Source organism: Azospirillum formosense (assembly GCF_040500525.1).
Lineage (GTDB): Bacteria > Pseudomonadota > Alphaproteobacteria > Azospirillales > Azospirillaceae > Azospirillum > Azospirillum formosense_A.
This window is the reverse complement of the sequence record NZ_CP159404.1, coordinates 327,892-385,562: the sequence shown is the minus strand read 5'-3', so window position 1 is coordinate 385,562 and position 57,671 is coordinate 327,892. Positions and strand designations below refer to the sequence as shown.

At 69.9% G+C, this 57,671-nt stretch carries 36 protein-coding genes (2 of these 36 only partly in view); 18 read left to right on the top strand and 18 right to left on the bottom strand.

The genetic code is table 11. From position 1 onward, the window contains the following. From ABVN73_RS22490 to ABVN73_RS22470, 5 genes are all read left to right on the top strand, one after another. On the top strand, positions 1 to 1,539 hold the 3' portion of the coding sequence (locus ABVN73_RS22490) for a cyclic peptide export ABC transporter (RefSeq protein WP_353861414.1). 114 nt of this gene lie to the left of the window's left edge; the window shows 1,539 of its 1,653 coding nt (coding positions 115-1,653); its start codon lies off the left edge, out of view; it ends in the stop codon at positions 1,537 to 1,539. Further along, positions 1,539 to 2,279 carry an alpha/beta fold hydrolase gene (locus ABVN73_RS22485; RefSeq protein WP_353861413.1) on the top strand — a complete coding sequence of 247 codons (741 nt, stop codon included), beginning with the start codon at positions 1,539 to 1,541 and terminating at the stop codon, positions 2,277 to 2,279. Before ABVN73_RS22490 ends, ABVN73_RS22485 begins: the two co-directional genes overlap by 1 nt. Before the next feature lie 215 nt (positions 2,280 to 2,494). Next, a complete protein-coding gene (locus ABVN73_RS22480; RefSeq protein WP_353861412.1) occupies positions 2,495 to 3,145 on the top strand; it encodes a DUF697 domain-containing protein in 651 nt (216 codons plus the stop codon). A gap of 119 nt (positions 3,146 to 3,264) precedes the next feature. Then, entirely contained in the window at positions 3,265 to 3,462 is a 198-nt protein-coding gene (locus ABVN73_RS22475; protein ID WP_353861411.1) for a hypothetical protein, read from the top strand. Then, complete coding sequence (locus tag ABVN73_RS22470) at positions 3,459 to 4,565, top strand: prohibitin family protein (protein ID WP_353861410.1); 1,107 nt, start codon at positions 3,459 to 3,461, stop codon at positions 4,563 to 4,565. Before ABVN73_RS22475 ends, ABVN73_RS22470 begins: the two co-directional genes overlap by 4 nt. 34 nt (positions 4,566 to 4,599) lie before the next feature. On the opposite strand, the gene ABVN73_RS22465 is transcribed toward ABVN73_RS22470, so the two are convergent. Next, entirely contained in the window at positions 4,600 to 6,594 is a 1,995-nt protein-coding gene (locus ABVN73_RS22465; RefSeq protein ID WP_353861409.1) for a methyl-accepting chemotaxis protein, read from the bottom strand. Positions 6,595 to 6,943: 349 nt separating this feature from the next. On the opposite strand from ABVN73_RS22465, the gene ABVN73_RS22460 reads away from it, so the two are divergent. Next, complete coding sequence (locus ABVN73_RS22460; RefSeq protein ID WP_353861408.1) at positions 6,944 to 8,938, top strand: cache domain-containing protein; 1,995 nt, start codon at positions 6,944 to 6,946, stop codon at positions 8,936 to 8,938. Between the two features lie 57 nt (positions 8,939 to 8,995). Here ABVN73_RS22460 and ABVN73_RS22455 read toward each other — a convergent pair whose 3' ends face one another. From ABVN73_RS22455 to ABVN73_RS22445, 3 genes are all read right to left on the bottom strand, one after another. Continuing rightward, on the bottom strand, positions 8,996 to 9,589 hold the full coding sequence (locus tag ABVN73_RS22455) for a DUF4142 domain-containing protein (protein WP_353861407.1): 594 nt from the start codon (positions 9,587 to 9,589) through the stop codon (positions 8,996 to 8,998). 289 nt (positions 9,590 to 9,878) lie between these two features. Next, positions 9,879 to 10,250 (bottom strand): cytochrome c family protein, encoded by a 372-nt coding sequence (locus ABVN73_RS22450; protein ID WP_353861406.1) that lies wholly within the window; start codon positions 10,248 to 10,250, stop codon positions 9,879 to 9,881. Between the two features lie 294 nt (positions 10,251 to 10,544). After that, entirely contained in the window at positions 10,545 to 11,831 is a 1,287-nt protein-coding gene (locus ABVN73_RS22445; RefSeq protein WP_353861405.1) for a pentapeptide repeat-containing protein, read from the bottom strand. Positions 11,832 to 12,259: 428 nt separating this feature from the next. Between ABVN73_RS22445 and ABVN73_RS22440 the strand changes: the two genes are divergently transcribed. The 4 genes from ABVN73_RS22440 (at position 12,260) to ABVN73_RS22425 (ending at position 20,564) form a co-directional block, all read left to right on the top strand. Then, entirely contained in the window at positions 12,260 to 12,691 is a 432-nt protein-coding gene (locus ABVN73_RS22440; RefSeq protein ID WP_353861404.1) for a response regulator, read from the top strand. A 146-nt stretch (positions 12,692 to 12,837) separates the two neighbouring features. Next, positions 12,838 to 17,775, top strand: coding sequence for a HAMP domain-containing protein (locus ABVN73_RS22435; protein ID WP_353861427.1), 4,938 nt, complete (start codon positions 12,838 to 12,840; stop codon positions 17,773 to 17,775). Between the two features lie 10 nt (positions 17,776 to 17,785). Beyond that, a complete protein-coding gene (locus ABVN73_RS22430; RefSeq protein ID WP_353861403.1) occupies positions 17,786 to 19,873 on the top strand; it encodes a response regulator in 2,088 nt (695 codons plus the stop codon). A 106-nt stretch (positions 19,874 to 19,979) separates the two neighbouring features. Further along, positions 19,980 to 20,564: an RT0821/Lpp0805 family surface protein gene (locus ABVN73_RS22425; RefSeq protein ID WP_353861402.1), complete on the top strand. Its 585-nt coding sequence runs from the start codon at positions 19,980 to 19,982 to the stop codon at positions 20,562 to 20,564. Between the two features lie 55 nt (positions 20,565 to 20,619). Here the strand turns inward: ABVN73_RS22425 and ABVN73_RS22420 are convergent, their stop codons facing one another. Further along, entirely contained in the window at positions 20,620 to 21,600 is a 981-nt protein-coding gene (locus ABVN73_RS22420; protein WP_353861426.1) for an oxidoreductase, read from the bottom strand. Positions 21,601 to 21,691: 91 nt separating this feature from the next. Between ABVN73_RS22420 and ABVN73_RS22415 the strand changes: the two genes are divergently transcribed. Next, entirely contained in the window at positions 21,692 to 22,681 is a 990-nt protein-coding gene (locus ABVN73_RS22415) for an AraC family transcriptional regulator (protein ID WP_353861401.1), read from the top strand. Between the two features lie 112 nt (positions 22,682 to 22,793). After that, entirely contained in the window at positions 22,794 to 23,228 is a 435-nt protein-coding gene (locus tag ABVN73_RS22410) for a group III truncated hemoglobin (protein ID WP_353861400.1), read from the top strand. On the opposite strand, the gene ABVN73_RS22405 is transcribed toward ABVN73_RS22410, so the two are convergent. Together ABVN73_RS22405 and ABVN73_RS22400 are read right to left on the bottom strand one after the other, a co-directional pair. Beyond that, on the bottom strand, positions 23,229 to 23,696 hold the full coding sequence (locus ABVN73_RS22405) for a substrate-binding domain-containing protein (RefSeq protein WP_353861399.1): 468 nt from the start codon (positions 23,694 to 23,696) through the stop codon (positions 23,229 to 23,231). It abuts the gene before it with no gap. Between the two features lie 92 nt (positions 23,697 to 23,788). Further along, positions 23,789 to 26,200 (bottom strand): PAS domain S-box protein, encoded by a 2,412-nt coding sequence (locus ABVN73_RS22400; protein WP_353861398.1) that lies wholly within the window; start codon positions 26,198 to 26,200, stop codon positions 23,789 to 23,791. 229 nt (positions 26,201 to 26,429) lie between these two features. On the opposite strand from ABVN73_RS22400, the gene ABVN73_RS22395 reads away from it, so the two are divergent. Then, positions 26,430 to 27,290 (top strand): LOG family protein, encoded by an 861-nt coding sequence (locus ABVN73_RS22395; protein WP_353861397.1) that lies wholly within the window; start codon positions 26,430 to 26,432, stop codon positions 27,288 to 27,290. An 18-nt stretch (positions 27,291 to 27,308) separates the two neighbouring features. Here ABVN73_RS22395 and ABVN73_RS22390 read toward each other — a convergent pair whose 3' ends face one another. Continuing rightward, a complete protein-coding gene (locus ABVN73_RS22390; protein ID WP_353861396.1) occupies positions 27,309 to 28,100 on the bottom strand; it encodes a DUF3750 domain-containing protein in 792 nt (263 codons plus the stop codon). Between the two features lie 137 nt (positions 28,101 to 28,237). On the opposite strand from ABVN73_RS22390, the gene ABVN73_RS22385 reads away from it, so the two are divergent. Further along, the gene (locus tag ABVN73_RS22385) at positions 28,238 to 28,690 is read left to right on the top strand and encodes a hypothetical protein (protein WP_353861395.1); all 453 of its coding nucleotides are present in this window, start codon (positions 28,238 to 28,240) and stop codon (positions 28,688 to 28,690) included. Positions 28,691 to 28,696: 6 nt separating this feature from the next. On the opposite strand, the gene ABVN73_RS22380 is transcribed toward ABVN73_RS22385, so the two are convergent. Beyond that, positions 28,697 to 30,691: a mechanosensitive ion channel family protein gene (locus ABVN73_RS22380; RefSeq protein ID WP_353861394.1), complete on the bottom strand. Its 1,995-nt coding sequence runs from the start codon at positions 30,689 to 30,691 to the stop codon at positions 28,697 to 28,699. Positions 30,692 to 31,131: 440 nt separating this feature from the next. Here ABVN73_RS22380 and ABVN73_RS22375 point away from each other — a divergent pair, with 440 nt between their 5' ends. After that, positions 31,132 to 31,518, top strand: coding sequence for a hypothetical protein (locus ABVN73_RS22375; RefSeq protein WP_353861393.1), 387 nt, complete (start codon positions 31,132 to 31,134; stop codon positions 31,516 to 31,518). 43 nt (positions 31,519 to 31,561) lie between these two features. Here the strand turns inward: ABVN73_RS22375 and ABVN73_RS22370 are convergent, their stop codons facing one another. From ABVN73_RS22370 to ABVN73_RS22345, 6 genes are all read right to left on the bottom strand, one after another. After that, positions 31,562 to 33,763 carry an HlyD family efflux transporter periplasmic adaptor subunit gene (locus tag ABVN73_RS22370; protein WP_353861392.1) on the bottom strand — a complete coding sequence of 734 codons (2,202 nt, stop codon included), beginning with the start codon at positions 33,761 to 33,763 and terminating at the stop codon, positions 31,562 to 31,564. A 3-nt stretch (positions 33,764 to 33,766) separates the two neighbouring features. After that, positions 33,767 to 35,131 carry an HlyD family efflux transporter periplasmic adaptor subunit gene (locus ABVN73_RS22365; protein ID WP_353861391.1) on the bottom strand — a complete coding sequence of 455 codons (1,365 nt, stop codon included), beginning with the start codon at positions 35,129 to 35,131 and terminating at the stop codon, positions 33,767 to 33,769. Further along, the gene (locus ABVN73_RS22360; protein ID WP_353861390.1) at positions 35,121 to 35,804 is read right to left on the bottom strand and encodes an efflux RND transporter periplasmic adaptor subunit; all 684 of its coding nucleotides are present in this window, start codon (positions 35,802 to 35,804) and stop codon (positions 35,121 to 35,123) included. Before ABVN73_RS22360 ends, ABVN73_RS22365 begins: the two co-directional genes overlap by 11 nt. A gap of 244 nt (positions 35,805 to 36,048) precedes the next feature. Further along, the gene (locus ABVN73_RS22355) at positions 36,049 to 37,755 is read right to left on the bottom strand and encodes a TolC family protein (RefSeq protein WP_353861389.1); all 1,707 of its coding nucleotides are present in this window, start codon (positions 37,753 to 37,755) and stop codon (positions 36,049 to 36,051) included. Positions 37,756 to 37,950: 195 nt separating this feature from the next. After that, on the bottom strand, positions 37,951 to 50,055 hold the full coding sequence (locus ABVN73_RS22350; protein WP_353861388.1) for a DUF4347 domain-containing protein: 12,105 nt from the start codon (positions 50,053 to 50,055) through the stop codon (positions 37,951 to 37,953). Between the two features lie 419 nt (positions 50,056 to 50,474). Then, entirely contained in the window at positions 50,475 to 51,044 is a 570-nt protein-coding gene (locus tag ABVN73_RS22345) for a GNAT family N-acetyltransferase (protein ID WP_353861387.1), read from the bottom strand. A 423-nt stretch (positions 51,045 to 51,467) separates the two neighbouring features. On the opposite strand from ABVN73_RS22345, the gene ABVN73_RS22340 reads away from it, so the two are divergent. The 3 genes from ABVN73_RS22340 (at position 51,468) to ABVN73_RS22330 (ending at position 53,331) form a co-directional block, all read left to right on the top strand. Next, entirely contained in the window at positions 51,468 to 52,139 is a 672-nt protein-coding gene (locus tag ABVN73_RS22340) for a tail fiber protein (RefSeq protein WP_353861386.1), read from the top strand. A 109-nt stretch (positions 52,140 to 52,248) separates the two neighbouring features. Beyond that, a complete protein-coding gene (locus ABVN73_RS22335; protein WP_353861385.1) occupies positions 52,249 to 52,569 on the top strand; it encodes a hypothetical protein in 321 nt (106 codons plus the stop codon). 75 nt (positions 52,570 to 52,644) lie between these two features. Beyond that, positions 52,645 to 53,331 (top strand): tail fiber protein, encoded by a 687-nt coding sequence (locus ABVN73_RS22330; RefSeq protein WP_353861384.1) that lies wholly within the window; start codon positions 52,645 to 52,647, stop codon positions 53,329 to 53,331. Here ABVN73_RS22330 and ABVN73_RS22325 read toward each other — a convergent pair. The 3 genes in view from ABVN73_RS22325 to ABVN73_RS22315 are tightly spaced (at most 6 nt apart) and all read right to left on the bottom strand, a layout consistent with a single transcriptional unit that may run on beyond the window. Continuing rightward, a complete protein-coding gene (locus tag ABVN73_RS22325; protein ID WP_353861383.1) occupies positions 53,300 to 55,111 on the bottom strand; it encodes an alpha/beta fold hydrolase in 1,812 nt (603 codons plus the stop codon). The genes ABVN73_RS22330 and ABVN73_RS22325 overlap by 32 nt on opposite strands. Further along, entirely contained in the window at positions 55,108 to 57,549 is a 2,442-nt protein-coding gene (locus ABVN73_RS22320; RefSeq protein WP_353861382.1) for a glycoside hydrolase family 2 protein, read from the bottom strand. The genes ABVN73_RS22325 and ABVN73_RS22320 overlap by 4 nt, the downstream gene beginning before the upstream one ends. 6 nt (positions 57,550 to 57,555) lie before the next feature. Continuing rightward, a protein-coding gene (locus ABVN73_RS22315) for a DUF1839 family protein (RefSeq protein WP_353861381.1) crosses the window boundary here: on the bottom strand, positions 57,556 to 57,671 show its 3' end. The gene runs 787 nt beyond the window's last position; only the last 116 of its 903 coding nucleotides appear in the window; its start codon lies beyond the right edge, outside the window; its stop codon occupies positions 57,556 to 57,558.

Genomic DNA, 57,671 nt, shown 5'->3' with positions numbered 1-57,671 from the left:
GCCGCCAAGGACGCCGCCCAGGGCATCGTCAGCCCGCGGCTTCTGGTGATGTACGCGGTCACCGTGACCCTGTTCGGGGTGACCCACAATTACGCGCTGGTCACCGCGTCCCAGGACGCCGAGCGGCTGATCCACAGGATCCGCCTGCGCCTGTTCGATCTGGTGCGCCGCGCCGACCTCGTGACCGTGGACCGCATCGGGCGGGCGTCGCTGCACGGGGTGCTGACCCAGGACACCCAGACGCTGGCCCAGACCCTGCCGCTTCTGGCGATCGGCGGGCAGCAGGCGGTCATGCTGGTCTTCCTGGCGGTCTATCTGGCCTGGCTGTCGCCGCTGGCCTGCGTGATGGCCTTCGCCTTCGCCGGGATCGCCGTGGCCGTGAAGGTCGCGCGGGTGCAGCGCCTGCGCCGCAGCATGGTGGAGGCGGCGGCGGCCGAGACGCGCGTCTTCGACGGGCTGACCGACCTGCTGCGCGGCTTCAAGGAGGTGCGGATGAACCGCCGCCGCGGCGACGGGCTGATCCGCGACCTCGCCGACGCCTCGTCCCGGGCGCGGGCGGTGAATGTGGACATGAAGGAGCAGTGGGGCCGCAACTTCGCTCTGGTCGAGGCGATGTTCTACACGCTGATCGGCATGATGGTCTTCGTCGTTCCGCTGTTCACCACCGGCTATCACGCGGTGGTGGTGGCGGCGACCACGGCGGCACTGTTCATCGTCGGGCCGGTCAGCACCGTGTCCTTCGTCACTCCCTTGGTCGCCCAGACCGAGATGGCCCTGTCCAACATCGAGGCGATGGAGGAGCGTCTGTGCGCCGCCGCCGGCAGCGCCCCAGACGAGGGCGCCGACCGTCTGCCCGGCCCGCCCGGCACCATCGCGCTCAAGGACGCCACCTTCGCCTATCACGACGACGCGGGCGCGCCGGTCTTCGCGGTCGGGCCGCTGTCGGCGGAGTTCCGGGCGGGCGAAATCACCTTCGTCACCGGCGGCAACGGGTCCGGCAAATCGACCATGCTGCGCCTGCTGACCGGGCTGATGCCGTTGAGCGGCGGTCAGCTCCTCGCTGACGGGGCGCCGGTGCCGGCGGAGCGGATGCAGAGCTTCCGCGACATGATCTCGGCCATCTTCTCCGACTATCACCTGTCGCGCCGCCTCTACGGCGTCGCCGAGCCCGACCCGGCGCGCGTCCGCGCCCTGCTGGAACGGCTGGAGATGCAGGACAAGGTGTCGGTCGCCGACGGCGGCTTCAGCACAGTTTCCCTGTCCACCGGCCAGCGCAAGCGTCTCGCCCTGGTGGTCGCGCAATTGGAGGACAAGCCGGTGATCGTGCTGGACGAGTGGGCCGCCGACCAGGACCCGCATTTCCGGCGCGTCTTCTACGAGGAACTGCTGCCCGAGCTGAAGGCGCTGGGCAAGATCGTCATCTGCGTGACCCACGACGAGCGCTGGTTCGGACTCGCCGACCGCGTCTACCACATGAACGAGGGCCGCATCGAGGAAGGCCACGACCATAACCGCCTGTTCGCTCTGGAGCAGGCGTGATGCCCGCGCCCCTGTCCTCCTGGCTGCAAGGTTTCCGGACGGCTTCGGCGCCGCGCCGCACCCTGGTCTGTTTCCCCTACGCCGGGGCCGGCGCCGCCGTCTTCCGCGACTGGGCGTCTGAGGTCGGAGCGGACACCGAACTGCTGGCGGTGCGTCTGCCGGGACGGGAGACCCGCATCGGCGAGCCGCCGCTGCAGCGTGTGGAGGAGACCGTTCCCGCCCTGCTGGCCGCGCTGGAACCGCTGGGCGATCGGCCACTGATCCTGTTCGGCCACTCGCTGGGCGCCACGCTGGCCTACGCCACCGCCCGCGCTCTGGTGGCACGGGGGCATCCACCCGCCCTGCTGGCCGTGTCGGGGCGCCGGTCACCGCACCTCGCGTCGCGGCGGCCACCCGTCGATAGCCTGGACGACGCGGCCTTCCGCGCTCACCTCGCCGCGCTGGGCGGCACCCCGCCCGAGGTGCTGGCCTGCGACGACCTGATGGAGTTGATGCTGCCCATGCTGCGGGCCGATTTCGCGATGTCCGACGCCTTCCTCGAACCCGATCCGCCGCCGCTGCCGGTGCCGGTCCTGGCCTTCGCCGGGGCGGAGGACGGCGAAGCCACGCCGGACGAGGTCGCCGGATGGGAGCGGCTGGCCGGGGCGGGTTTCAGCCTGCGCACGCTTCCCGGCGGCCACTTCTTCCTGCACGAGCAGCGCGCGTCGATTGTCCGAGACCTGATAGAGGAGGATTCGTGAAACACCCGTTGATCATCGATGTCCTTTTTGATGGTAAATCCTTTGACGCAGACAACTTCATTCGTTAGCCCATATGACGGTGCCGCCGGCCACCACCGGCGGCGTTTTCGGAGCGGGCCGTCCCTTCGGGGCCGACAGTCGCCGCGGAACATCCCAATGCGCGGCGTTCATTGCTGATTTTCTCTCGACAACGTCCCTTTTTGGAGCACCACAGCATGGTCAGTGAGAAGGATACACCGGGCGGCAAGGCGAAGCCGGAAACGGCGGTCGCCCCGGTCTCCACCCCGGCTCCGGAGGCCGTGACGGCCGCCCCCGAAACCACCCCCCACAGCGCCAACACGTCCGAAGCCGCTCCGGAAACCATCCCGGCCGCTCCGGTCGCCACCGAGGAGCAGGCGGCGGAGATCATCCGCAAGCATGTGCTGCTGTCGGCCGCGGCGGGCGTCATCCCGCTGAACTTCGTCGACACCGCCGCGCTCGCCGTCGTCCAGCTCCGCCTGCTCAAGGAGCTGTCAGACCTGCACGGCGTCGACTTCCGCGGCGACATCGGCCGCTCCGCGGTCGGCACGCTGTTCGCCACGGTCGCCCCGACCGCCCTGGCCGGCGGACTGCTCGGCTCCATGGCGTTCAACATGGCCCTGCGCTCGGTGCCGGTGATCGGCACGGTGACGCGGCTGGCCACCCAGCCGGCCTTCAACAGCGCCTTCACCTACGCGCTGGGCAAGGTCTTCCAGCAGCACTTCGCGTCGGGCGGCACCTTCCTGACCTTCCAGCCGGAAAAGGTGAAGACCTATTTCCGCGAGACGTTCGAGGAGGCCCGCCGCCGCAAGGGTGCGACGCCGGAAGCGGCCCCGGCCGCGGCCTGACCGCAGCGCCCGGACGCCGCCGCCACGGCCCGGAAGGACGGGTGGGGATGCCTTCGCGTATCCCCAACCCCTTCCGCCGTCACCCTTCCGCCCTGCTCCCATTCCAAGGCCGGACGCGCATGCCTCTTGTCCTCGTCATGCTCTATCTCCTCGCCTGTCTGGTGTGCGCCGTCATGGGCCGCAACACCACGATCGGTTTCATCGGCCATTTCCTGCTGGCCTTCTTCCTGACGCCGCCGGTGAATTTCGTAATCCAGGCGGTGGGGCGACCCAGCACACGGGAACGTGAGAAGATGCTGACGACGAGACCGCGATGACCACCCTGGACCCGTCCGCCGGGGATGGCGTCGCCCGAGCGCCGTTGCCGTTGCGCGCCGGCCTCTGGCTGAAACGGCGCAGCGTGTCGATCTACGCGCTGGCGCTGACCCTGATCCTGGGCTTCCTCGCCATCGCCCCCGCCGTCTTCGTCGAGGTGCCCTCCGGCCATGTCGGCGTGCTGTGGCTGCGCTTCTTCGGCGGCACGGTCACCGACCGGGTCTACAGCGAGGGCACCCACCTGATCTTCCCGTGGGACCGGGTGACGATGTACGACGTGCGCCTGCGCACCGACACCCGCACCTACGAGGCGGTGGCGGCCAACGGCATGTCGATGACGGTGACCGTGGCGCTGCGCTACCGGGTCAACCCGCCCGCCGCCGGCCTGCTCCACAAGCTGGCCGGGGACGATTACGCGGAAAAGCTGGTGCATCCGGAGATCGCCAGCCTCGTCTACGAATTCGTGTCGAAGCACAATCCGGAGAATTTCTACTCGATCAACCGCGCGGACATCCAAGGCTTTCTGTTGACCGAGGCACGCAAACAGTTCCCGGCGCCGCCGACCGATCTCCAGGCGCTGAAGCTGCCTCCCGGCGCGATCGCCGACGATTACAGCTCGGTGATGATCCGGGTGGAGGACGTGCTGGTGGCCGGGGTCAGCTTCCCGCCGCTGGTCCGCCAGGCCATCGACCGCAAGATCGAACAGCAACAGATCATGGAGGAGTACGACTTCCGCATCGCCCGCGAGGCCAAGGAGCGTGACCGCAAGCGGATCGAGGCGGAGGGCGTGCGTGACTTCCAGGACATCGTCGCCCGCAACATCACGCCGGAGTATCTGCGCCTGCGCGGAATCGAGGCGACGCGGGCCTTCGCCACCTCCTCGAACGCCAAGACCATCATCATCGGCGGACGCGACGGCCTGCCGGTCATCCTGAACACCGGCGACGACGCCAAATCGGGAACGGCGGCGGCACCCGCCGCCGCGCCGTCCCAGGAAACCGCCGCAAGGGAGACGGACGGCCTCGCCGGCCGCCTGTCCACGCTGGACGAGCCGCCGCCGGAGAACAGCGCGCCGGAAGCCCCGCCGGCAACCGCCGGGCGCTGATGCCCGGCGGCCGCAGCGTCTCCAAGGGCGCCGGCTACTCGGCGGCCTCGGCGAGGGTCCGGGCGAAGTCGCGCTCCAGCTCGTCGAGCAGGCGGACCACCTCCGCCGAGGCCCGCTTCATCTCGGCGGCGTGGCGTTCGGCCTCCAGGCGGTTGCCGGCCTGGAGGGCGAGCAGCGTCTCGCGGCCCGCCTCATGGACGGTGCGGTGCGGCGTGGCCATGCCCCTGTAGGTCGACAGGCGCATGGTCCGGGGATCGTTCACGCTGTCGTACCAGCGGCCGAGGCGGCAGGAGTGATGGGTGGACAGGTCCGCCGGCAGGAGATTGCGCTGGCCGCTCACCGCCTCCATGATCCTATCGACGAAGGCGAGGTGGTCCTGTTTGGCGAGACGGACCAGCTCGCCCACCCCGTCGCGGCTCATGCGGTCCACCTCCTCGCGGCCGATCTTGCGCTCGTCGAAGCGGATGTGCAGCCGGTTGTCGTGCCGCGCCACCACCGAACCGCGCAGGGACAGCTTGTAACCGGGAAGCGACACGGTGACCTGCCCGCCGGTGGGTGCCGCCCCCTTCGTCTCGGCGTAGCAGCCGCATTCGGAGATATCGCGGACCAGCGCGGGCGTCTGGTCCACGCTGCCGTCGAGCAGCACCGGGCGGCGGCGCGTGTGGCGCCGGTTCGCCAGATCGGAGGAGGTGCGGATGGCCCGCGCCAGCAGGGTCGGCAGGGTGTCCAGCGCCTCCTGCATGCGGTTGGCGCTCTCGCCGACCGTGTAGGCCACGGTGGTGGCGCGCTGCGTCTCGCCGCCGACCTCGGTCATCCGACCGGCGATGCCGCGGAAAATGCCGGCGACCTCGCCGATGTTGCGGGCGATCCCGCGCGAGGCGGAGGACTGCTCCTCCACCGCGGCGGCGATCGAGGCGTTGATCTCCTGCATGGTGGTGATGGTGGTGGCCACGCCGTCCATGCCGGTGATCGCCTGCTCGGCCACCGCCTGGATGGCGCCGACCTTGGCGGCGATCTCGTCCGCCGCCTTGGCCGACTGCCCGGCGAGGTTCTTCACCTCCGTGGCGACCACGGCGAAGCCCTTGCCCGCCTCGCCGGCCCTTGCGGCCTCGATGGTGGCGTTCAGCGCCAGCAGGTTGGTCTGCCCGGCGATGGCGCGGATGAGGTTGAGGATGCCGCCGATCTCCTGCGCCGCGGTGCTGAGCTGCGCCATGATCTGGCGGGCCTCGCCGCTCTTCTCCACCGCCTCGCCGGCGATCCGGGAGGCGCCGCTGACCTGCAGCGCGATTTCGCCGACGGCGGCCTGGAGCTGCTCCGCCCCGGCGGCGACGGTCTGGGCGGCGTCCAGCGCCTCCGCCGTGTCGGCGGACGTGCCGGCGATGCTGTCCTTCACCGTCGCGCAGACGCTGTCCAGGTCGCCGACCGTGCGGCGCAGGTCGGCGGTGTAGCTGGCGACGCTGTCCACCACGTCGTTGGCCTCGTGATCGATGGAATCGACCATGGCGTCCACCGCCTGGAGCCGGTCGTCGATCAGACGGTCCCAGTAGACCGACAGCGCGGCGTCCAGGTCCATCAGCACCGCCGACACCACGGCGCGCTGCATGGTCACGATGGAGCCGAGCCGGCCGCCGGTCAGCAGCGTACCGCCCATGCTCTGGGCCAGGGCGGCCATGATCTCGCCCAGGATGAAGGCGTAGCCGCCGACATACCAGCTCGGGCTCAGCCCGATGCGGTGGTGGGCGATGCCGACCGCGCGCACCGACTCCTTGTAGCCGTCGTCGAAACGGCCCTCGAACAGCCGCGTCCAATGCGCGATCTGGGCGCGTTTGGCTCCTTCGACCTGCGCCGGGTTGGTGAACAGGCCAGCCAGCTCGGGCTGGATCATCGTGCGGGCGTAGAAGCGGTCCAGAATCCCCGGCAGGGCCCTGGCGATGATCGGCGAGGCCTGCCGCAGGCTGCCGATCGATTCCGGTCCCAAATCGAAATAGGCGGTCTTGGTGACGTCAAGGGCGCGCAGGGTGTCCGGCATGGCGAATGTTTGTATTGTGTAATGAATGAGCGCCAACCGATAACATTTCCCCTACACCAAAGGTATCCCTAAAAGGAATACGTGTGCGACATGCTGTCCCACATCATGATTAACAGATGGTTTACCTTGCCCGGGACGCAACATGGGCACAATGGATAAGCCTTGAAATACAAACACTTTCCTCACGACGGCTGAGGAAAGCCGCGACAGCACCTTCACATTGCATGAATCCGGTGCGTCCCGAGGTTGATAAAACTATTTGTTACAAATGCGCGACAAAGGTTACCAATGCGCCGCCACCCCGGTGCTTCCGGGGCGACCCGACGATTTTTCAAGGAGTTTTCGGCCGATGAACCCCCTCCGGACGCTCAGCCTTGCCACAAAGCTGACCATTCTGTGCACGCTCGGCCTGATCGCCCTGTCCGGCGCGCTGACCTACGCGACGATCGTCAAGGTCACCGCCAGCATCAGCAAGGACGCGGCGGAGCGGAGGGAGCAGGCCATCACCAACTTCCGAATGCTGCTCGACCAGAAAGGGTCCGAGTACCGGCTCAAGGACGGAGCGCTCTACATCGACGATGTCAAGCTGGACGGGGCGAACGACATCGTCGACACCGTCCGCAGCGTGACCGGCGGCGTGGCCACCATCTTCCGCGGCGATACCCGCGTGGCGACCAACATCCACAACCCGGACGGCAGCCGGGCCGTCGGGACGAAGCTGGCCCGCGGCCCGGTCTACAGCGCCGTCATCGACGGCAAGGAGCCCTTCCGCGGCGAGGCCGACATCCTGGGCGAGGCCTACTTCACCGCCTACGACCCGATCATCGACCGGAACGGCGAGGTCGTCGGCGTCCTGTTCGTCGGCCTGAAGAAGAGCGTCGCCCTGGGCGTGCTGGAGGAGGTGGTTCCCAACATCATCCAGGTGGCGGCGATCATCACCGCCGGCATGGCCCTGCTGATGCTGCTGGTGGTCCGGCGCCAGTTCCGCACGCTGGACCAGATCCGCGGCACAATGTTCCAGCTGGCCGACGAGCGTTACGACGTGACGGTGCCCGGCCTGGACCGCCAGGACGAGATCGGCGCCATGGCCAAGACCGTCGAAATCTTCCGCCAGAAGGGCATCGACAACCAGCGCCTGCGCGAGGCGCAGGAGCGTGAACGCCGCGAGGCCGAGGCCGCCAAGATCGCCGCCCTGGAATCCATGGCCCGCACGGTGGAGCAGGAAACCCGCACCGCCGTGGACCGCGTCGCCGAACGGTCCGTCTCGATGGACAGCAACGCCCAGGCGATGGCCAGCTCGGCCGAAACCGTCTCCGCCAACTCGCAGAGCGTGGCGGCCGCGGCGGAGCAGGCGCTGGGCAACGCCCAGGCCGTGGCGGCGGCCACCGACCAGCTCACCGCCTCCATCGCCGAGATCACCGGCCAGGTCACCTTCGCCAGCCAGATCTCCCGCCGCGCCGTGGAAAGCGGCCGCAAGACCGAGGACGTGGTGCTCTCCCTGTCCGAGGCCATCGGCCACATCGGGGAGGTCGCCACCTTCATCCAAGACATCGCCAGCCAGACCAATCTTCTGGCGTTGAACGCGACGATCGAGGCGGCCCGCGCCGGCGAGGCCGGGAAAGGCTTCGCCGTGGTGGCCCAGGAGGTGAAGAACCTCGCCACCCAGACCTCGAAGTCGGCGGAGGAGATCTCGCGCCAGATCACCGACCTGCAGAGCATGACCGCCGGGGCCGTCGACGCGGTGCAGGACATCGGGCGGACCATCACCGAGATCGACGGGGTCGCCAGCAGCATCGCCAGCGCCATGGACGAGCAGGGGGCGGCGACGAGCGAGATCTCCCGCAACGTCGGCCAGACCGCCGCCGCCGCTCAGGAGGTGTCGTCCCGCATCGCCCACGTGTCGGAGGAGGCGGCGGTGACCGGCAGCCGCGCCGACGAGGTGCGCCGGGTCGCGTCCGACGTGGCGGGGAGCATCGACCATCTCCGCGAGATGCTGGTCCGCGCCGTCCGCACCGCCACGCCGGAGGTGGACCGCCGCCGCGCCCCGCGGTTCGAGGTCAACCTTCCCTGCACCATTTCCGGGGCGGTGGGATCGCTGTCGGGACAGCTCACCAACCTGTCGGAGGGCGGCGCCACGATCCGCGGCCTGGACCGGACGCAGGTGGGCAGCCGCGGCGTGCTGACCATCCCCGGCTGCACCGTCTCCATCCCCTTCGCGGTTCTGGGGGGCAAGGAGCAGGACCTCCATGTCCGGTTCGAGCTGACCCCGGACGTCGCCGACCGCTTCGCCGCGGACGTCCAACGGCTCACCGCCGGCCTGCGCCCGCTTCCGGCGGTCGCCTGAGGCGGACCGGGTCAAGCCCGCGGCCGATTCCGCGGGCCTGACCGCCGAAGCCCGCCGCTACGGCAGTTGCGCCAGCGGGCTGCCGAGCGCGCGCAGTTCGCGCGCGTGCATTTGCAGGCCGGGCAGCCATTTGGCTGCGAAGGCCCGGACGTCCGGGTCGGTCCCACCCTGGGCCTGCGCGTTGAACAGGGCGATCGACACATCGTGCTCGGCGATCTGCTGCTGCAGATACTGCCGGTCGAACGCCGTCCCCTGAAGCAAGGCCAACGCGTCGGCGACCGCCTGCCGGCCGGGGTCCAGGCCGGTGGGCGGCGTGACGCCCTTGGCCTGAGCAAGCCGGGCGAGTTCCTGGTTGGCCTGGGTGTGGTCGGCGGCGATGCGCCGGCCAAGCTCGCGCACGGTGGCGCTGGACGCCTGGCGCTGGGCCAGCGTGCCCATCGCCACCTCGCCGAAGCCGCCATAGGCCGCCTGGGTCAGGAAGGACTGGTCCGCCACCGTCAGCGTCGAGGAGGCGCCCGACCCGGCGCTTCCCACCTGGGACGCGGAGGCACCGGAACTGCCCATGGGCGGCACGAGGCCCGGTTCGCTTGAACAGGCGGCGAGCGTGAGGATCGACACGGCCGCAAGGGCCGCGGTTCGCAACATGGGCATTCCGACCTCCCGATTTGCAATCTTGCGTTGGGACACACGGGTCCCCCAACAGCCTCCTGTCCTCCTAGTGCCTGGCGATGAGCGTTTTTACGGGTCCCCTGCCCACAAGGGCAGGTTGACCGGCGCCATCCTCATAGGATGGACCGCAGGGGGCGGCCGGCCCTGGCCGGACGGGCGTGCCCTTGCAGCCAGCCGCTCTCGGCAAGAGCCGGCCGAAAGGGATGGGTGGTGTCGTCGGGCGTCGGTCGCGGGAGGGGCCGTCGCCCCTCCCGGTCGCGCAGCGCCTGCTTCAGCTGTTCTTCTTCAGGAAGGCGATCAGGTCCTTGCGGGCCTGCTCGTTCTTCACGCCGGCGAAGGCCATCTTGTTGCCGGGGACGGCGGCCTTCGGATCGGTCAGGTATTTGTCGAGATTGGCCTCGTCCCAGGTCAGACCGGCGCCCTTCATCGCGTCGGAATATTTGAAGGTCTCGACCGAGCCCGACGCACGGCCGACGATGCCGTGCAGGTTGGGGCCGACGCGGTTCGGGCCGCCGGTCTCGATGGTGTGGCAGGCCTTGCACTGGTTGAACACCTTCTCGCCCGCATCGGCGTCCTGCGCCGCGGCGATGCCGGGAAGGGCGGCGAACAGGCCAAAGGCCAGAACGGCAACTCTACGCTTCATTGCACTATCCTCGATTTCCAATGCCCAAAAGACAGGCACGGCCACCCAAGGCCCGCAGGACCTCCTGCGTTCTTCGCTTCGCCACAATCAATATTCGTCGCATCGGCGCGCGGCGGTTGCCGCTCCGTTACTTGGCCTCGATCATGACGAGCGGCTCGGGAAACCAGCCGCCCCCTCGCCGGGCGTTTTAATCCCCGGATGCTGGTATGCACAATGCCGGGAAAGGGCGGAGGCCCCACCCTGCGACAAAATGACCAACTCTTTTCGAAAATTTTTTGGGATTAAAATTTACGGTCACTTCAACCGGCAATGCACCAGCGTCGTTCCCGTGGTGTTGGCCTTCTCGATGTCGGTGTCGCGCAGGTCGGCGCCCGACAGATTGCAGTTGGTCAGGTCCGCCCCGGCCAGCCGCGCGCCCCGCAGATCGGCGCCGCGGATGTCGCTGTCGGCCATCTGGGCGTTGCGCAGATTGGTCGGCCACATGCGCCCCGTGGACTGGCCGTTCGCCGCCAGCAGCTCGATGGCGCGCATCACCGCGTTGCGCATCATGGCGCGGGTCAGGTCGCAGCCTTCGAAGCTGGCCCCGGACAGTTCCGAATTCTCGAAACAGGCCTCCCGCATGCGGCAGCCGGGAAACTGGGCGATCTGCAGCTTGCTGTCGCGAAAGCTCGCCCGCGTGAAGTCGCAGTTGCGGAAGATTGCCCCGCTCAGGTCGCAGCCGTCGAAATCGGTCCCGACGAAGGCTCCGTCCGACACGTCGAACCGCTTGCCCTGCTTGCCGTTGCTGTTGATCCAGCGGACATGGCCCTCCAGCCCTTCCCGGATCTCCGGCGGGAAGTCCGATTGGTTGCGGTGGTAGATGGCGCCCGCCATCCGCGCCTCCGCCCAGTCGGCGGTGGCCATGGCGACGTTGCGCAGCTCGGCGTCGCGCAGGTCGCACCCCTGGAAGGTGGCGCCGGCGACGGCGGCGTTGTTCAGGATGGCCCCCTTCAGCTTCGCCATGCTGAAATCGGCGCCGCGCAGGTCGGCGCCGCTGAGGTTGGCGCCGAACAGGGTGGCGTTGCTGAAATCCGCCCCTTCAAGATTGGCCCGGGTCAGGTTGGCGCCGGTCAGATCGGAGTCGGTGAAGTTCGCGTTGACCAGCACGGCTTCGCGCAGAGCCGCCTCCTGCCGGGCCTTGCGCCGGTCCTTCCACAGCACGAGCTGGCCGGGGCGGAGGTCCGCCCGCTCGAACAGGGTGTTGCGCAGGCACGCCTTGGTGAAGTTCGCCCCGCGCATGTCGGCCCCGACCAGGGAGGCTTCCCGCAGGTCGGCGGACACGAAGCTGGCGCCGAACAGATCCGCCCCGTCGAAATTGCAGCGCCGGAGGACGCTGCGCCGGAAATTCGCGCCGGTCAGGATGGCGTCCGACAGGACCAGACCCGACAGGTCGAAGCCGGTCAGGTCCGCCGCTTTCAATTGGAGACGCAGGCCGTTCGGGCGCGCCGCCAGATAGAGCCGGTGGGCTCTGATGGCTTGCGCGAGATCCTCCAGGCTCAGATCCCCCCCATCGCCCGGCCCGTTTGTCGGGGCAACGCTCATCCCTGTCCCCAGCACCCCTATGATCGACTCCACGCCCGCCTCGTGGACGGTGACAAGCTTACGCGTAAAATTACTTGCAAAATTGTTAAGAAACCTGCACATCGTTACATGGCAGCCACGCGTTCGCGCCGTATAGTTCAATCGAAGCCAAACGAAAGGCGGCCCCGGCGCGCGCGATTCACACTATTCCATAGCGAAGCTAAGGAATAGGCTTTCCCTCTTTTGGGGTGCGCTCACTCTATTGGGCATAACCTGTAGGGGGTATTTGACCTTTTCTCCCTTAATTGCCTCACCCCTCCGTGCTACTCGTCCCGGTCAGCTTCGCCGGCATCCGACGTCTGCGCTCGGGTTCCGGCGGCGGGCGGAGGGCGCGCCTCATCGACGCCGTCCCCGCGCCGCAGCCGGCAGAACGACAAGAGGGAAAAGGGATGACCAACCCGATCAACAGGTCACCAAAGGCCGGGGCGGACGGGACCGCGACCGCCACAACCGCCCCCGTCCGGGTCCTGGTCGTCGAGGATGAGACGATCGTCGCCATGTACCTGACCGACATGCTGGAGGAGTTGTCCTACGAGGTCTGCGGGGTCGCCGCCAATGCCGCCGACGCGCTGAAGATCGCCGAGCGGGAGCGCCCCGCCCTGGCGCTGGTGGACATCGGCCTCGCCGGCCCGCAAGACGGCATCGAGACCGCGCAGGCCCTGCGCGAGCGCTTCGCCGTGGGCAGCATCTTCATGTCCGGGGCCAGCGACCCCGTCCTGCTGGAGCGCGCCCGCGCCGCCGGCCCGCACGGCTTCATCCAGAAGCCCTATGACGAGCGCCAGTTGAAGACCCTGCTGAACAACGCCGCCCCCCGGCATTAGCCCACACCGACTTCCGCTTGCCGTCCCATGGCTGCGCCGCTCCCGCGCGCGGCCATTCCGGCGTTCCGCCGGGCGTGCCGCCGATCCTGCGCGGGGGACTTCCGAGACACTGGCCTGGACTTCTTAGGGACCATCGCGTCATGACGATGACGGACGCTCACGACCGGCTTTCCCCCCAGCTTCTCCTGCGCGCGCTGCGCCAGTTCCGCAAGGGCGACTTCTCCGTGCGCCTGCCCCTGGACCTGGACGGGCTGGACGGCGAGATCGCCGCCGCCTTCAACGACGTGGTGGAGATGAACGAAGCCCTGGTTGAGGACGTCGGCCGGGTCAGCGTCGCCATCGGGAAGGAGGGCCGGATCGGCCAGCGCGTCCGCCTGCCCACCGCCTCGGGCGGCTGGGGCGCCTGCGTGGACAGCGTCAACGCCATGGTCGCCGACCTGACCCAGCCGACCCAGGAGATGGCCCGAGTCATCGGCGCGGTCGCCAAGGGCGACCTGTCGCAGTCCATGCCGCTGGAGGTCGACGGACGCCCGCTGCAAGGCGAGTTCCTGCACACCGCCCGCACGGTCAACCGGATGGTCGAGCAGCTCGTCACCGTGACGGCGGAGCTGACGCGGGTGGCGCGCGAGGTCGGCATCGAGGGCAAGCTGGGCGAACAGGCCCAGGTGAAGGACGTCGCCGGCACCTGGAAGGACCTCACCGACAACGTCAACCTGATGGCCGCCAACCTGACGGCCCAGGTCCGCAACATTGCCGACGTGACCACGGCGGTGGCGAAGGGCGACCTGTCGCGCAAGATCACCGTGGACGTGAAGGGCGAGATCCGCGAGCTGAAGGACACCATCAACACGATGGTCGACCAGCTCAACAGCTTCGCCAGCGAGGTCACCCGCGTGGCGCGCGAGGTCGGCAGCGAGGGCAAGCTGGGTGGGCAGGCCCAGGTGAAGGGTGTCGCCGGCACCTGGAAGGACCTCACCGACAACGTCAACCTGCTGACCGGCAACCTGACCAATCAGGTCCGCAACATCGCCGACGTGACCACGGCGGTGGCCAACGGCGACCTGTCGCGCAAGATCACCGTGGACGTGAAGGGCGAGATCCGCGAGCTGAAGGACACCATCAACACGATGGTCGACCAGCTCAACAGCTTCGCCAGCGAGGTCACCCGCGTCGCGCGCGAGGTCGGCACCGAGGGCAAGCTGGGCGGACAGGCCCAGGTGAAGGGGGTCGCCGGCACCTGGAAGGACCTCACCGACAACGTCAACGCCATGGCGACCAACCTGACCAGCCAGGTCCGCAACATCGCGGAGGTCACCACGGCGGTGGCGAAGGGCGACCTGTCGCGCAAGATCACCGTCGACGTGAGGGGCGAAATCCTGGAGCTGAAGGACACCATCAACACGATGGTCGACCAGCTCAACAGCTTCGCCTCGGAAGTCACCCGCGTCGCCCGCGAGGTCGGCAGCGAGGGCAAGCTGGGCGGGCAGGCCCAGGTGAAGGGGGTCGCCGGCACCTGGAAGGACCTCACCGACAACGTCAACCTGCTGACCGGCAACCTGACCAATCAAGTCCGCAACATCGCCGACGTGACCACGGCGGTGGCCAACGGCGACCTGTCGCGCAAGATCACCGTCGACGTGAAGGGGGAAATCCTGGAGCTGAAGGACACCATCAACACGATGGTCGACCAGCTCAACAGCTTCGCCTCGGAAGTCACCCGCGTCGCCCGCGAGGTCGGCACCGAGGGCAAGCTGGGCGGACAGGCCCAGGTGAAGGGCGTGGCCGGCACCTGGAAGGACCTCACCGACAACGTCAACATGATGGCGGCCAACCTCACCGGCCAGGTGCGCGGCATCGCCGAGGTCGTGACGGCGGTCGCCGAGGGCAACCTGAAGCGCAAGCTGACCGTGGCGGCGCGCGGCGAGATCGCGGCGCTGGCCGACACCATCAACGGCGTGATCGAGACGCTGGCCATCTTCGCCGATCAGGTCACCAACGTGGCGCGCGAGGTCGGCATCGAGGGCAAGCTGGGCGGTCAGGCCAAGGTGCCCGGCGCCACCGGCGTGTGGGGCGACCTGACCGACAACGTGAACCAGCTCGCCGCCAATCTGACCACCCAGGTCCGCGCTATCGCCGAGGTGGCGACCGCGGTGACCAAGGGCGACCTCACCCGCTCCATCGCCGTGGAGGCGTCGGGCGAGGTGGCGGCGCTGAAGGACAACATCAACGAGATGATCCGCAACCTGCGCGACACGACGCAGAAGAACGCGGAACAGGACTGGCTGAAGACCAACATCGCCAAGTTCACCCGGATGCTCCAGGGCGAGCGCGATCTGGTCACCGTCACCAACATGATCCTGTCGGAGATCGCGCCGCTGGTGAACGCCCAGCACGGCGTCCTCTACGTCACCAGCCGCGACGGCGAGGAGCCGGTCCTCGATCTGGTCGCCAGCTACGCCCTGAAGGAGCGCGACGGGCTGGGCACCCGCTTCACGCTGAAGCAGGGTCTGGTCGGCCAGTGCGCCCACGAAAAGAAGCCGATCCTGCTGACCAACGTGCCCAAGGACTATGTGCGCATCAGTTCCGGCCTCGGCGAGGCGGCGCCGCTGAACATCATCGTCCTGCCCGTGCTGTTCGAGAACGAGGTGAACGCCGTTCTGGAGCTGGCCTCCTTCGGCCATTTCAGCGAGACGCACCGCTCCTTCCTGGAGCAGCTGACGGAAAGCATCGGGATCGTCCTCAACACCATCGCCACCAACATGCGGACCGAGGGGCTGCTGAAGCAGTCGCAGCGCCTGACCGCCGAGCTGCAGAGCCAGCAGGAAGAGCTGAAGACCACCAACGAGCGGCTGGAGCAGCAGGCCGCCTCGCTCCGCCAGTCGGAGGAGCTGCTGATGGCCCAGCAGGAGAAGCTGCGCCAGACCAACGAGGCGCTGGAGGAGAAGGCGGAGCAGCTTTCCCTCACCTCCAAGTACAAGTCGCAATTCCTGGCGAACATGAGCCACGAATTGCGCACCCCGCTGAACAGCCTGCTGATCCTGTCCAAGCTGCTGTCCGACAACGGCGACCACAACCTGACCCCACGGCAGGTGGAGTTCGCCCGCACCATCAACGCCGCCGGGTCCGACCTGCTGAACCTCATCAACGACATCCTCGACCTGTCGAAGATCGAATCCGGCACGGTCACGCTGGAGATCGGCGCGGTGGTGCTGGACGATCTGCGCGGCCATGTCGAGCGCACCTTCGCCCAGCTCGCCGAGGAGAAGGGGCTGCGCTTCGACATCGACATGACCCAGCCGCTGCCGGCGGCCATCCAGACAGACCAGAAGCGGCTTGAGCAGGTGTTGAACAACCTGCTGTCCAACGCCTTCAAATTCACCGAGACCGGCGGCGTCACCTTCCGCGTCGAGCTGGCCTGCGAAGGCTGGAGTGCGGCCCATCCCGTGCTGAACGCGGCGGGGGGCGTGCTGGCCTTCACCGTCGTCGACACCGGCATCGGCATCCCCGAGAACAAGCAGCGCATCATCTTCGAGGCGTTCCAGCAGGCCGACGGCACGACCAGCCGCAAATACGGCGGCACCGGCCTCGGCCTGTCGATCAGCCGCGAGATCGCCCGCCTGCTCGGCGGCGAGATCCGGGTGCAGAGCGAATCCGGGGCGGGCAGCGCCTTCACGCTCTACGTGCCAATGGAGTTCGACGTCGCCCGCTACGGCGACCCGGCGCCGAAGCTGGCGCCCTTCCCCACCCCGACACGGCCCATCGTCGTGCCGGGGCCGGAGGAGCGGCTGGCGCTGCCGCAGCATCACCCCGTCGCCGACGACCGCGAGCGCATCCGCCCCGGCGATCCGGTGGTGCTGATCGTCGAGGACGATGTGAAGTTCGCCTCGATCCTGGTCGATCTGGCGCGGGAAAAGGGCTTCAAGGCCATCCTTTCCCACGCCGGCAGCCCGGCCATGCCGATGGCGCGCAAGTACCGCCCGGACGCGGTGATGCTGGACATCGGCCTGCCGGACATCGACGGCTGGGCGCTGCTCGACCTGCTGAAGCGCGACCCGCACACCCGCCACATCCCGGTGCATGTCATCTCCGCCAAGGAGGAGCGCCGCCGCGGCCTCGCCATGGGGGCCTTCGACTACACCGAGAAGCCGGCCGACCGCGAGGCGATCTTCGCCGCGCTCGCCAAGGTCAAGGGCTTCGTGGAGCGCCACCAGCGCCGGCTGCTGATCGTCGAGAAGGTTCCCAACCCGGAGACCGGCGGCATCGCCGGCCTGATCGACCACGACAAGGGCGGCAGCGGAAGCGGGGACGACATCGACATCACGACCGTCACCTCCGCCGAGGCCGCCCGCGCGCTGCTGACGCAGGAGCGGTTCGACTGCATGGTGCTCGACCTGACGATCCCCCAGCCCAGCGACTTCGAGCTGATCGACAGCCTGCGCACCCGCGATTCCACCGCCTGGATGCCGGTCGTCGCCTATGTCAGCGACGCCATCGCGCCGGAGGACGAGGCGCGGCTGCGCCGGCTGGCCGAGACGGTGGTGCTGCGCAGCGTGCATTCCGCGGACTCGCTGCTCGACGAGACGGCGCTGTTCCTGCACCGGGCGGTGGACCGGCTGCCCGACGACAAGCGCAACGCGCTCGACCAGATCCGCCAGCGCGACCCGGTTCTGGCGGGGCGCAAGGCGCTGATCGTGGACGATGACTTCCGCAACATCTTCTCGCTCGCCAGCGTCCTGGAGGCCCACGACATGACCGTGCTGCACGCCGAGAGCGGGCCGGAGGGGCTGGAGCTGCTGAAGGCGCACCCCGACCTCGACGTGGCTCTGGTCGACATCATGATGCCGCTGATGGACGGCTACCAGACCATCCGGGAAATCCGCGCGACCGCGGCCGGGCGCGGCCTGCCGGTGATCGCCGTCACCGCCAAGGCGATGAAGGGCGACCGCGAGAAATGCATCGAGGCGGGGGCCACCGACTATCTCGCCAAGCCGGTGGACATCGACCATCTGCTGTCGCTGCTGCGGGTCTGGGCCGGGCGCCGGCAGGACGGCGACGCCGGGCACAACAACGCCGGACGGGAGTGAGGAGACGCCCATGCCCCACACCCAGATGCCCGCCAGCTTCGCCGAGAGCGACGACGCCACGCTGCCGCCGCCGGAGGTCCGCGTGCTCGTCGTCGACGACGATCCGCGGAACCTGCTGGCGATGCGGGAGACGCTGGCCGACCTCGAGGCAACGGTGATCCTCGCCCGCTCCGGCGAGGAGGCGCTGAAGCGCGTGCTCGACCAGGATTTCGCGGCGATCCTGATGGACGTCCACATGCCGGGCATGGACGGTTACGAGACGGCGGAGCTGATCCGCAACCGCCGCAAGTCGCGGCACATCCCCATCCTGTTCCTGACCGCCATCAACAAGGACGAGATGCACATCTTCCGCGGCTATTCCGCGGGGGCGGTCGACTACATGTTCAAGCCGGTGGACCCGGTGATCCTGCGCAGCAAGGTCACCGTCTTCGTCGAGCTGTACCGCAAGACCGAGGAGGTCAAGCGCCAAGCCGCCCTGCGCGAGCGGCTGATGGCCGAGAACTACCGCGTGCGGGCCGAGAAGCTGGAGGCCGAGCAGGCGCTGCGCCGGTCGGAGGAGCGGCAGGCGATGATCGCCCGGTCCCTGCCGATCCTGCTCTACACCGCCGGGCCGGAGCGCGGCACGCCCTTCCGCTACGTCACCGAGAACGTCGAGGCGCTGTTCGGCTTCCCCGCCGAGCGCTTCCTGACGGACGGCGGATTCTGGGAATCGCGCCTGCACCCGGACGACCGCGAGCGCGCCGCCGTCCAGTTCGAGGCGATGCGGCAGGGCGGCGTCTCCACCGTCGAGTACCGCTGGCGCGCCGCCGACGGGCAGTACCGCACGCTCCTGGAAAAGGCCATGCTGCTGCCGGGCGAGGACGGACGGCCGCCGGAACTCTGCGGCACGGTGCTGGACGTCACCGACACGCGGGAGCTTCAGCTCCAGCTCGCCCATGTCCAGAAAATGGAGACGATCGGCCAGTTGACCGGGGGCATCGCCCACGACTTCAACAACATGCTGACCGTGGTCATCGGCAGCCTGGAGCGGCTGGGCCGCATGTCCTTCGACGACCCCAAGGCGGCGCGGCGGGTGGAGATGGCCCTGCAGGCGTCGCTGCGCTGCTCCGACCTGACGCGGCGGCTGCTCGCCTTCGCGCGGCGCCAGCAGCTCCACCCCGAGAGCGTGGACATGGAGGCGCTGGTCCGCAACATGGGCGAGCTGATGGAGCGCACGCTCGGCTCGGCGATCACCGTGGAGATCGACAGCGCGCCGTCCCTTTCCCCGGCGCTGGTGGACCGCACGCAGGCGGAGTCGGCCCTGCTGAACCTCGTCATCAACGCGCGCGACGCCATGCCGGCGGGCGGCAAGCTGACCATCGCCACCGCCATGGTGGAGGCCGAGGAGGGCGACGCGGAGCTGCGCCCCGGACGCTATGTGCGGATGACCGTGACCGACACCGGCTGCGGCATGCCGCCGGACATCCTCGCCCGCGCCTTCGAGCCCTTCTTCACCACCAAGGAGATCGGCAAGGGCACCGGGCTGGGGCTCAGCATGATCCACGGCTTCGTCAAGCAGTCGGGCGGGCTGATCCGGGTGGAGAGCGAGCCGGGACGCGGCACCTCCTTCCACCTTTATCTGCCCTGCGCGCCGGCCGCCGTCCGCTTGGCGAGGACGCCGGAGGACAGCGAGGACGCCGGCCCGCTGCCCGGCCAGGGCGAGGTGGTCCTGGTGGTCGACGACGACCGCGACGTGCGTCAGGTCGCCGTGCTGACCCTCCAGGATCTCGGCTACACCGTGGTCGAGGCGGAGAACGGGCCGGAGGCTCTGGCCGTTCTGGCCGGGGAGCCGCGGGTGGACCTGCTCTTCACCGACGTTGTGATGCCGGGCGGCATGAACGGGCTGGAACTCGCCCAGGAGGCGCAGCGCCGCCATCCGGGCCTAAAGGCGCTCTACGCGTCCGGCTACGCCCATGGCGTGGACGGCGGCCCGAACGGCGAAGGGCCCGGCGCGGAGTTCCTGATCAAGCCCTACCGCGACCGCGACCTCGCCCGCGCCGTCCGCAAGGCGCTGGGCAGCGGCGTGGCGGACGCGTGCCCGGCGTTGAAGAGCGCCTGACGATTGCCATTTCCGTCAATAGTTCTTGTCGCCCTTTTTTGCCCCAACCGTGAGCGGGGCCGCGGTGGTCAGATGACCGTCGCGTTGCAATAAAGGAGTAGCCGACGTGCCTGTTGTCCGCCCGTCCGGGATTCGCTTCGCCTCCGTCCTGTGCCTTGGCCTGTCCGCCGCCCTTCCCCTGACCGCGGCACCCGCTGCGGCGCAGGTGTTCTCCCAGGGCGGCTACGGCGCGCCCACCCAGACCAATCCCCAAGCCAGCGGCGGCAACACGACGTTCGGCATCGACAACGACCTTCTGGGCAAGCTCGGCGGGGCCGCCGTCGGGGCGCTCGCCGGGTCGCAGATCGGCAAGGGCAGCGGCAACCTGCTGGCCATCGGCGCCGGCGGCCTGCTCGGCTACTTCGCCGGCGGCTATCTGATGGAGCAGCTGAGCCCGGGCAGCCGCAACGCGGCGCAGACCGCCGAGACCCGCGCGCTCGACGCGCCGGTCGGGCAGACCATCCGCTGGAACAGCCCGGACAGCACCAACACCAGCGGCACCATCACCCCGATCCGCGCCGGGCGCGATTCCGCCGGGCGCGAATGCAAGGAGTTCCAGCACAAGGTGACCATCGACGGCCGTCAGGAGTCCGCCACCGGCACCGCCTGCCGCGGCGATGACGGCCAGTGGCGCCTCGCCGCAGCGCCCTGATCGGCCATCGGGCTGGGACGACGGGTCCGACGGGCTCGGCGATAGCGCCGCCCCGTCAGGGCAAGGAGGCTCCGGTCAGGGTTTCCGAGACGCTCCACAGACGCTCGGCCAGCGCGTCGTCCGCCGCCCAGGGATGGACGCCGCGCCGGCCGGTCGCCGCGCTGTGGACCGGGGCGACGTCGCAATCCTCGCAATAGAGTCCGCCAAGGCCGTCGAGCCGCGGGCTGGTCGCGCACCACACGCTGGTCGCCGCCCCCTGCGCGACGGTCTTCATGCCGCGGGACGGGTCGATGCGCGGGCGCCCCTCCGCGTCCAGGGCGTCGAAGCCGGCGATCTCCACGGCGGACAGATGGCGGCTCAGCTCGGTGAGGATCTGTCCGGGATGCAGCGAGAAGGCGCGCACCCCATGCTCCCGGCCGCGGCAGTCCAGGGCGATGGCGAAGAGCGCGTTGGCCGTCTTCGACTGGCCGTAGGCCGTCCACTTGTCATAGGCGCGCCGCTCGAAGTCGAGGTCGTCGAAGTCGATCCCGGCGATCTGGTGACCGCGCGACGAGACCGACACGACGCGCGCGCGCCCCGCCGCCCCTCCGCCCGCAAGGAGCGCCGGCCAGAGGGCCAGGGTGAGCCGGAAATGGCCGAGATGGTTCGTCGCGAACTGCCCCTCGCGCCCGTCGGCGTCGCGGTGGAGCGGCGTCGCCATGACGCCGGCGCTGTTGACGAGGATCGACAACGGCCGCCCGGACTCGCGGAAGCGCCGGGCGAAGGCGGCGACCGAGCCGGCGTCCGCGAGGTCCAGCGCCTCCAACTCGACACGGTCGAAGCCGGCCAGGGCGGCCGACGCGCGGGCGCGATCCCGGGCCGGCACGATGACGGTCGCGCCGGCCTCGGCGAGCACACGCGTCGTCTCCAGCCCGATGCCGGAATAGCCGCCGGTGACGATCGCCACCCGCCCGCGGAGATCGATGCCGCGGACGGCCTCGGCGGCGGTGGTGGCGGGGCCGAAACCGGATCCGATGGGCGTCTGGTCGGGGTGAATCATGGAGGGCCTCCTCGCAAGGCGTGGCGTCGGAGGCCGTTGTCGCCTATATGCGCGGGATGATCCATCCAGCCCCGTCCGGAATCCTGTCGTGATCGTCCAGAACGCTCCCGCCGACGTGCTGTCGGACGTGCTTCGCCTGATGCAGGCGCGGACGCTGTGCTCGGCACGCTTCGCCGCCCGGGGGGACTGGTCGATCCGCTTCCGGCCGCCGCACACCATCAAGTTCAATGTGGTCACGGCGGGTGCCTGCTGGATTCGCGCGGACGGGCCGGACGGAATGGACGCGCCGCAGCGCCTCGGCGCCGGCGATTGCTTCGTGGTGGTGCGCGGCGGTTTCGTCCTGGCGAGCGCGCCGGACCTGCCCCCCGTCCCAGCCGACGAGGTGTTCCGGGGATCGGAGGGTGAGGCCCGGGTCGACGCGGGGACCGGCGGGACCGGCGGCGAAGAGGTGCGCTTCCTCGGCGGCAGCGTGTGGTTCGACCGGCTGGACGGGGGCCTGCTGTTCGATCTGCTGCCGCGGCTGCTGATGATCCGCGGCGGCGCTCCGGGGGCCGCGCCGGTCGGCTGGCTGCTGGAGCAGCTCGACCAGGAATGGCGCGGCGGCACGGCGGGGTCCCAGCTCGCCTGCAACGACCTGCTGCGCCTGATGTTCATCCACACCTTGCGGACGCATCTGAGCGAACAGCCGCCACGGGGAGCCAACTGGCTGGCGGCCAGCCTCGACCCCTCGATCGGCCGCGTCCTCGGCGCCATTCACGCCGAACCGTGCCGCAACTGGACCCTGGCCGAGCTGGCGGGCATCGCCGGGCGGTCGCGCTCCAGCTTCGCCGCCGCCTTCCGCGAGCGCGTCGGCATGCCTCCGATCGATTATCTGCTGCGCTGGCGGATGCGCCTCGCCGCCACGCGGCTGCGCCAGGGGCAGGAACCCGTCTCGGTCATCGCCGCGTCGCTGGGCTATCTGTCGGACAGCGCCTTCAGCGCCACCTTCCGGCGGATCATGGGCGTTTCACCGGCGCGCTACCGGATGGACACGGACAGGGAAGCCGCCCTGGACCGGGCCTCCACGGCCGAGCGGTGAGCGGGCCGTCCGCCATCGGCGGACGCGCGACGGGACGGGTGGCGGCGGGGCGCCGGAACGCGGTATGGTGAGGGCTTGTCCGCCTCATGTCTTTTTTCAGGACCCTTCCGCCTTGGACCAGCCCACCGCTTCCACGCCCCAATCCGCCACCATCGCCGAGCGGGTCGCCAAGACCGGCATCGACGAGGCGATGATCGAGTCGCTTGTCCGCACCTTCTACGGCAAGATCCGCGACGACGCCCTGCTCGGCCCGGTCTTCGGCGCCGCGATCACCGACTGGGAACCGCACCTCCGGAAGATGATGGATTTCTGGTCCTCGGTCGCCCTGCTGACCCACCGCTACGACGGGCGCCCCCTGCCCGCCCATGTCCGCTTCGACATCGGGCCGGAGCATTTCGAGCGCTGGCTGGCGCTGTTCCGCGAGACGACGGCCGAGGTCTGCACGCCCGAGGCCGCCGCCTTCTTCGAGGACCGCGCCGCCAACATCGGGCGCAGCATCCAGATGGGGGTGGATTTCTTCCGCAAGCAGTCCGGGGCCGGCGCCTGATCAGGCGCCGCGCACCGGCTTGCCCTTCACGCCCCAGCTCTCCGTGAAGTCGCGCACGCCAGGGATGGTCATCATGTGGGCGTCCTTGACGTAGACGAACTGCTTGGGGCCAAGCTCGTACTCCATCATGGTGATGCCCTTGGCCCGGCAGCGCTTCTGCTCCTCCTCCCGGATGCGGCGGTCGGACACCACCATGTCGGGATGCTCCAGCCCGACCCCGGCGCAGAAGCTGCGGAAGCCGCTGTTGGTTCCCTCGGCGACCAGGCGCGGCTGGGTGTCGGGCGTGCTGTTGAAGCGGCTGGCCGCGGTGCCGACCGCCCCCCGCATGGACGGGCTGCCGACGATCCAGATCCCGCGCTCCTCCGGGGGCGGTTTCGGCACGGTCGGAGGCGGCAGGGTGGCGGTCTGCTGCGGCGACGGGAATCCGGGGAACTGGCAGCCGGCCAGCGCCGCGGCGACGGCGACCATGGCAAGGCCTTTCGACAGGGATGGCACGCTGGTGTCTCCTCCATAACCCTTTCATGGCACGGCGCAATCGGCGCCGCTGGTGATAGCAACGCTCAAGCCGGCCCGATGGCTCCAAGATGGCGGGCCAGTGCTGCTTCGAGAAGGCGCGGCGTCACCGGCTTGTGCATCAGGCCGAGACGGTGGCGCGCGGCGTCGCGCTGCGGTTCCGGCCCGATCTCCCCGGTTACGATCAGGCCCGGAACGTCCTCGCCGAACAGGTCGCGGACGCGCAGGATGGCCTCGGTGCCGACACGGCCCTGGCGCAGCCGATAATCGGCCAGCACGATGTCGGGCCGCCGCCCGCCCTTGCGCAGCCGCTCCAGCGCCTCGCCGGTGCTCCCGGCGGACAGCACCTCGAACCCCCATTCGCCGAGCATCGCCGCCAGCCCCATCAGGACGATGGCGTCGTCCTCCACGACCACGGCCAACCGCCCATCACCGGTCGCCGCCGTGGCGTCGTCCCGCGCGATCCGGGCGGGCGGCGGGGGGCGGGGCGCGTCGTGGCGGACCAGCGGCACGCTGACCGAGAAGATCGAGCCCCGTTCCGGACGCGACACCAGATCGACCGGGTGATCGAGCAGCCGCGACAGCCGCCGCACGATGGCGAGCCCGAGTCCGAGGCCCTGGTCGCGGTCGCGCTCCGGGTTGCCGATCTGGTGGAACTCCTCGAAGATGCGCTCCCGCTGGTCGGGCGGGATACCCAGGCCGGTGTCGTGCACCTCGACGCACAGGCGCGCTCCCTGCGGCCGGCAATCGACCATGACGCGGCCGCGGTCGGTGTAGCGGATGGCGTTGTCGACCAGATTGCGCAGCATCCGCCCCAGAAGGACGCGGTCGCTGCGCACCGTGCCGGTGAAGGGCACGACCCGCCAGTCCAGCCCCTTGGCCTCGGCCAGCGGGGCATAGGCGGCGGACAGCGGGCCGAGCAGGTCGGCGACCGGAAACTCCTCGATCTGCGGCGCCACAACCCCGGCGTCGAGGCGCGACACGTCGAGCAGGCTGTCCAGCAGATCCTTCAGCGTGTCCAAACCCTGCTGGAGCCGGTCGAGCGCCCGCTGCCCGGCGTCGCCGGTAACATGGGTCCCCAGCGCCCCGGCGAACAGGAGGATCGATTGCATGGGCTGGCGCAGGTCGTGGCTGGCCGCCGCCAGGAAGCGGCCCTTGGAGCGGTCGGCCTCCTCGGCCGCCTGCTGGGCGCGCCGGATGTCGTGGATGTCCACCGCGGTGCCGATCCAGGAGACGATGGCGCCCCTTTCCCGCACCGGGACCACGCGGCACTGGTGCCAACGCCACGCCCCGTCGGCGCGCCGCATTCGGACGTTGCCCTGATAGGGCGTGCCCGCGGCGATCGAACGCGTCCTCAGTTCCAGATAGGCGGGACGGTCGTCCGGATGGAATCCCTTCCAGGCGGACATGCTGTCCGGGTCCTGGCCGGTGTAGGCACGCAACTCCTCATTGTAGTATTCAGGGGTGCCGTCCGAGCGATTGATCCACATGAGCAGCGGCGTGTTGTCCACCAGCGTGCGGAACCGCGCCTCGCTCGACCGCAGCGCCTCCTCCGCCCGCTTGCGGGCGGTGATGTCGCGGGCCACCCCGACGACGCCGATGGCCGCCCCCCAGGCGTTGCGCAGGGGCATCACACTGATCATCAGGACGCGTTTGCCCTCCTCCGTCGGGAAGGGCAACTCCTCCTCCACCGTCTCCTCGCGCCCGGTGGCGATCACCCGCCCGCACAGGTCGTCGAGCCGTGCGGCCTCCTCCGGCGGGAACAGATCCTCGTCGGTCAGGCCCGCCACCTCCTCCCGCGCCCGCCCGAACAGGCGGGCGGTCGCGGAGTTGACCAGGGTGAAGCGGCGCTCGCGGTCCTTGGCGAAGATCGGGTCGGTAACGCTCTCCAGAAGGCTTTCCAGCAGGGCGTTCTTGTCCCGCAACAGCGCCTCGGCCGCCTGGGCGGCGCGGTGGGCGGCCTGGGTTTCCATCTCGTGCATGGCGAGCCGGGCGAACTCCTCCAGGTCCCGCGCGTCCCCCGCGCTGAACTCCGGATGGGGCTTGTGATCGAGCAGGGAGAAGGTTCCGATGCGCAGCCCATCCGGCGCGATCAGCGGCGCTCCGGCGTAGAAACGCAGGTGCGGCGGCCCGGCCACCAGCTCATGGTCGGCGAAGCGCTCGTCCTCCCGCGTGTCGCGCACGACCAGCACCGCGTCGTCGAGAATGGTGTGGGCGCAGAAGGACAGCCGGCGCTCGAGGACCATCGTATCCAGCCCATAGCCGGCCTTGGACCATTGCCGCGTTTCGTCCACCAGATTGACCATCACGATGGGCATGCGGAAATGGCGGGCGCCCAGCCGGGCCAGCCGGTCGAAGGACGCTTCCGGCGGCGTGTCCAGCACGCCATAACTCTTCAGCCGGTCGAGCCGGGCGCGCTCATCCGATGGCCATGGCGGCTCGATGCTGCTCAACGTCACCCCTTACGAACAGACGCGGATAAGACGCTGACGGTCGGGCGCAGACGCGCCTGAACCATGATGTGGGCAAGGCCAAGGCTTATGGAAAGACGCGCAACCGCTTTCCCTTCCGCCTCCCTCCGGTCTGCGGCACAATTGCTTCGAATGCAAACCCTTTGAGTCCGGGCAATGGGCCGCCCGCGACCCCACATGACCAGAAGCCGTTCCCCGTCACCACCCGGAGCACAGCATGAAGGACAGCAGGCCGAACCACGAATCCGCCGCCTACCGCATCGCCTTCGAGGACCGTGATTTCCTGTTGAGCGAGCCGATGCGCGGTGTGCGCTTCATGCTCGAATACGCCAAGCCGGAATCGGAGCTGAAGGCCTGGGGCATCCGGTCGACCATCGTGGTCTACGGCAGCGCGCGGGTCCCCTCGCCCGAGCGGGCGGAACAGCTTCTCCGCGACGCCCGCACGCCCGAGGAGCGGCAGTTGGCCGAGCGGCGGGCCAAGCAGGCGGCCTGGTACGAGGAGGCGCGGACCTTCGGCCGCATCGTGTCGGAGCGCGGCGGCGCCCTGGCGCCGACCGAGGACGGGCAGCGCGACAACGTGATTGCCACCGGCGGCGGTCCCGGCCTGATGGAGGCCGCCAACCGCGGCGCGCAGGAGGCCGGGGCGCCGAGCATCGGCTTCAACATCAGCCTGCCGCAAGAACCGCACCCCAACCCCTACAGCACGCCGGAGCTGACCTTCCGCTTCCACTATTTCGCCATCCGAAAAATGCATCTGGCGATGCGGGCCAACGGACTGGCGATCTTTCCCGGCGGTTTCGGCACCTTCGACGAGGCGTTCGAGATCCTGAACCTGCGCAACACCAACAAGGCGTCGCGCCTGCCCATCGTCTTCGTCGGGCGCGACTATTGGAACGAGGTGGTGAATTTCCGCGCCTTGGCCGACCACGGCATGATCAGCGCCGGCGACCTGGAGCTGTTCGACATCGCCGACACGGCGGAGGAGGCGTGGGACTGCATGACCCGGCTCGGCCTCAAGCGCGGCAACCCGCCGCTCGGCCCCGCCGGCACCGGCATGTCGGCGGCGGAAGACAACTGAGCCTCAGCCTGGTGAGGCTCAGCCCGGCGGCGGGCTGTCGGCGGCAGCCGGGGCCGTCGGGGCGGGAGCGCTCAGCGCCAACCGCCCGACGCCCGGGATCTTGACCGCGAGGTCGAAGGGATCGATCCCGAAGGTCATGCCCAGCAGGTTCACCTCGAACCCTTCCTCCCTGGCCAGGAGCAGGCCGGCGAGACCGAACAGGCTGACCTGCCAGCCGGTGCCGCTGGGCGCCCGCGCGATCAGGCCGGTGCCCAGATAATCCTTGCCCAGTGCCGTGGAGGGCAGGTCGAGCCGCAGCTCCGGCACCGCACGCCCCACCCAGGCGGCGAAGGTGTTGCTGTTGGGGCCGGGCCAGATGCGGTATTCACCGGCGTAGGGGTAGCTCCGGGAGGCCTCCGCGATCTTGGGAATGGCGGCCTCGGCGGCGGGGCCGCGCAGCTCGGCCAGCACGGCGGGGGCGGAGCCGAACCAGCGCCCGTCCGGATCGCGGTTGCTGACCGCCACCGCCGGCAGGCCGCGATAGACCCGCCAGCCGATCACTTCGTAGACGGTGTAGGCCGACGCCCCTGCCGGCTTCACCGCGAACCACGGGTGGGTGCCGAAGGCGCCGCGCCAGGACAGGGCGCGGGCGGCGTAGACCTGCACGACCGCCTCCGGCGTCGCGGCGGGATCGGGGGCGAGCCCGACCGACCTGCGGTCCGCCCGGCTCCAGTCCACGCCGAGCGTCGCCGTTCCCGACGCGATCACAAAGGCCGGACCGGCCAGCAGCAGGACCAGCGTCATCAAAATCACCAGGATGGTGGCCGCCATTCTTTTCCGCACCGCTCCCTCTCGCCTGATGGGCCGTTTCCCAGATAGGCTGTCATCGCCCCGCCCGCCACCGATGTTGTATGTTGAGGAGCATCCGGTTGGTTCATGGCCGGTTGGTTCATCAAAGGAGCGCACCGATGCCCGCCGCCGATCTGACCGACCTTCTGGACCGCATCACCCGGCAGGCGCCGACCCGCGCCGCGACGATGGAGGTCGCCCGCGCGCTCGGCTGGACCACGGGACCGAGCCGGAAGGGATGGAAGGTGGTGCAGCCCACCGGCTATGTCGGCGGCATGGTCGTCCCGCCCAGCGCCGACACCGCCGCCGCGGAGGCGTGGTTCGACCCCGAGGGGACGGAGCGCGGCCTCGCCGGTCCCAACGCGGAGTTCCCGCCCTATCTGACCAGCCTGGACACCGCCCTGTCGGCCGTCCCCGCGGCGGAGCGGGCGGCCACCCTGCGGACCGCGCTGGACCGCCACCGCGCGTGGCAGGAGGAGAGCGGGCGCGACGACGCCGCGCTCGGCCGCCTGCCCGCCTTCGTCGTCGCGGTGTGGCTGTCCGTCAAGACGGCGCCCGGCCCGGCGGCCTGACCGGCCTCACTCCGCCGCGCCGCTCTCCTTGCGGGTTCCGTTCAGCGCCTGGGCGGCGGCGAAGCCGATGATCTTGTTCGTGGCGTCCGGATCGTCCACCCGCACCACCACGCCGCGCCCGACCAGATGGATGCCGTGGGCTTGGAAGGCGCGGATCAGGCGGTGGTACGCCTCGCGCCGGATGACGAACTGCTCGTTGGGCTTGGTGATGAACTTGACGCCGATGATCGCCGCGTCGTCCTCCAGCCGCCGCACGCCCTGGGACTTCAGCGGCTCGATGAAGCTCGACCCCATCTCCGGGTCGGCGGACAGCTCCTTGCCGACCTCCTTCACCAGCTTCTTGACCAGCCCCATGTCGGTTTCCGGCGGAACGCGAAACTCCAGGCGCATCAGCGCCCAGTCGCGGCTGTAGTTGGTCAGCGCCTTGATCTGGCCGAAGGGCAGCGTGTGCACCGCGCCGCGGTGATGGCGCAGCTTCAGCGAGCGCAGGGAGATTCCCTCCACCGTGCCGCGCAGGTTGCCGACTTCGACGTAGTCACCCATGTGGAACGCATCCTCCAGCAGGAAGAAGACGCCCGCCAGGATGTCGGCGATGGTCGATTGCGCGCCCAGCCCGATGGCGATGCCGACCACCCCCGCCCCGGCCAGCAGCGGTCCGATCTCGATGCCCAGCGAGGACAAGGCAATCATGACCACGATGACGACCAGCACGACCTGAAGAAACTTCCGCAGCAGCGGCAGAAGGGTCGCCAATCGCTGGCCACGCGACGACACCCCGTCATGCCGGGCCTCCTCCAGCGTCCGGTCGATCGCCCGCACAACCATCGTCCAGGCGACGTAGCCGAGCAGCAGCACCACCGTCACGTTGAACAGCAGCCGCAGGGCGATGCCGGTCGCCCCGCTGGCCTTCTCCACCCGAAACCCCCAGATGGCCGCGGTGGCGAAGACGCCGACGACGAACAGGGCCGACCACAGCGCCCGCATCACCCGCGCCACCGCGGCCTTTCCCGTCTCCGTCTCCTCCCCCCGGTAGAAGCGGGCGAGCGGGCGCTGGGCCATCAACGCGATGGCCGGCACGGCCAGCGCCACCAGCAGGCTGGCGAGCATCCGCGGCCCCGTCGCCGGCTCCAGCCGCACCGCCGCCGCCGCGACGACCAGCCACAAGGCGACGAGATAGACCGTGGCCGCCACCGCCCACAGCCCCAGCGTGGGATGGTCCTGCGCCTCCATGCCCAGCGGACGGGCGATGGCCCGCGCCACCGCCACGCGTCCCCGCCACACGCGATGCAGCAGATACAGGAAGGGCACGGTGCTCATCGGCAGGCCGATGGCGACGATGGCGTTCCCGCCGACCCCCAGCGCGAGCAGCAGATCGACCAGCCCGAGCACCGTCGCGGCGAGAGTCACCGTGACCACCCCCGTGCGGTGCAGGGCGTGTGCGTCGGCGTCGGCCAAGGGGATCAGGCGCAGCCCGGGATGTCCCGGCGCGCACAGGAAGCGGATCAGCCGGTCGATCAGCAGCACGGTCAGCGCCGCCTGGAGCACCGCCAGCAGGACGGCCGGCGCCGCGGGATGCGCGGGCCGCAGGATTGCGTAAACCACCAGCACCCCGACCGCGAAGGCGCCCACCGGCACCAGCCCCAGCGCGAAGCGCAACGCGCCCGTGAGAAGCGGCGCCTCGCCATCCTCCTCCAGCCTGCTCAGCGGCCCCGCCAGGACCCGGCGCGTCAGCAGCAAGGCCACCGTCCCCGCTGCGAAGAGGATCAGCAGACCGCGCAGCAGGCGCAGCGGATGCACCGCCGCCTCGCGGCCGTTGGGTCGCGCGAAGGCGTCCGACAGGATGGAGGGAAGTTGCGGGTAGGTGGCGGCGACCGCCTCCAGCCTCGCCGCGTAGGCTTCCAGCGCCGTCGCCGCTCTCCCGGACGCCGGAGGAGCGGCATCCGTCGTCTGCGCCATGGCCCATCCGGCCGGCACGACCGCGACCAGCAGGACGGCGAGCAAGGCAAGGACGGTCCATCGGGCCGAAGGGCGGCGCCTCCCCGAATTTTCGTGCATAGGGGCCATCCTGCCGGAAAGCGACGGAACGGTGCCCATCGGGCGGGAAAGGCGGCCGGGCGAGGCCCCGCCGATGGCTTGGACCGACGACCTGGAACGCTCCCCCGCCTCCCGGCCGGGAAGCCAGTACGTTACCGTTGCCTACCCGACCCCGCTGCGGTGGCCGTGGCCCGGGGCCCGGAGGGATACCGAAACATGCGCGGGGCCGGCATGCGTGTGGCCCAAGGCGGCCGGGCGCCGCGGGCGTCGCGGGACGGTGCGTATGTTACCGTAACACCCCGGTTCGTGACCTGCCTTCACCGCCGGACATCCTCGATCGTTCCCAGAATGCCCGGACTCGCCCAGAGCCATCCCAGGGCTTTCCAATGGTCATAAGGAACCGCCGCATGCGCCTGTTATCCGTCACGTCCTTCGGCACGACCTTCGGGCTTTCCGCCGCCGCCCTGGTGGCGATGCTGGCCGTCGCCACCCCGGCGCAGGCGCAGTTCGGCCTGTTTCTCGGCGGGCGCGGCGGGGTGGATCTGACGGACGAGGACTGGGACCTGTTCCGCAAGGCGCTCGGCGACGCCCTCAACCCCATGGAGGCGGGACGGCGCACCGAATGGAGCAACCCGAAGACCGGGGTGCGCGGGGATGTCGTCGTGCAGAAGGTGCACGAGCGCGACGGGGCGCCCTGCGGGGATGTCCAGGCCAACTTCATCCGGCGCACCGTCCAGCCCTACAAGCTCACCTTCTGCAAGATGGACAACGGGCAGTGGGCGATCGCTCCCTGACGGTCGCGCGGGCGATCGCGGACTGACGGGGAGCTTTCCCCCATTAGAACCCGGTTTCGCGGATCAGCACGGCCAGCGCGGTGCGCCAGAAGCGGTCGGCCAGACTGCGCGCCTCGCCCTCCACGCGGGCCACGCCGCGCGTCTGGTGGGCGGGCCCGGCCTGCGTCCGGTCCAGCGGCGCCAGGGTCACCCGGTACACGGCCTCCACCGGCTTCAGGTTGGACCGCGCGGCCTCGGCGTTCGTGCGTCCCATCGACGGGCCGGTCTGGCTTTCCACCGCGATGGGGCCGCCATGGATCGAGGCCAGGGCGGGAACGTCCAGCCCCTTGACGCCCACCCGGTCCACCGCCGTCACCCGCGCCGCCATGCGGGGGCGCAACGGGTCGTCGGCGTGGAACACCGCATCGGCCCCGACCACCACGCGGGTGAGGTCGTTCTCGGCCACATAGCCGACCAGCTCACCGCGGCCATCCGCCACGATCTGGCCCAGCGCCAGCGACGGTCCCACCCAGCGGCCGGGGCGCAGCGCGTCGGCGACATCCACCACCGTCCCGGCGATCGGCGCGCGGATGTCCAGCCGCGCCAGACCGTCCAGCAGACCCTGCCGGTCGGCCAGCCCGACGGCCAGATCCTCCTCCATCACGCGCACCCGGTCCAGCCCGTCGCGGGCGGCCAGCATGCGGTCGATGCGGTCCTGGGCCAGCGCGATCCGCAGTTCCGACTGCTGCAGCCTGCTGGTCAGCTCCGGCGCCTCCAGGCGGAACAGCAGATCGCCCGCCGCCACGCGCTGGCCGGGCCGGACCAGCACCTCCGCGATGCGGGACGGCACCGGGGCGAACAGGGTCGAGAATCCCTCCGCCCGCCACACCGACGGCACGGCGATGGTGCCGGTGACCGGGACGAAGGCCAGCCAGACCAGCGCGGCCAGACCGCCCAGCGTCATCAGCAGGTTCCGGTTGGGCCGCAGGCTGCCCCGCCGTTCCCACCATTCCTTCGCCTCGTTGACGAGCGGGCGCAGGATGAACCAGCCGACTTCCACCGCGAACAGCACGATTCCCAGCACCTTGATGAAGACGTGATAGACCAGCACCGCGATGCCGATGAACAGCACGAGCCGGTAGACCCAGGTGGCGAAGGCGTAGGCCAGCAACACCCGGTGCATCCAGGGATCGAACCGCTCCGGCACCTCGTCGCCCAGGCCGAACAGCCACTCGCGCAGCCGCCAGCGGGCCAGCGCGAACGCTCGGTCCTGCAGGTTCGGCACGTCCAGCGCGTCGGCCAGCAGGTAATAGCCGTCGAAGCGCATGAAGGGGCTGAGGTTGATCGTCAGCGTCGTCACCCAGCTCACCGTCGCCACGAAGAAGGCGGCGCTGCGCAGCGGGCCATCGGGCAGGAAGCTCCAGGCCAGCGTGGCGAAGGCGGCCAGCGCCAGCTCCGTCAGCATGCCCGCCGCCGCGATGTGCAGGCGGGCACGGCGGGAGACGAGCCGCCACGCGTCGCTGGTATCGGTGTAGAGCACCGGCCACATCACCAGGAAGGCCGCCCCCATGGTCGGCACCCGGCAGCCGAATCGTTTCGCGGTGTAGGCGTGCCCCAGCTCGTGCAGAGTCTTGGTCACCAACAGGGTCACGCCGTAGAGCGCCATGCCCTCCAGCGTGAAGAAATGCAGGAAGGTGTGGGCGAAGCTGTCCCACTGGCGCATCGCCAGGACAAGTCCCAGAATCCCCGCCCCGATCACCGTCCACAACCAGGCGCGGCTGTAGAAGGGCGCGACATAGCGCACCGTGGCGTTCAGGAAGGCGTCGGGACGGACCAGCGGGATGCGGAAGAACAGGTAGTTGTGCAGCAGCCACATCCACCAGGACGTGCGCCGCGCCGCCGTCTGCTTCGCCAGGAAATCGACGTCGGCGCCCTGGGTCAGATTGCTGCCGGCCAGGAACTTGTAGAGGCCGACCACGTCCTCCGCCTCCGGCTGCAGGACCGTCTCGGCGGCCACCGCGGCGGCGATGGCGCGGGGCGATCCGTGATGCCAGCGGGCGATGACCTCGAAGGCGCCGTGGCCGATGCGAAAGTAGCGGTTGCGCACCGGGTCATGGATCGTCCAGCAGGGCGACCCGTCCACGGCCGGCGGGGCCGGAAGCAGCTGCAGCTCCTCGCGCAGCGGCGGCAACCGCACGCTGTCCAGCGGGTCCATCGGCGTGACCGCCGCCGGCCCCGTCGTCATCCCGATGGCGGCGGCGCCCATGGCTCAGAGCCCCACGGTCTGGCGCAGCGCCGCCAGCGGACGGCGGAACAGGTAGAAGGCCAGCGGCACCCGCTCCCCCTGGATCTTGGCGGTGCCGCGCAACCCGATGCGCGGCGTCGGCTGGTCCGGCGCCAGGTCGGCGCGGACGCGGTAGGCCAGGACCCCGCCCGGAGTCAGCCCCGGTTCATAGCTGGCGTGCGAGACGGTGGCGCGCAGCGGGCGCAGCGGGTCGACGTTCAGATAGAGGCTGACCGCCGCGCCCTCCTGGAGCACGATCGCGTCGTTGACCGGCACATGCACGTCGATCTCCGCGGCCAGCGGATCGGCCAGGGTCAGGATGCGCTCGCCCACCGCCACCGGCTTGCCCAGCCAGTCGTTGGCGTCGGTGAAGACGGCGATGCCCGTCCGCTCCGCCTTCACGGTAACGCGGTCCATCAGGTCGCGGGCGAAATCCATCTCCGCCCGGCGCAGCTCCACCTGGGTTTTCAGCTGCGCGATGCGGGCTTTGCTCTGCGGATCGGTGAAGGCCCCCTGCGAGGCTGTCAGCAGTTCCGCCTCCGCCGACGACAGCGCCTTGCGCGCCACCTCCAGGCGGCTCTTCAACACCGTCGCTTCGAACGTGAACAGCGGTTGGCCGGTGGTCACCGGCTCGTTCGGCTGGACGTGGAAGCGTTCGATCACGCCTTCCAGCGGCGCGCTGACGATCAGCGGGTCGCGCGGCGCCACCTCCGCCGGGGCCAGCGTCGATTGCGGCACCGGAATGGCCAGGACCGCCGCCAGGACCGCCGCCACCGCAACCGCCCACATCCCCTTGCGCGCCCGCACGCCGGACCGGCGCCCGGCCCGCGTCAGCGCCCACCAGGCGTGCCCATAGCCGCCGGAGAGCTGCGCGAGCAGCACCTTCTCCCCGTCCGTCCACGCATCGTCGCGGGCCAGCCACAGCACCGCCGTGACCGCACCGTCCGGCCCCGGCAGCGGCACCCAGAGAGCCTGCGCCGGTCCCCACTGCCCCCAGTCGCGGGCCAGCGCGGGCGGCACCTCGGTGGGGGCGATGCCGTGCAGGTTGCGAGCCTCCGCTCCCGCGGCGATGGCCGACGCCACCGCCTCCAGCCAGCGGGTGAAGGGAGCGTCGCGTTCCGGAACGGCGACGTTGGACACCGCTTCCAGCCGCGCCTTGCCGGACGGCGCGACGGTCAGGAAGACTGCCTGCTGGTAGGCGACCATCCGCCGCGTCTGGTTCACGACGAGGAAGCGCAGCGCTTCCGGAGTCTGGGCCTGCCGGGCCTCCTGCTGCAGGTTCAGGAGGAGCAGGAGGCTGTTCAGCGGGTTGGCCGCTTCCATCCGGACGGATGTGACGTCATCGGGCACCTTTGGCCTCCTCCGGCGCATTGAAGCGGGCGGTTCCGCTCATGCCGGCGACCAGGTTCGGGGCGTTGCCCGGCTTGTCGGCCTGCAGCTTGCCCGTCACCTTCAGCGACTGGCTGACCGGATCGACGCGGGCGCCGATCAGGGTCACCTCGCCGTCCAGAGCCTCGCCCGTCTCGTCGATGCGCAGCTCGAACCGCTGGCCGGGCTTCAGCCAGACCAGCCAGGAGGACGGGACGATCAGTTCCACCCGCAGATCGCGGTCGGACAGAACTTCGAGCAGGGCCGTGCCGGCGGGGACCGACTCATGCTCGCGGATCCGCTGCTCCACGACCTTGCCGTCGAAGGGAGCCTTCACGTCGCAGCGGCGGACCTCGATCTCCGCCTTGCGCAGATCGGCGCGGGCGGCCTCGGCCTTGACCTCGGCCATCTCGACCTCGGCCCCGCCGATGGATTTCAACTGTTCCAGGCGTCGGCTCTGCCGCACCGTGACGTCGGCGGCGCGCAGGTTGGCGCGGGCGGCGTCGACCGCCGCCTGATAATGGCTGCAATCGAAGGCGACCAGCGTCTGGCCCGCCTTGAAGGACTGCCCCGCCTCCACGGTCATCCGCCCGATGCGCCCGGCGATCTCGCTGGACAGCACGGCGTGCTGCCGCGCCTCGATCAGCGCGCGCACGCCGCCTTCGGGAACCGGCGCCGGATCCGCGGCGGCAAGCGGCAGAGGAAGCAGCGCGACAGACAGCGCGGCGAGGATACGTGAGGGGCGAAATCGGCACATCATGGCAGAGATTTTCTGCACCCTTTGCTCCGGAAGCGCAACGATCCAGGGACGGCAAGCCGTCCCGTACGCTTATTTGTTTCAGCAGCACCGCACCGGCACAGCCGAAAGGGGGCGACGCCGCTGCGCCGCCCCAACGGCGTCAGCGGGCGGAGGGGCGCCCCAGCGGGGCCAGAGCGCTCGGCGGAACCGAGTAGACCTTCACCGGCTCCGACCCGGTGGACGGGCTGAAGGACACCGTCATCGGGGCGGTCATCGAGGCGGCCGGCAGCGGCGGCAGCTCCGCCACCGTCACGCGCTCCGGCGCCGACGCTTTGCGCGCCGCCGGCTCGTCGCCGCGGGTGGCGACCGGGGCGGTCTTCGGCTCGGTCGCCGTGTCGACCGGAGCCTTTTCGGCCGGGGCTTTCTCGGAGGTCGTGGCCGGAACCAGGAGATCCTGGAGGCGCGCCGTACCGCCGGCCTTCTGCTGCCAGGCGCCCAGCCCGTCGGACACCGCCTGACGGAGCGTCGCAAGATCCTGGGAGGGCACGGCCTCCGGCATCGGATCGACGCCCGCCGACACCATGACGCGGGCGTAGGCGTTCTGCAGGTCGGCGTAGACGAGATCGCGCCGCAGGTCGGAGACGAGTTCCGACACCTCGGCCTGGATCACGCTCATGTCGCCCTGCTGGCCGACCGTGCTGCTGTTGACGTACTGCTGCCGGATGCGGCGGTCGATCGCCGCCTGGTCGGCGTTGAGCGAGAATTCCTGCGACAGCTCGCGGAACTGCACCATCGCAACGCGCACCTGGCTCAGCACCGCCACGCTCAGCGCCTGACGGCGGAAGGCGACCAGGTCCTCCTGCGCCTTGGAGAAGGCGTGGGTGTCCGAGGCCGAGGCCAGGGACAGGATGTTCCATGACACCCGCGCCCCGTAATCGGCCCAGCGCTGGTTCAGCAGGAAGCTGTTGCTGTCGTAATGCAGGCCGGCGTTCAGGTCGATGCCCGGCAGCAGTTTCAGCAGGGCGCGGCGCGTCTCGTCGGCGGTGATGCGGGCGTTGTAGGACTCCTCCAGCAGCTCCGGCCGGTTCAGGAGCGCGTAGGTTTCCAGGGATTCGACCGACGCCGTGATCGCCGGCACGTCCTTGCCGGTGACGTCCGGCGGCATCTGGATGCTGAAGTTCTCGCCCGGCGGAAGCCCCATCAGCGCGCCGAGCTGCGACTTGGCGGCGACCAGCTCGCGCCGCAGCGTCTGGAGCTGGCGCAGCGTGTCGACCAGCGCGCGCTGGTAGGACAGGGTCTGCAACGGGGCCTGGACGCGTTGGGCTTCCAGGGCGTTCGCGTTCTTGCGCGCCGCCTCGATGCGCTTCTCCAGCGGTTCGATCCGCTTCAGCAGCCGCTCCGCCGCGACCGCGCGCCAATAGGACGTGCGCACGTCCTGCAGGATGCCCTGGACGACGCGGCGGCGGCGTTCGTCGGCGATCAGGACGAGGTTGGCGTTCTGGCGGGCGCGCAGGTAGCTGACGCCGAAATCGAGAATGTTCCAGGTGAAGCCCAGGTCGGCGGTCCGGCGATGCCGATCGGTGGCCGTGGTGCTCTCGCCGGTGCGGCGGCCGGTGGCGAGGTTGAGGCTTTCCGACCCGGACTCGTTGTTGCGCCCGGTGTAGCCCGCCCCCGCCACGAGGCGCGGCAGCATGTCGAACCGCGACAGGTCGAGCTGCTGGTTGGCGACCGCCATCTCCATCAGCTTCACGCGCTCATCAAGGTTGTACTTGATGGCCCGCGCCATCGCCTCGTGCATCGACACCGGGCCGGCGATCGGCTCCTGCGGCGACATGATGACCGACATGTCCTCGCGGAGGCGGGACACGTTTTCGTCATCGGTCAGGGGCTTCGGGCTGACGGAACATCCGCTGGCGACCAGCGCGGCGACAGCCAGGGCGAAGGACGCGCGGGCCTTGTGGCCCCGCGGCCGGAGGGAGGGAGCGAACCGGGTCATTCTCGTCGGCAATCCATTTGGAAAGAAAAGCTTAGGCGAAGACGGCGATGGAAGGCGCGGACGGCGCTAGGCCGCCCGGCTTCCCGGTGGAACATGCGTGGTGAGGGCGGCGAGCAACGCCGCGGTTTGGGCGTCGGCTGCGCCATGGATCTGGGCGACCTGACGGGAGAAGGCCGGACGGGCCAGCGCGGTCCCGTCGAGGTCGGCGCGCGGGCCGGGAGCCTGCCCTTGTCCGTCCGGAGCCGCCGGAGCGGTGCCCGGATCGCCGCCCGTCGGCGCGTCGCCGGCCGGCGGCTGTCCTTGCGGCTGGCCCTGCCCCTGCGGCCGTCCTTGCGATCCAGCTTGGCCGTTGGGCCGATTGGCCGGCGCGCTCTCGATGGTGGAGCCGGACCCCGTCTGGCCGCCGGGCCGATTTCCCGGTGCGCCGCCCGGCCCGCCGGACGCGGTCCCGGGGCCTCCGGGCCCCGCGCTGCCGCCCGGAGTGCCGCCAGAGGCGGCCGCCCCAGCCGCGCCGCCCGCAGCACCCGGGCCCGCGACGCCACCGTTCAGGCCGCCGTTGCCCGTTCCAGTGCCTGTCGCCGCACCGCCGGCTGCGGGTCCGCCCGTCGCCGGCCCCCCCGCACCGAAGCCCGTGCCCGAGACACCACCCGCCGAGCCTCCACCGAACGCGCCGCCGGAGCCGGCACCCGCGCCCCCCGGACCGGCGCCAATTCCACCCGCAGCGGTGCCCCCCAGGCCCGATCCGCCCAGGCCCGATCCGCCCAGGCCCGATCCGCCCAAGCCCGAACCACCCAAGCTCGAACCACCCAGGCCCGACCCGCCGCTGACGACGCCGCTCAACCCGGAATTGCTCGACCCGCCGGTGCCGCCGCCCAGAACCCCGCTGGACGAACTTGCGGTTCCGCCACCGGCGGGCGCCCCGCCCATCGCGGAGATGGTGATCGAGCGCCCGGCATCGCTGCTGGACGAGTTGCCGAGGTTGCCGAGGGTGATCGAGCGTCCGGCGTCGGTGCTGCTGTTCCCGTTGCCGGCACCGCCCCCGCTGTTGATGGACGAGCTGGTGATGACGCGACCGGCATCGCTGCTCATCTGCAGGCTGGGCAGGGTCGGCGCGGTGCCCAGAGTCGGCCCGGTCGTCTGCGTTGTCCCGGTCCCTCCGGCGGTCGCCGCCACAGAGTTGGACGAGGACGCCGCCGTCGTGGTGTTTCCGGAGGACGCCGCGACCACCACGGCCGGCGGCGGCGGCGGCGGAGCCACCGAGTAGGTGGTCGTGCCGGCGTTGCCGGTGTTGCCCACGGCATCGCTCGCCTTGGCCGTGATCACATAGCTGCCGACGCTCAGGTCAGCGGCCAGGGCCAGTTGCCAGGCGCCGGACGCGCTGGCGCGCGCCGTGCCGACGGTCTGACCGTTGATCGTCACCGTGACCAGACTGTTGGCCTCGGCGGTGCCCTGCACGACCGGCGTGCTGCCGGCGGTGGTGTTCAGAGTCACCGTCGGGGCAGCCGGCGGCGTGGTGTCGATCGTCAGGGTGGTGACCGCCGACAGGCTGCTGACGTTGCCGGCCCTGTCGGTGGCCTGCACCTGGACGCTGTGGGTTCCGTCGGCCAGCGCCGCCGTGAATTGGAAAGTCCAGGCGCCGTTGGCGTCGGCGACCGCCGTTCCGGCGACCTTGCTGTCGACCAGGACGTTCACCGTGCTGCCGGCTTCCGTCGTCCCGGCCAGGGACGGCGTGGCGATCCCCGAGATCCGCTCGCCTCCCGCCGCACCGGCGACGGTGGCGCTGGTCACCGACGGCGCGGGCGCCACCGGCACCGCGGTGTCGATCACCACGGCCAACGCGTCGGACGGATCGCTGACGATGCCGAACCGGTTGGTCGCCGTGGTGGTGATGCTGTGCGTCCCGTCGGTCAGCGCCGTCTGGAGGCGATGGACCCAGAAGCCGTTCTCGTCGGCCACCGTGGTCCCCACGGCCTTGCCGTCCACCATCACGGTCACCGTGGCGTTCGCCTCCGCGGTGCCGGACAGCGTCGGCCTCGTGACGTTGGTCAGCCGGTCGGTCGCCGACGCGCCGGAGTCGGACAGGCCGCTCAACGCCGTCCCGACCGGCTTCGCCGGGATCGGGGTGTCGATGCGCACCTGGCTGGTGTCGCCCACGCCCATCAGCGTCGTCACCAGCGGACCCTGCGCCGCGTCCGTCACGATGGAGCCGTTCAGCGCCAGCCCCAGGACCGCGATGCCCTGCGGCGCGCGGTCGCCGACCGGAACGACATAGTCGAACCGCAGCAGCGTGCCGGTGCTGCCCGCCGCGTTGTAGACGGCGTTGCGGATCTCGCTTCCAATCGCCAGTTCCAGAACCGGACTGCCGCCATTGATGATGGACGCTTCGCTGAGCTGAACGAAGAAGCTGACCGTCTCGCCCGGCAGATAGGTCCGCGCCGGCGGAGGCGTGACGCTGACCACCGCCGGCGGCGTGCGGTCCACCGACACGTTTCGGGTCGCCTGGGTGGGGTTGCCCGCCGCGTCGGTCAGGCTGGCGGTGACGGTGTAGCTGGTGCCGTCGGTCAGTGCCAGAAGGTCGGTGGAGGGGACCGTCAGGCTCCAACGGTTGTTGGTCACCGTCGTGCTGTAGGTCTTGCCGCTCAGCGTCACCGTGACCGTCTGGCCGTTCTCGACGCCGTTGGTGACGCCCGACACCGTCTGCCCAACGGCGCTGTCCGCCGCGTTCAGCACATTGTCGCCTGCCACGGTGGCGATGGCGAGGGTCGGCGCCGTGCGGTCGACCGAGACGCTGCGAGTCGCCTGGACCGCGGCGTTGCCCGCCACGTCCGTCAGATCGGCGGTGATGGCGTAGGTGCCGCCATCTGTCAGCGCCTGCAGGTCGGTGGAGGGGACCGTCAGGCTCCAGGCGTTGTTGGTCACCGTCGCGCTGTAGGTCTTGCCGTTCAGCGTCACCGTGACCGTCTGGCCGTCCTCGACCCCCGTCGTGGTGCCGGCCACCGTCTGCGGAACCGCGCTTTCCGCGGCGTTCAGCACGTTGTCGCCGGTCACCGTGGTGATCGCGACGGTCGGCGCCGTGCGGTCGAAGGTGACGGTCCGCGTGGCGGAGTCGGTGCTTTCCATCCCGGCGACCGCCTGGCGGACGGTGAAGCCGACCGCACCGTCGAAGCCGGACACGTCGACGCCGGTGAAGCTGTAGGCGCCCGACGCGTCGGCCGTGGCCGTCGCCACCAGCGAACCGTTGGCGTAGAGCCGCACGGTCGTGTTCGCGTTGGCGCCGCTGCCGTCGAAGGTGACGCTGCTCGCCTTGGTGATGTGGTCCGTGTTGCTGACGCCCGTGTCCGACCCGGTGGCGAGCGTCACGGTGCTCGTCAATGCCGCCGGGGTGATCGAGAGGCTGGCGGTGTCCGTGGCCGTGGAGAAGGCGGAGGTGCCGCCGCCGCCCGTCGTCGCCACCTTGGTCCCGGCGGTGCCGCTGCTCTGATCCCAGGCACGGAAGGTGATCGCCGCGCCGAGGACGCCCGCGTTGGCGCCCGTCGGCTGGTAGTAGAGCCGGTCGGTCGGTCGCAACAGCAGCGCGTTGCCGCTGTCGTTCACCGTTCCGACAGCGGTCCAATTGGTGCCGCCATCGGTGCTGTAGAACCAGGTGCCGCCTTCCGACAGGTCCACGCCGACCAGCGCGATGCCGGTGACGGCACCGCTGTCCACGTCGGCCACATTCCCACCGAGCGCCACCAGGGACGACACGGCCACGCCGACGGCGCCGTTGGGCGCGCCAGCGGCCTGGGCGACGCTTGGCAGGGTAAGGACGGTGTCGGTCAGCACCGGCGCGTCGTTCACCGCGATCACGACGAGCCCCGCCGTGGCGCTGTCGGCACTGAACTGGCGGCCGCTTCCCTGCCCGCCATTCGCGGTGGTGTCGTTGCCGACCGTGGTCCCCGCCGTGCCGGTGGTCTGATCCCACGCCTTGAAGGTAATGCCGTTGGCGACCGACCCGTTGTAGTCGGTGTTCGGCACAAAGCGCACGCGGTCGGTGCTGGAAAGCAGCAGGGCCGACATGGCCGAGACGCCGGAGATGGTAGTCCAGCTCCCGGCTCCGGTCTTGTATTGCCACGTGCCGTTGCCGGTATCGGTCGCGGTGATCGCGATGCCCAGCGCGTTTCCGTCGACATCCGTGGCGGTGCCGACGGAGGCGAGGATGGCCGCCACGGTGTCGCCGTCGTTGCTCGTGGCATCCTCGTTGATGGCTGTCAGCCTGCGCGCGTCCGTGCTCAGCACCGGCGCGCTGTTGAGGATCGCCGTGTAGGCCGAGGTCGCCGTCGGCGTGCCGCCCTTGCCGTCGTTGGCCGTCACCACCACACGCAGATACTTGTGGGCATCCGAACTGGTCAATGTGTAGCTGGCGCCGGTCGCCCCGCTGATCGAGGCGGCGTTGGTGCCGTTGGTGTCGTCGGCGCGGAACCACTGGTAGCTGAAGGTCCGGCCGTCGCCGTCGGCGTCCGTCCAGGTGCCGTTCGTCGCGCTCAGCGCGCTGCCCACCGTCGCCGTCCCGCTCACGCTCGGCACCACGCTGTTCACCGGCGCGCTGTTGAGGATCGCCGTGTAGGCCGAGGTCGCCGTCGGCGTGCCGCCCTTGCCGTCGTTGGCCGTCACAACGACCCGCAGGTACTTGTGCGCGTCGGAGGTGGTGAGCGTGTAGCTGGCACTGGTCGCCCCGCTGATCGAGGCGGCGTTGGTGCCGTTGGTGTCGTCGGCGCGGAACCACTGGTAGCTGAAGGTCCGGCCGTCGCCGTCGGCGTCCGTCCAGGTGCCGTTCGTCGCGCTCAGCGCGTTGCCCACCGTCGCCGTGCCCGACACGCTCGGCACCACGCTGTTCACCGGCGCGCTGTTGAGGATCGCCGTGTAGGCCGAAGAGGCGGTCGTCGTGTTGGCGTTGCCGTCGTTGGCCCTCACCACGACACGCAGGTACTTGTGAGCGTCGGAGGTCGTGAGCGTGTAGCTGGCGCTCGTCGCTCCGCTGATCGAGGCGGCGTTGGTGCCGTTGGTGTCGTCCGCCCGGTACCATTGGTAGCTGTAGCTCAGCGGGTCGCCGTCCGGATCGCTCCAGGTGCCGTTCGTTGCACTCAGCGCGTTGCCCACCGTCGCCGTACCCGACACGCTCGGCACCACGCTGTTCACCGGCGCGCTGTTGAGGATCGCCGTGTAGGCCGAGGTCGCCGTCGGCGTGCCGCCCTTGCCGTCGTTGGCCGTCACCACCACACGCAGATACTTGTGGGCGTCGGACGTCGTGAGCGTGTAGCTGGCGCCGGTCGCCCCGCTGATCGAGGCGGCGTTGGTGCCGTTGGTGTCGTCGGCGCGGAACCACTGGTAGGTGAAGGTCCGGCCGTCGCCGTCGGCGTCGCTCCAGGTGCCGTTCGACGCGCTCAGCGCGTTGCCCACCGTCGCCGTGCCCGACACGCTCGGCACCACGCTGTTCACCGGCGCGCTGTTGAGCACCGCCGTGTAGGCCGAGGTCGCCGTCGGCGTGCCGCCCTTGCCGTCGTTGGCCGTCACAACGACCCGCAGGTACTTGTGCGCGTCGGAGGTGGTGAGCGTGTAGCTGGCACTGGTCGCCCCGCTGATCGAGGCGGCGTTGGTGCCGTTGGTGTCGTCGGCGCGGAACCACTGGTAGCTGAAGGTCCGGCCGTCGCCGTCGGCGTCCGTCCAGGTGCCGTTCGTCGCGCTCAGCGCGTTGCCCACCGTCGCCGTGCCCGACACGCTCGGCACCACGCTGTTCACCGGCGCGCTGTTGAGGATCGCCGTGTAGGCCGAAGAGGCGGTCGTCGTGTTGGCGTTGCCGTCGTTGGCCCTCACCACGACACGCAGGTACTTGTGAGCGTCGGAGGTCGTGAGCGTGTAGCTGGCGCTCGTCGCTCCGCTGATCGAGGCGGCGTTGGTGCCGTTGGTGTCGTCCGCCCGGTACCATTGGTAGCTGTAGCTCAGCGGGTCGCCGTCCGGATCGCTCCAGGTGCCGTTCGTTGCACTCAGCGCGTTGCCCACCGTCGCCGTACCCGACACGCTCGGCACCACGCTGTTCACCGGCGCGCTGTTGAGCACCGCCGTGTAGGCCGAGGTCGCCGTCGGCGTGCCGCCCTTGCCGTCGTTGGCCGTCACAACGACCCGCAGGTACTTGTGCGCGTCGGAGGTGGTGAGCGTGTAGCTGGCACTGGTCGCCCCGCTGATCGAGGCGGCGTTGGTGCCGTTGGTGTCGTCGGCGCGGAACCACTGGTAGCTGAAGGTCCGGCCGTCGCCGTCGGCGTCCGTCCAGGTGCCGTTCGTCGCGCTCAGCGCGTTGCCCACCGTCGCCGTGCCCGACACGCTCGGCACCACGCTGTTCACCGGCGCGCTGTTGAGGATCGCCGTGTAGGCCGAAGAGGCGGTCGTCGTGTTGGCGTTGCCGTCGTTGGCCCTCACCACGACACGCAGGTACTTGTGAGCGTCGGAGGTCGTGAGCGTGTAGCTGGCGCTCGTCGCTCCGCTGATCGAGGCGGCGTTGGTGCCGTTGGTGTCGTCCGCCCGGTACCATTGGTAGCTGTAGCTCAGCGGGTCGCCGTCCGGATCGCTCCAGGTGCCGTTCGTTGCACTCAGCGCGTTGCCCACCGTCGCCGTACCCGACACGTTCGGCACCACGCTGTTCACCGGCGCGCCGTTGCCCGCAGCCGTCACCTGCGACGAGTAGGCCGAGGTCGCCGTCGGCGTGCCGCCCTTGCCATCATTCGCCGTCACCACCACGCGCAGGTACTTGTGGGCGTCGGACGTCGTGAGCGTGTAGCTGGCGCCGGTCGCCCCGCTGATCGAGGCGGCGTTGGTGCCGTTGGTGTCGTCGGCGCGGAACCATTGGTAGCTGAAGGTTCGGCTGTCATTATCAGCGTCGCTCCAGGTGCCGTTCGTCGCGCTCAGCGCGTTGCCCACCGTCGCCGTGCCCGACACGCTCGGCACCACGCTGTTCACCGGCGCGCTGTTGAGCACCGCCGTGTAGGCCGAGGTCGCCGTCGGCGTGCCGCCCTTGCCGTCGTTGGCCGTCACAACGACCCGCAGGTACTTGTGCGCGTCGGAGGTGGTGAGCGTGTAGCTGGCACTGGTCGCCCCGCTGATCGAGGCGGCGTTGGTGCCGTTGGTGTCGTCGGCGCGGAACCACTGGTAGCTGAAGGTCCGGCCGTCGCCGTCGGCGTCCGTCCAGGTGCCGTTCGTCGCGCTCAGCGCGTTGCCCACCGTCGCCGTGCCCGACACGCTCGGCACCACGCTGTTCACCGGCGCGCTGTTGAGGATCGCCGTGTAGGCCGAAGAGGCGGTCGTCGTGTTGGCGTTGCCGTCGTTGGCCCTCACCACGACACGCAGGTACTTGTGAGCGTCGGAGGTCGTGAGCGTGTAGCTGGCGCTCGTCGCTCCGCTGATCGAGGCGGCGTTGGTGCCGTTGGTGTCGTCCGCCCGGTACCATTGGTAGCTGTAGCTCAGCGGGTCGCCGTCCGGATCGCTCCAGGTGCCGTTCGTTGCACTCAGCGCGTTGCCCACCGTCGCCGTACCCGACACGCTCGGCACCACGCTGTTCACCGGCGCGCTGTTGAGGATCGCCGTGTAGGCCGAGGTCGCCGTCGGCGTGCCGCCCTTGCCGTCGTTGGCCGTCACCACCACACGCAGATACTTGTGGGCGTCGGACGTCGTGAGCGTGTAGCTGGCGCCGGTCGCCCCGCTGATCGAGGCGGCGTTGGTGCCGTTGGTGTCGTCGGCGCGGAACCACTGGTAGGTGAAGGTCCGGCCGTCGCCGTCGGCGTCGCTCCAGGTGCCGTTCGACGCGCTCAGCGCGTTGCCCACCGTCGCCGTGCCCGACACGCTCGGCACCACGCTGTTCACCGGCGCGCTGTTGAGCACCGCCGTGTAGGCCGAGGTCGCCGTCGGCGTGCCGCCCTTGCCGTCGTTGGCCGTCACAACGACCCGCAGGTACTTGTGCGCGTCGGAGGTGGTGAGCGTGTAGCTGGCACTGGTCGCCCCGCTGATCGAGGCGGCGTTGGTGCCGTTGGTGTCGTCGGCGCGGAACCACTGGTAGCTGAAGGTCCGGCCGTCGCCGTCGGCGTCCGTCCAGGTGCCGTTCGTCGCGCTCAGCGCGTTGCCCACCGTCGCCGTGCCCGACACGCTCGGCACCACGCTGTTCACCGGCGCGCTGTTGAGGATCGCCGTGTAGGCCGAAGAGGCGGTCGTCGTGTTGGCGTTGCCGTCGTTGGCCCTCACCACGACACGCAGGTACTTGTGAGCGTCGGAGGTCGTGAGCGTGTAGCTGGCGCTCGTCGCTCCGCTGATCGAGGCGGCGTTGGTGCCGTTGGTGTCGTCCGCCCGGTACCATTGGTAGCTGTAGCTCAGCGGGTCGCCGTCCGGATCGCTCCAGGTGCCGTTCGACGCGCTCAGCGCGTTGCCCACCGTCGCCGTACCCGACACGTTCGGCACCACGCTGTTCACCGGCGCGCCGTTGCCCGCAGCCGCCACCTGCGACGAGTAGGCCGAGGTCGCCGTCGGCGTGGCACCCTTGCCGTCGTTGGCCGTCACCACCACGCGCAGGTACCTCTGCGCGTCGGACGCCGTGAGCGTGTAGCTGGCACTGGTCGCCCCGCTGATCGAGGCGGCGTTGGTGCCGTTGGTGTCGTCGGCGCGGAACCACTGGTAGCTGAAGGTTCGGCTGTCATTATCAGCGTCGCTCCAGGTGCCGTTCGTCGCGGTCAGCGCGTTGCCCACCGTCGCCGTGCCGGTCACGCTCGGCACCACGCTGTTCACCGGCGCGCTGTTGAGGATCGCCGTGTAGGCCGAAGAGGCGGTCGTCGTGTTGGCGTTGCCGTCGTTGGCCCTCACCACGACACGCAGGTACTTGTGGGCGTCGGAGGTCGTGAGCGTGTAGCTGGCGCTCGTCGCTCCGCTGATCGAGGCGGCGTTGGTGCCGTTGGTGTCGTCCGCCCGGTACCATTGGTAGCTGTAGCTCAGCGGGTCGCCGTCCGGATCGCTCCAGGTGCCGTTCGTTGCACTCAGCGCGTTGCCCACCGTCGCCGTACCCGACACGTTCGGTACCACGCTGTTCACCGGCGCGCCGTTGGAGGCTCCGCCCGTTGTGGAGACGGTGACTTTGACCGGCGCACTCATGAGGTTCCCGGCGCTGTCCTTCGCCACGACATAAAGGTCGTAGTCGGTGCCGGCGGTCAGTCCGGTGATCGAGCCGCTGCCGTCGAATGGGGACGACGACGCGCTCAGGTTGCCAGACTTCAGCGCCGCCCCGCCGCCGGAAGCCGTGCCCGCCTCGACATCCGCGGCGGTCGGAGCCGTCGCGTTGCGGGCGACGAGGACGTAATAGATCGTCCCCGCCTCATTGAGGCTGGCGGACAGGGTGAAGCCAGTGTTGGTGATGCTGGACGTGGCGGCGGCGACGTCGAAGCTCGGCGCCACTTTGTCCACCGTGTGGGTAGCGCCGGTGAAGCCCGCGGCGATGTCGTTGTTCGCCGTGTCCTTGATTCCGGTGCCGGTGCCCTTCAGGTTCAGCCCCAGCGTGCCGGTGCCGGAGATGCCGGTGATCGAAACCGTGTAGACGCTGGCCGACACCTGGGTGACGGTGCCGATCGTGCCGGAGGCCGTTCCGGTCGTCGCCAGCGTGAAGTCGGTGGGGTCCACACCGGACACGTCTTCGCTGAACGTCACCGTGTAGGTGACCGAGGATGCGTTGGCCGCCGGGGTCCCGGACACCGCGATGCTGTTGACCGCCGGGGGCGTGGTGTCGGAGCCAGTGCCGACGGTGATCTGGCTGGTCCGCGCGGTGCTGGTCGTTTCGCCGTCGTTGACGGTGACGGTCGCGGTGCGGGTGCCCGCCGTGGCGCTGCCGGCGGTGTTCTTATACTGGATGAGTTGTAGCACGGCCTGATAGCCCGCCACGCTGGCCGCGCCCCGCAGGGTGATCGTCGACGTGTCGTTGCCGGTGACGCTGATGCCATAGGTCTTGGCCGTCGCCACGGAGGCCGCCAGCATGCTCAGCACTTCCGCCGCGCCGTCGGAGGTGCCGGACAGGGCGATGGTGGCGCCGAGCAGGCGGGTGTCGCTGTCCGTCTGGCTCAGGACGGCGTTTGGAGCGATCAGCACGCCGGTGGCGGGGGTGGAGGTGCTGACGGACTCCCCGGTGCCGGCGCCCGCCCCGTTCAGGTCGACCGACGGCTCGCCCACGTTCCAATGCACTTCGTAGGCGCCGAGGTCGAGCGCACCGTCACGGATGCGGTCGATGCCGCGGATGTCATAGTTCCCGCCGTAGCGGTTCGCGTTGCTGCTGTCGCCGGCGTTGATGAAGGTCGTCGCGGTCGACGCCGGACGATAATCGCGCAGGCTCTTGGTGGCGTTGGTGGAGTCGACGAAGATCGCGTTGCCGGTGATGGCGCCCTGATAATTGTTGCCTGCGTTCAGGGTAATGTTAGCGCTGTTGTAAATGATGGCGTTCGGATCGGCAAAACTTGTCCCGCCAAGATTGCCGGAGTTCCCCGCAATGATCGTGTTGTAAACGTTCACAGTCGCCGATGCACCGGAATAGGTGCCGATGCCCGCTGTCTTGACACCGACAGCGCCGGCATCATTGTTGACGTAGCTGTTGTTGACAATGGTGACGTTGCGTATGTTTACCGTATAGGCAGCCGTGTTGTGAGTTTGCGCAATAATGGAGCCCGGGTAGAGAGCCGAATTCGACCCCATGTTCATGACGTAATTGTTGTCTGCAAACAGACTGTTCTCGATCGTCAGCGTGTCGTTCACCTGCGCACGAACGACCGCGAAGCCCGCCGTACCGGACACCACACCTGTGTTTTCACGGAAAACCGAGTTCTTGATCGTCACGGATGTGGACAGGGTGGTGGTGACGATGACGTTGTTCAAATTGTTCCTGAAGGTTACGCCATCCACTTCGAGCGACCCGTTCTGCAACGTCAGCGGGCCCTGCAGGGCGGAGCCCGAATAAAAGCGCTCCATGATGACGTTTTTGACCGTCAGCGTCTTGCCGGATGCATTGAAGAGAATGCCACGGTAGTCCGTCGTCGCGGGCACGTTGCCGGTGTTGGCGCCGGAGATCGTGATGTCGGCGATGCCGTCGCCATCCACGTCGCCGTTGATCGTGAAGCTCTGAGCCGCCGCCGTCAGGGGGCTTGGGGTGGCTGCCGTGGTAGTGCCGCTCAGTGAAATCTTGCTGGACGTCAGCGTCGAGCTGAACTCGATCACGTCCCCGGCGGCCGCGTTCGTGATCGCATGGTTCAACGATCCCGCCGCCGTTCCGGTCGCCGAGGTGACGACAACGGTTCCCAGCCGGCCGCTGAAGGTCTCCATGGACGCGCGGGCAAAGGGAATCGCCGCCTCGATGGCCCCGCTTTGCACCTCCAGCGTCCAGTTCTGGCCGGCGGCGTTGCCGGTCTCGTCGCCGGACACCGCCACGTCGGCCCCGGTGAGCCGATGGACCGTCTGGACGAACTCCTGCCCCGCCTGTCCGGCGCCCACATTGCAGGCGTAGAAGAGGATGTCGCCGCCGGGCTTCAGCGCGGCGCCGATCGCCTGGAGCTCCTGCCCACGGTTCGCCAGACCGTCCGCCCAATAGGCGCGGCCGGCGATGTAGAGATGGCCCTCGTTGCCGTGGCTGACGACCTGGACGGAATCAAGGCCGGACATCCCGGACAGCGCCTTCGCCATCTGGCCGAGCGCCTCCTGCTGGGGGTCGAGCAGGACGACCTTGGCGTCGGGCGCGATGTCCTTGAGCAGCGTCTGGTAGTCGGACACGCTGGTGTCGACGAACACAACCGACCGGGCCGGTCCCTGGAGCCCGGCGAGCCGCGCCGTCACCGCCGCGGGCTCGGTGAGCGACGGCGCGGAGGAGGCCGGGGGCGCGGCGGCGGCCGGAACCGTCGACTCCCTGATGGCCCAGTCGGCCAGCTTGTCGGCGTCGGCGGCCTTGGCGGCGGCCTGATCGCCCGGCGAAGGCTGGTCGGGCTGCTGATGGACCTCGGCGGCCGTGACGGCGCCCGCCGCGTCGAACATGAAGCGCGGTTCGAGAGCCATCGCGAACATCGATGAGGACGGCTTGCGCGCCATGCCGGAACGCCCGTTCACGCCGTTGCCATTCGAACCACGCTTGCGCGTCATCGCCAGTCTCCCGCCATACGCAACACCGCCCGACCTTACGCCGAAAGCGGTCACCAAAAAGTGAATAACCTGCGGGACCCTACCACCTTTTCACAGTCGTTGACAGGGCATCGGCCTATTCAAGCTGCAAAAGTGCCACCCGATTTGCATAGAACCGCATCATCTGAAAGAATGGCATGTCATAATTCGACGAATTTGCTTCGGCGAAGCGCCTTCTATTTCATTGCTGAAACGAACTCATACGCGGGGATGCTTTTGACGCCAAACGCTCGCCCCTCACAGGGCCATGGCATCGCGGCATCGGACATTTGCGTGCAAAACACCGCACGCCGATGTCACAGGTCCGGCAAGCCGGGGCGGAGTCTGAAACCGATTCGGAGGGAGAGGGCGGTCGATCCGTTTTCCCGGGACAGCCGCCGTCAGGACGCTCCGCCCTGCTGCATCTGGGCCGGCAGGATCTGCGGCGGCAGGTGTTGGAGTCCCGGATGGCCGGGCGGAAGCCAGATCAGTTCCAGCGAGGGCGAGGTCTTCGCCAGAAGATCGAAACCCAGCCGGTAATAAAACCAGTGGACGCGCGTCTCCACCTCGGCCACCGACAAGGTGATCGGGATGCGCATTTGCGCCGCGGTCCCCTGGAAACTGCGCAGAAGATCGGTGCCGATGCCCTTGCCGCGGGCCAACCGGTGGATCTCCACCTCCGACACCCGCCAGTCGTAGCGGCCCAGATCCATCACGATCCGCCCCACCGGCTGGCCCGTCTTCTCGACGACGAAATCCAGATGCTCCGGATAGCGGCTTTCCTGCCCCATCCGCCGCGCGCTGTACTGCTGCTCGTACAGCGTCCGGATGAAGTCGGGGTCATGGTGCGCCTTGGCCAGCCAGGGGCGCGCGTCCATGAACAGCCCCATCAGAAAATCGTCGTCCGAAGGGCGGGGAAACCGCACCGTCAACCCGCCGAGCAGCGGCAACGATCCATTCAGAACGGCCATCGGCCACACCCTTTCCGGTAGCGCAAGCGCAGGTTCTGAATAGCCGAAGATGCGAGCCCAACGCAAGAATCGCCGTTCAGGACCATCGCGGCCGCGCGCACAGCGCGAGTCGCCCGCTTCGGCGTCGGTCCGGTGCGGTTCGGACATGGTCGGCGATGGGTCAATACCCCAGGCGAACCACCCGTGGCAGGCTCCCGACCCGCCGGGGCCGGTCAATAACATACAAGGATATGCAACCAGAGGGTCGTTCCGCAAAGATTACGGTCGGAGAAAGTAACTTTTTGTATCGCCTATTGCTCCCGCCCTAGCCGTTCAGGAGAATATACCAGTATGCTTTCTATCACATTCGGCGGCGCGGCACGTCTTTAAGGGGACGCTGGCCACGAGCCGCCATAACCGGTTTCATTCACAGGAGGTATCACCATGGAAGTTTACCTCGGCCTGATTTTCCCGTTCACCGGCGCCTACGCCCCCCAGTACACGGCACAGTGCCTGGGACAGCAGATGCAGGTCAGCCAGAACCAGGCGCTGTTCGCGGTCACCGGCGCGATGTACGGCGGCAACGGCTCGACCAACTTCAACCTCCCGGACCTGCGCGGCCGCGTGATGGTCGGTTCGGGCACCAGCCCCTACCTCAACAACCAGTCGCTCAATCCGGGGAACTTCGGCGGCGTCGCGAACAACACGATCACCGTGCAGAATCTGCCGGCGCACACGCACGCCGCGACCTTCACGCCGTCCGGCAGCAGCACCAGCGCGACCGTCTCCGCCGCCGCGGCCATCCCGGTGAGCACCGTCGTCGGCGCCAGCAGCACCCCGGTGGGCGGAAACAACTATCTCGGCGCGTTCCAGCTCAACGATTCCGGCGGCGTTGGCGTCACCTTGGACGGCCCCTACAGCTCCGGCACCGCGCCGAACGGCTCGGCGCTCGTCGGCTCGGCCAGCGGCACCGTCACGCTGGGCGGGCTGACCGGCTCGGTGAGCATTTCGGCGGGCGGCGGCGTCACCAACCCGTCTCCGCTGAACAACATGCAGCCCTATCTGGCGCTGACCATGCTGATCGTCACCAGCGGCATCTTCCCGATGCGCGACTGATCCGGGGTCGAACCCGATCGTCGAACATTGGATGGACGGATGCGGCGCGTTGGCTTGGCACACCCGGAACGACAGCCGTACTTTCAGAATTTGAGCCTGGACCTTTGAGATGACCATCGACATCGCCACCATCTCTCACGAGATGTTCGCCCCTCATCTCGGCCAGACGTTCCGTTTCGTGGCCCCGGAGGACGGGTCCGTGATCACGGACGTCGAGCTGACGAAGGTGACGCCGCGTCCGGAATGCACGCCGCGCTGGGCAAAGCGCACGTCCTTTTCGGCCCTCTTCGAAACCTACGGCCCCAGCCAGTTGTGGAACGGCAATTACCAGATCGACCATCCGACGATGGGACCGCTGGGACCTTTCTACATTGTGCGGGTCATTCCGCGCGACCCCGAGCGGGGCTGCTTCGAACTGATCCTGAACTGAGCCACGGCCGTCCGGCGCCGTCGCGGCACCGCGCACCGTCCGTCCCAGCGCATCGATTCCACCGGAGAATTCGCCATGGATTTCTACATAGGGTCCGTCTTTCCATTCGCCGGCAACTTCGCCCCCGTGAACACGCAGCAATGCCTGGGACAAGCTGTCAACTCGAGCCAGTACCAAGCCCTATGGGCGATCACGGCCGGGGCCTTCGGCAGCGGGCCAAACAACTCGACGTTCAACCTGCCGGACCTTCGCGGCCGCGTGATGGTGGGACCGGGGACCAGCCCCTACACCAGCAGCACGATCAACACCGGGAATGCGGGCGGAGCGCAGTTCACGACGATCACCGGCAACAATCTGCCGGCGCACACCCACGGCGCCGCCTTCCAGGGCGGCAGCGCAGGCGGCACCGTGCCGTTCAACGCGACGGTCACCGTCCCGCTGAACCCCGCCGCCGGCACCAGCAACATCCCGTCCGCCATTCCCGCGGTGCTGGGTGGACAGTTCATCGACCCCAGCTACGACGTTGTCCTCGACGGCCCCTACATCCCGGCCTCCAGCCTGCCGACGCCGCCCACCGGAAGCTCGCTGACCGGCGCGCTTTCCTCCCAGGGCACGGTCAGCGGCGGTCCCACGGGTGCCACCGTGGCGGTGAGCCCGGGTGGTGGTGTCGTTTCCACCCCGGTCGCCCTCAACAACCTGCAGCCTTACCAGTCGCTGTTCTTCTTCATCTTCATGCTGGGCTATTTCCCGTCGCGTGATTGACGCGGAGAGCCCCGGTCCCTTCCGGTGGGCCGGGGCCCTGCCCGCGCACGGCTCCCGTCGCGCCCGTGCCGATGCGGTCGAGCAGTTCATCCAGCAGTTCGGCGAAGTGCTCCCGCGCGGCGCGCTCCATCAGGCTGTGATCGGCCCCGGCAAGCCGCTCCATCCACAGGCCGGCCATCCGGCGCAACCGCCCGCCGTCCACCCCGGCCTGCGCCTCCAATTCGCCCAGCGTCACGTCACCTTCGCTGTGCACCATCAGCGTGCGGACTTCGCGGTCGGACAGCGCCTGGAAGGCGTGGAGCACGTCATCCCGCGCGTAGCCCCGTCCCATCAGCCCGGCGCGCAGCCGCCCGGCCCCGATGCGCAGGCGGCGGGCCGCCCGCTCCGACAGGCCGCGGACGACGCGCGACGCCTTGCGGTCCTGGCGCAGGATGGCCCGCCACACCGCCGGCTCGGTCAGCCGGGGAAGATAGGCGGCGGCCGGCTTCACGGCGCTGCCGATGGCCTCCTCCTGCGTCACCCCGTCCCCCAGAACGAAGCGGCCCGGATTGACCAGCGCCAGCCCGACCACCCGCGGGTCGGCCAACGCGACGTGCAGCGCCACCGCCGCCCCGGCGCACAGCCCCACGGCGACCGCGGTGCCATGCCCCGCCGCCACCAAGGCGTCCAGCCCGGCCCGCGCGTCCTCCACCATGTCCCGGCAATAGATCAGCCCGTCGCGGCGCCCCGGCTTCGACGCGCTGTCGCCGAGCCCGCCCAGGTCCAGGCGCAGGGAGGCGATCCCCCGCGCCGCCAGCCGGCGGGCCAGCCGCACCGACATGCGCCCGGTGCCGGTGTGCGGCGTGGCGCCGCTGTTCAGCAGCAGAACGGCGGGCCCCTCCGCAGCGGCGACGGGCTCGCAGAGGATGCCGAACAGGCCGGCGCCGGGGCCGAAGCGGAGCGGGCGCTCCACCGCTCCGGCAAGGCGCAGACGGGGATCGGACGGCGGCGCGGTCGTGGCCGTCCCGGCGGGCGCCAAATCCGACGACAGCCATTCCGCCACCCGCGCGAAGGCCGAACAGTCCGCAGCGGCGTGCTGGACGCTGGTCATCAGCCGCGCGTGATCGGGGAAGGGCGTCTCCTCCACGGCCGCCCCCAGCGCGCGGAACCGCTCCGCCACGGCGGCGGCGCGGCCCTCCGGACGGTCGAGGATCAGCACGCGCGGCGCCGGCGCCTCGGTCACGCGCGCAAGGTCCAGTTCCCGCAATGCCTCCGCCGCCTCCGGGGAGAGGCGGAAGCCGGCGCTGTCGATTCCCTCCGGCCCGACCGCCGGCGGGGCGTCCGCCGGACGCTCGGCGAGCAGCGCCACCGCCCGCAGCTCCTGGAGGAAGGCTCGGCCCGACGGGAAGGGGGACAGCAGGACCAGGGCGTCCGCCGCCGCCGCGCGCGCCGCCGCCGCCGCGAGCAGCCCGCCGAGCCGCAACCCCACCAGAGCCACCTCCTCCACTCCCGCGACGGCACGCAGATGGCCGGCGGCGGCGCGGATGCCGGCCTGCCATGCCTCCAGCCGGGCCGGATCGCCCTCGTCCCCGGCGCTGTTCCCGGTGCCGGGATAATCGAAGCGCAGGACCGGCAGCCCGGCCTCGGCCAGAGCCTGGGCGAAGGCACGCCACGGCCGATGGGTGGCCAGCGCCTCCGCGCCATAGGGGGCGCACAGCACGACACCGCGTCGTCCGGCCGCCGGGTGCAGCCAGCCGAAGCATCCCTCGAACAGGACGGGTGCGGGAGCATCGGGTGTCATGCGGCCCCCCGGTAGCGCGCCGGTTCCAGGGCGTTCAACGCGTGGACCTCGCCATCGGGCACCGCGGCGCCAGGGTGGCGCGGGATCAGCCGGACCCGGCGCTCCCCTCCCGGCGGCAGATGGAACCACTCCTCCTCCGGCCGGAACCCGTCATCCTCGACATGGACGGAGCGGGCGAGCCGCCGGCTGGACAGGATCAGCGCCCACCCCTCCTCCGTCCGCTCCAGGCGGGCGTCCAGCCCCAGTTCCGCCCGCTCCATCCGCCCGCCGTCGCGAAAATGGAAAGCGTCGGCCACCAGGGCGTCGGACCGCGGGTCGGACAGCGCCGCCACCACCGCGTCGTGCGCCGGCGGGCCGAAGCGGTAGGCGCCGGTCAGGTCGAAAAAGCGATCGGACAGCGAAGCCGCCGGAAGGGTCTGGGCGCTGCGCGGCGGCAGGACAACCGCCCGCTCGGCCCGCAGCACCGGCACTTCGCCCCGCCGCAGGGCGGTCAGGGTCAGCACCGCCTCCACCGGCTCCGCCGTCTCGTTCAGCAGATGGACCGCCAGCCCGTTCACCCCCTCGTCGGTCAGCAGGACCTGCACCGGCCGGAAGGCGCGGCGCAGCGCGTGCCACGCCGCCTTCGGCACGCCCGCGGAATCGACCACGCCCCAGCCGGCCCCCGGCCAGACGTCCTGGAACATCCAGACCAGCCCGCCCGCGCAGGACGAGCCGGTGCGCCGCCACTCCGCGAAGACGGCCTCCATCACCTCCCCCGTCACCGCGCGCGACAGCCGCGCGTAGCGGTCGGGGTCCTCGTAGCGCAGGACCATGGGCTCGACGCCGTGCAGCGTCCGCAGATAGTGGTCCCGCACATCCTCGAAATCCCAGGGGGCGCCGGGGTCGCGCGGCACGCGCGCCTTCCAGCGCGGGTCGTGGACCGCCGGCACGCCGGGCAGCGCGCCCGCCGCCGGCATGTTGGCAAAGGCGAGGCATTCGGAGGCGAAGCGCACCGCCGCCCGGCGCGCGTCCTCCAGCGGGCGCAGATAGGCGCCGACGCCGTAGTAATGGGTCACCCCGGCGTCGGCGGCGAAGGGCAGCGGCCCGCCGGTCGGGGAGTTGGCCACATAGGGCACGTCGGGCCGCCCCCGCTCCGCCTCGTCCCGCAGGACGCTGTCGAACAGCGGCTGGCTCCAGCGCTCGCGCGGCAGGCCGAGCATGGCCGCCTGCTGCTCCGCCTCGCTGCCGCCGCACAGCACGGCCAGCGACGGCGAGGCCTGGACCCGGTCGAGGAACTGCGCCGCCTCCCGCCGGGCGGCGTCAAGGAACGGCTCGTCGGCGGGATAGTCGAAGTTGGCGAACATGAAATCCTGCCAGACGAGAATCCCCATCTCGTCACACAGGTCGAAGAAGGCGTCGGCCTCGTACACGGCGATGCCCGGCACCCGCAGCATGGTCATGCCGGCCTGCCGCGCCGTCTCCAGCCAAGGTGCGTAGGCCTCGCGCGTCCCCGGCAAGGCGACGATGTCGGGGCTGCTCCAGCAGGCCCCCCGGCAGAAGACGCGCTCCCCGTTGACGCGCAGGGCGAAGCCGTCGCCGGGCTCACGCTCGACGCGGCGGAAGCCGGTGCGGCCCAAATCGATGCGGGCGTCGCCGACCGCCGCGCGCACCGTGTGGAGCGTCGGGCTGCCGTGGCTGTGCGGCCACCAGGGCGCGACCTCCGGCAGGCGGAGATCGCCGCGCAGCTCCCCCGGCCCGGCCCAGCGGAGGGGCGTCCGCGCCGCGCCCACCTCCAGCCAGCCCGGCGGCTGGGCGGAGCCGCTCCACTCCACCGCCAGAGCCAGGGACAAGCGGCCGTCCCGCCCTTCCAGCGTGGCGCGCAGATCCGCCGAGCGGACGCGCAGCGGTCCGGATTCCGTGATCAGCTCGACCGGACGCCAGGGGCCGACCGCCGCCACCGGCGGGCACCAGCCGGGCATGTGGCCGAGCAGCGTCGTCCGCACCGCACGCAGCCCCGCCGGCCCGGCGAGCCGGACCGGCCAGCGCCCCCGGCCCCTCTGCGCCTTCAGCACCGGATTCAAGGCGCGGAAGACGAGGCGCAGCGCGTGCGTCCCGCGCAGCGTCACCGGAACGTCGTGGCGCTGGAACATGCTGGCGCTACTCAGGATGCGCTTCCCGTCCAGCCAGACCTCCGCGACGGTGGCGAGACCGTGGAAGCGCAGCGTGCAGGGCCCCTCACCGGTCAGCCGCAAGCGGTACCAGACATCGCGGTCGTGCAGGGGAAGCGGGTCACCCAGCCGGTAGAGCCCGGCCTCGCGCAGCGCCTGGGCGACGGTGCCCGGCACCGGGGCGGGCAGCCAATCGCCGCCGGGCACCGCCCCCGGTTCGGTCACGCACAGCTCCCACCCCGTGGACAGGGAAGTCACGCTGCGGCCCGTCACGGCGTGAAGGCGCGCCATCCTCCGTCACCCGCAACGGCGGACCAGCGCGCCAAGCGCGCGGTCATAGGCGCGCTCCATCGCCTCCAGCGGCTCGGCGTGATCGCCGAAGCGCCGCCGGTGCACGCCGCGCGCGAGCTGGA

Coding starts and splice junctions, on each gene's coding strand:
- ABVN73_RS22485 (WP_353861413.1), top strand. CDS start 1,539: ATGCCCGCGCCCCTGTCCTCCTGGCTGCAAGGTTTCCGGACGGCTTCG.
- ABVN73_RS22480 (WP_353861412.1), top strand. CDS start 2,495: ATGGTCAGTGAGAAGGATACACCGGGCGGCAAGGCGAAGCCGGAAACG.
- ABVN73_RS22475 (WP_353861411.1), top strand. CDS start 3,265: ATGCCTCTTGTCCTCGTCATGCTCTATCTCCTCGCCTGTCTGGTGTGC.
- ABVN73_RS22470 (WP_353861410.1), top strand. CDS start 3,459: ATGACCACCCTGGACCCGTCCGCCGGGGATGGCGTCGCCCGAGCGCCG.
- ABVN73_RS22465 (WP_353861409.1), bottom strand. CDS start 6,594: ATGCCGGACACCCTGCGCGCCCTTGACGTCACCAAGACCGCCTATTTC.
- ABVN73_RS22460 (WP_353861408.1), top strand. CDS start 6,944: ATGAACCCCCTCCGGACGCTCAGCCTTGCCACAAAGCTGACCATTCTG.
- ABVN73_RS22455 (WP_353861407.1), bottom strand. CDS start 9,589: ATGCCCATGTTGCGAACCGCGGCCCTTGCGGCCGTGTCGATCCTCACG.
- ABVN73_RS22450 (WP_353861406.1), bottom strand. CDS start 10,250: ATGAAGCGTAGAGTTGCCGTTCTGGCCTTTGGCCTGTTCGCCGCCCTT.
- ABVN73_RS22445 (WP_353861405.1), bottom strand. CDS start 11,831: ATGAGCGTTGCCCCGACAAACGGGCCGGGCGATGGGGGGGATCTGAGC.
- ABVN73_RS22440 (WP_353861404.1), top strand. CDS start 12,260: ATGACCAACCCGATCAACAGGTCACCAAAGGCCGGGGCGGACGGGACC.
- ABVN73_RS22435 (WP_353861427.1), top strand. CDS start 12,838: ATGACGGACGCTCACGACCGGCTTTCCCCCCAGCTTCTCCTGCGCGCG.
- ABVN73_RS22430 (WP_353861403.1), top strand. CDS start 17,786: ATGCCCCACACCCAGATGCCCGCCAGCTTCGCCGAGAGCGACGACGCC.
- ABVN73_RS22405 (WP_353861399.1), bottom strand. CDS start 23,696: ATGGTCGCCGTCGCCGCGGCGCTGGCCGGCTGCCAGTTCCCCGGATTC.
- ABVN73_RS22395 (WP_353861397.1), top strand. CDS start 26,430: ATGAAGGACAGCAGGCCGAACCACGAATCCGCCGCCTACCGCATCGCC.
- ABVN73_RS22390 (WP_353861396.1), bottom strand. CDS start 28,100: ATGGCGGCCACCATCCTGGTGATTTTGATGACGCTGGTCCTGCTGCTG.
- ABVN73_RS22385 (WP_353861395.1), top strand. CDS start 28,238: ATGCCCGCCGCCGATCTGACCGACCTTCTGGACCGCATCACCCGGCAG.
- ABVN73_RS22375 (WP_353861393.1), top strand. CDS start 31,132: ATGCGCCTGTTATCCGTCACGTCCTTCGGCACGACCTTCGGGCTTTCC.
- ABVN73_RS22370 (WP_353861392.1), bottom strand. CDS start 33,763: ATGGGCGCCGCCGCCATCGGGATGACGACGGGGCCGGCGGCGGTCACG.
- ABVN73_RS22350 (WP_353861388.1), bottom strand. CDS start 50,055: ATGACGCGCAAGCGTGGTTCGAATGGCAACGGCGTGAACGGGCGTTCC.
- ABVN73_RS22345 (WP_353861387.1), bottom strand. CDS start 51,044: ATGGCCGTTCTGAATGGATCGTTGCCGCTGCTCGGCGGGTTGACGGTG.
- ABVN73_RS22340 (WP_353861386.1), top strand. CDS start 51,468: ATGGAAGTTTACCTCGGCCTGATTTTCCCGTTCACCGGCGCCTACGCC.
- ABVN73_RS22335 (WP_353861385.1), top strand. CDS start 52,249: ATGACCATCGACATCGCCACCATCTCTCACGAGATGTTCGCCCCTCAT.
- ABVN73_RS22330 (WP_353861384.1), top strand. CDS start 52,645: ATGGATTTCTACATAGGGTCCGTCTTTCCATTCGCCGGCAACTTCGCC.
- ABVN73_RS22325 (WP_353861383.1), bottom strand. CDS start 55,111: ATGACACCCGATGCTCCCGCACCCGTCCTGTTCGAGGGATGCTTCGGC.
- ABVN73_RS22320 (WP_353861382.1), bottom strand. CDS start 57,549: ATGGCGCGCCTTCACGCCGTGACGGGCCGCAGCGTGACTTCCCTGTCC.